This window comes from Inquilinus sp. YAF38, from assembly GCF_052113205.1.
In the GTDB taxonomy this organism is placed as follows: Bacteria; Pseudomonadota; Alphaproteobacteria; order DSM-16000; family Inquilinaceae; genus Inquilinus.
The window spans coordinates 1-48,928 of record NZ_JBFRCU010000056.1; the positions used below are offsets into that span (position 1 = coordinate 1).

At 70.6% G+C, this 48,928-nt stretch carries 39 protein-coding genes; 26 read left to right on the forward strand and 13 right to left on the reverse strand.

The genetic code is table 11. The features are described 5' to 3' along the window. On the forward strand, nucleotides 1-996 hold a 996-nt coding region (locus AB4Z01_RS22670), incomplete at its 5' end, for an MFS transporter (RefSeq protein WP_441697825.1). Between the two features lie 191 nt (nucleotides 997-1,187). Here AB4Z01_RS22670 and argG read toward each other — a convergent pair. Then, on the reverse strand, nucleotides 1,188-2,531 hold the full coding sequence (argG, locus tag AB4Z01_RS22675; RefSeq protein ID WP_441697827.1) for an argininosuccinate synthase: 1,344 nt from the start codon (nucleotides 2,529-2,531) through the stop codon (nucleotides 1,188-1,190). A gap of 120 nt (nucleotides 2,532-2,651) precedes the next feature. Here argG and AB4Z01_RS22680 point away from each other — a divergent pair, with 120 nt between their 5' ends. The 17 genes from AB4Z01_RS22680 to AB4Z01_RS22760 all read left to right on the forward strand — a co-directional run bounded on the left by AB4Z01_RS22680 (nucleotide 2,652) and on the right by AB4Z01_RS22760 (nucleotide 24,303). After that, nucleotides 2,652-3,893, forward strand: a complete 1,242-nt coding sequence (locus AB4Z01_RS22680) for a metallophosphoesterase family protein (RefSeq protein WP_441697829.1) — start codon at nucleotides 2,652-2,654, stop codon at nucleotides 3,891-3,893. A gap of 3 nt (nucleotides 3,894-3,896) precedes the next feature. After that, the gene (locus tag AB4Z01_RS22685) at nucleotides 3,897-7,370 is read left to right on the forward strand and encodes an AAA family ATPase (protein WP_441697830.1); all 3,474 of its coding nucleotides are present in this window, start codon (nucleotides 3,897-3,899) and stop codon (nucleotides 7,368-7,370) included. Nucleotides 7,371-7,511: 141 nt separating this feature from the next. Next, nucleotides 7,512-8,495 (forward strand): sugar-binding transcriptional regulator, encoded by a 984-nt coding sequence (locus AB4Z01_RS22690; RefSeq protein WP_441697832.1) that lies wholly within the window; start codon nucleotides 7,512-7,514, stop codon nucleotides 8,493-8,495. A 26-nt stretch (nucleotides 8,496-8,521) separates the two neighbouring features. Further along, nucleotides 8,522-9,958, forward strand: a complete 1,437-nt coding sequence (locus AB4Z01_RS22695; RefSeq protein WP_441697834.1) for an extracellular solute-binding protein — start codon at nucleotides 8,522-8,524, stop codon at nucleotides 9,956-9,958. 119 nt (nucleotides 9,959-10,077) lie between these two features. Continuing rightward, nucleotides 10,078-11,001 (forward strand): carbohydrate ABC transporter permease, encoded by a 924-nt coding sequence (locus AB4Z01_RS22700; RefSeq protein ID WP_441697836.1) that lies wholly within the window; start codon nucleotides 10,078-10,080, stop codon nucleotides 10,999-11,001. A gap of 283 nt (nucleotides 11,002-11,284) precedes the next feature. Further along, on the forward strand, nucleotides 11,285-12,145 hold the full coding sequence (locus AB4Z01_RS22705) for a carbohydrate ABC transporter permease (protein WP_441697838.1): 861 nt from the start codon (nucleotides 11,285-11,287) through the stop codon (nucleotides 12,143-12,145). 5 nt (nucleotides 12,146-12,150) lie between these two features. Then, nucleotides 12,151-13,233 carry an ABC transporter ATP-binding protein gene (locus AB4Z01_RS22710; RefSeq protein ID WP_441697840.1) on the forward strand — a complete coding sequence of 361 codons (1,083 nt, stop codon included), beginning with the start codon at nucleotides 12,151-12,153 and terminating at the stop codon, nucleotides 13,231-13,233. A gap of 9 nt (nucleotides 13,234-13,242) precedes the next feature. Then, entirely contained in the window at nucleotides 13,243-14,385 is a 1,143-nt protein-coding gene (locus AB4Z01_RS22715; protein WP_441697842.1) for an ABC transporter ATP-binding protein, read from the forward strand. Further along, a complete protein-coding gene (locus tag AB4Z01_RS22720; protein WP_441697843.1) occupies nucleotides 14,382-15,941 on the forward strand; it encodes an FGGY-family carbohydrate kinase in 1,560 nt (519 codons plus the stop codon). Before AB4Z01_RS22715 ends, AB4Z01_RS22720 begins: the two co-directional genes overlap by 4 nt. Beyond that, nucleotides 15,938-16,978 carry a 2-hydroxyacid dehydrogenase gene (locus tag AB4Z01_RS22725; protein ID WP_441697845.1) on the forward strand — a complete coding sequence of 347 codons (1,041 nt, stop codon included), beginning with the start codon at nucleotides 15,938-15,940 and terminating at the stop codon, nucleotides 16,976-16,978. The genes AB4Z01_RS22720 and AB4Z01_RS22725 overlap by 4 nt, the downstream gene beginning before the upstream one ends. Nucleotides 16,979-16,995: 17 nt before the next feature. Continuing rightward, on the forward strand, nucleotides 16,996-17,652 hold the full coding sequence (locus AB4Z01_RS22730; protein ID WP_441697847.1) for a class II aldolase/adducin family protein: 657 nt from the start codon (nucleotides 16,996-16,998) through the stop codon (nucleotides 17,650-17,652). Nucleotides 17,653-17,658: 6 nt separating this feature from the next. Beyond that, on the forward strand, nucleotides 17,659-19,209 hold the full coding sequence (locus AB4Z01_RS22735) for a glycerol-3-phosphate dehydrogenase (protein WP_441697849.1): 1,551 nt from the start codon (nucleotides 17,659-17,661) through the stop codon (nucleotides 19,207-19,209). A gap of 199 nt (nucleotides 19,210-19,408) precedes the next feature. Continuing rightward, a complete protein-coding gene (locus AB4Z01_RS22740) occupies nucleotides 19,409-20,461 on the forward strand; it encodes a class II aldolase/adducin family protein (protein ID WP_441697851.1) in 1,053 nt (350 codons plus the stop codon). Between the two features lie 2 nt (nucleotides 20,462-20,463). After that, entirely contained in the window at nucleotides 20,464-21,726 is a 1,263-nt protein-coding gene (locus AB4Z01_RS22745) for an FGGY-family carbohydrate kinase (protein ID WP_441697853.1), read from the forward strand. Continuing rightward, nucleotides 21,727-22,575 carry a TIGR01459 family HAD-type hydrolase gene (locus tag AB4Z01_RS22750; RefSeq protein ID WP_441697855.1) on the forward strand — a complete coding sequence of 283 codons (849 nt, stop codon included), beginning with the start codon at nucleotides 21,727-21,729 and terminating at the stop codon, nucleotides 22,573-22,575. 97 nt (nucleotides 22,576-22,672) lie between these two features. Beyond that, nucleotides 22,673-23,422, forward strand: coding sequence for a helix-turn-helix domain-containing protein (locus AB4Z01_RS22755; protein WP_441697857.1), 750 nt, complete (start codon nucleotides 22,673-22,675; stop codon nucleotides 23,420-23,422). Between the two features lie 101 nt (nucleotides 23,423-23,523). Next, a complete protein-coding gene (locus AB4Z01_RS22760) occupies nucleotides 23,524-24,303 on the forward strand; it encodes an SDR family oxidoreductase (RefSeq protein ID WP_441697859.1) in 780 nt (259 codons plus the stop codon). 7 nt (nucleotides 24,304-24,310) lie between these two features. Here the strand turns inward: AB4Z01_RS22760 and AB4Z01_RS22765 are convergent, their stop codons facing one another. Together AB4Z01_RS22765 and AB4Z01_RS22770 are read right to left on the reverse strand one after the other, a co-directional pair. Continuing rightward, nucleotides 24,311-25,039: a TylF/MycF/NovP-related O-methyltransferase gene (locus AB4Z01_RS22765; protein WP_441697860.1), complete on the reverse strand. Its 729-nt coding sequence runs from the start codon at nucleotides 25,037-25,039 to the stop codon at nucleotides 24,311-24,313. 104 nt (nucleotides 25,040-25,143) lie between these two features. Next, complete coding sequence (locus AB4Z01_RS22770; RefSeq protein ID WP_441697862.1) at nucleotides 25,144-25,710, reverse strand: GNAT family N-acetyltransferase; 567 nt, start codon at nucleotides 25,708-25,710, stop codon at nucleotides 25,144-25,146. A 104-nt stretch (nucleotides 25,711-25,814) separates the two neighbouring features. Between AB4Z01_RS22770 and AB4Z01_RS22775 the strand changes: the two genes are divergently transcribed. Both AB4Z01_RS22775 and AB4Z01_RS22780 read left to right on the forward strand, forming a co-directional pair. Next, a complete protein-coding gene (locus AB4Z01_RS22775) occupies nucleotides 25,815-26,234 on the forward strand; it encodes a GNAT family N-acetyltransferase (RefSeq protein ID WP_441697864.1) in 420 nt (139 codons plus the stop codon). A gap of 4 nt (nucleotides 26,235-26,238) precedes the next feature. Next, on the forward strand, nucleotides 26,239-27,006 hold the full coding sequence (locus tag AB4Z01_RS22780) for an alpha/beta fold hydrolase (protein WP_441697865.1): 768 nt from the start codon (nucleotides 26,239-26,241) through the stop codon (nucleotides 27,004-27,006). 65 nt (nucleotides 27,007-27,071) lie between these two features. On the opposite strand, the gene AB4Z01_RS22785 is transcribed toward AB4Z01_RS22780, so the two are convergent. The 3 genes from AB4Z01_RS22785 to AB4Z01_RS22795 all read right to left on the reverse strand — a co-directional run bounded on the left by AB4Z01_RS22785 (nucleotide 27,072) and on the right by AB4Z01_RS22795 (nucleotide 32,427). Further along, entirely contained in the window at nucleotides 27,072-29,723 is a 2,652-nt protein-coding gene (locus tag AB4Z01_RS22785; protein WP_441697867.1) for a beta strand repeat-containing protein, read from the reverse strand. A gap of 255 nt (nucleotides 29,724-29,978) precedes the next feature. Then, a complete protein-coding gene (locus AB4Z01_RS22790; protein ID WP_441697869.1) occupies nucleotides 29,979-31,223 on the reverse strand; it encodes a glycerate kinase type-2 family protein in 1,245 nt (414 codons plus the stop codon). A 115-nt stretch (nucleotides 31,224-31,338) separates the two neighbouring features. Next, nucleotides 31,339-32,427 (reverse strand): hypothetical protein, encoded by a 1,089-nt coding sequence (locus tag AB4Z01_RS22795; protein WP_441697871.1) that lies wholly within the window; start codon nucleotides 32,425-32,427, stop codon nucleotides 31,339-31,341. A 246-nt stretch (nucleotides 32,428-32,673) separates the two neighbouring features. Here AB4Z01_RS22795 and AB4Z01_RS22800 point away from each other — a divergent pair, with 246 nt between their 5' ends. Both AB4Z01_RS22800 and AB4Z01_RS22805 read left to right on the forward strand, forming a co-directional pair. Beyond that, the gene (locus AB4Z01_RS22800) at nucleotides 32,674-33,606 is read left to right on the forward strand and encodes a DMT family transporter (RefSeq protein WP_441697873.1); all 933 of its coding nucleotides are present in this window, start codon (nucleotides 32,674-32,676) and stop codon (nucleotides 33,604-33,606) included. Nucleotides 33,607-33,683: 77 nt separating this feature from the next. Further along, complete coding sequence (locus AB4Z01_RS22805) at nucleotides 33,684-34,787, forward strand: lipase family protein (protein ID WP_441697875.1); 1,104 nt, start codon at nucleotides 33,684-33,686, stop codon at nucleotides 34,785-34,787. Nucleotides 34,788-34,853: 66 nt separating this feature from the next. Here the strand turns inward: AB4Z01_RS22805 and AB4Z01_RS22810 are convergent, their stop codons facing one another. The 3 genes from AB4Z01_RS22810 to AB4Z01_RS22820 all read right to left on the reverse strand — a co-directional run bounded on the left by AB4Z01_RS22810 (nucleotide 34,854) and on the right by AB4Z01_RS22820 (nucleotide 37,806). Beyond that, the gene (locus AB4Z01_RS22810; RefSeq protein WP_441697877.1) at nucleotides 34,854-35,831 is read right to left on the reverse strand and encodes an L-carnitine dehydrogenase; all 978 of its coding nucleotides are present in this window, start codon (nucleotides 35,829-35,831) and stop codon (nucleotides 34,854-34,856) included. Next, on the reverse strand, nucleotides 35,821-36,744 hold the full coding sequence (locus AB4Z01_RS22815; protein WP_441697878.1) for a 3-keto-5-aminohexanoate cleavage protein: 924 nt from the start codon (nucleotides 36,742-36,744) through the stop codon (nucleotides 35,821-35,823). The genes AB4Z01_RS22810 and AB4Z01_RS22815 overlap by 11 nt, the downstream gene beginning before the upstream one ends. Before the next feature lie 105 nt (nucleotides 36,745-36,849). Continuing rightward, nucleotides 36,850-37,806, reverse strand: a complete 957-nt coding sequence (locus AB4Z01_RS22820; RefSeq protein ID WP_441697880.1) for a GlxA family transcriptional regulator — start codon at nucleotides 37,804-37,806, stop codon at nucleotides 36,850-36,852. Nucleotides 37,807-37,954: 148 nt separating this feature from the next. On the opposite strand from AB4Z01_RS22820, the gene AB4Z01_RS22825 reads away from it, so the two are divergent. After that, nucleotides 37,955-39,715, forward strand: coding sequence for a VanW family protein (locus AB4Z01_RS22825; RefSeq protein WP_441697882.1), 1,761 nt, complete (start codon nucleotides 37,955-37,957; stop codon nucleotides 39,713-39,715). Here AB4Z01_RS22825 and AB4Z01_RS22830 read toward each other — a convergent pair. Further along, on the reverse strand, nucleotides 39,688-40,425 hold the full coding sequence (locus AB4Z01_RS22830; RefSeq protein WP_441697884.1) for a creatininase family protein: 738 nt from the start codon (nucleotides 40,423-40,425) through the stop codon (nucleotides 39,688-39,690). The genes AB4Z01_RS22825 and AB4Z01_RS22830 overlap by 28 nt on opposite strands. Before the next feature lie 77 nt (nucleotides 40,426-40,502). Further along, nucleotides 40,503-42,092: a gamma-glutamyltransferase family protein gene (locus AB4Z01_RS22835; RefSeq protein WP_441697886.1), complete on the reverse strand. Its 1,590-nt coding sequence runs from the start codon at nucleotides 42,090-42,092 to the stop codon at nucleotides 40,503-40,505. Nucleotides 42,093-42,381: 289 nt separating this feature from the next. On the opposite strand from AB4Z01_RS22835, the gene AB4Z01_RS22840 reads away from it, so the two are divergent. Both AB4Z01_RS22840 and AB4Z01_RS22845 read left to right on the forward strand, forming a co-directional pair. Then, a complete protein-coding gene (locus AB4Z01_RS22840; protein ID WP_441697888.1) occupies nucleotides 42,382-43,536 on the forward strand; it encodes a porin in 1,155 nt (384 codons plus the stop codon). 112 nt (nucleotides 43,537-43,648) lie between these two features. Next, complete coding sequence (locus AB4Z01_RS22845; RefSeq protein ID WP_441697889.1) at nucleotides 43,649-44,539, forward strand: DUF72 domain-containing protein; 891 nt, start codon at nucleotides 43,649-43,651, stop codon at nucleotides 44,537-44,539. 4 nt (nucleotides 44,540-44,543) lie between these two features. On the opposite strand, the gene AB4Z01_RS22850 is transcribed toward AB4Z01_RS22845, so the two are convergent. Next, nucleotides 44,544-45,590 (reverse strand): LysR family transcriptional regulator, encoded by a 1,047-nt coding sequence (locus AB4Z01_RS22850; protein WP_441697891.1) that lies wholly within the window; start codon nucleotides 45,588-45,590, stop codon nucleotides 44,544-44,546. Between the two features lie 541 nt (nucleotides 45,591-46,131). On the opposite strand from AB4Z01_RS22850, the gene AB4Z01_RS22855 reads away from it, so the two are divergent. Beyond that, nucleotides 46,132-47,718 carry a helicase HerA domain-containing protein gene (locus AB4Z01_RS22855; RefSeq protein ID WP_441697893.1) on the forward strand — a complete coding sequence of 529 codons (1,587 nt, stop codon included), beginning with the start codon at nucleotides 46,132-46,134 and terminating at the stop codon, nucleotides 47,716-47,718. Between the two features lie 179 nt (nucleotides 47,719-47,897). Here the strand turns inward: AB4Z01_RS22855 and AB4Z01_RS22860 are convergent. Then, nucleotides 47,898-48,928, reverse strand: a 1,031-nt coding sequence (locus tag AB4Z01_RS22860) for a hypothetical protein (RefSeq protein WP_441697895.1), incomplete at its 5' end; no start/stop codon positions are given.

Genomic DNA, 48,928 nt, shown 5'->3' on the forward strand with positions numbered 1-48,928 from the left:
GCCCGGGCGCACCGGGCCGGCTGGATCGTGCTGACCCAGGCCGGCGTGGTGCTGGCGGTGCTGGCGCTGCTGCTGATCCGCCCCGGCGACCTGCTCGGCTTCATCCCGATCGCCTTCGCCATCGCCATGCTGGTCTCGACCCAGGACATCGCCACCGACGGCTATGCCACCCTGGCGCTGCCGCCCGGGCGGCGGGCGGCGGGCAATGCGGTGCAGAGCGGTGCCGCGGCCGCCGGGGTGGTGCTGGGCGGCAGCCTCGGCCTCCTGCTGTACCACCAGCTCGGCTGGTCGGGGATGGTGCTGGGCATGGCCGGGCTGTGCCTGCTGCCGCTGGCGGCGGTGCCGGCAATGCGGGAGGATCCGGGCGCGGACGCTGCGGCACCGCGGCCCCGGCCGAGGGTGATGGCCTTCCTGCAGCGGCCGGAGGCGCGGCGCATCCTGTGGATCGCACTCCTGTTCCGGGCCAGCGAGGGGCTGGTGAAGCCGATGGAGGCGCCGTATCTGGTCGACGCCCGGGTCGGCCTCGACGCCATCGCCGCCCTCGCCGGCGCCTCGGCCGCCGTCGCCGGCGTGGCCGGGACGGTGCTGCTGGCCTGGCTGCTGCAGCGCCGCGGCCCGGCGGTCGCGCTCGGGCTGATCGGCACGCTCAGGGTGCTGGCCTGCCTGGTCTTCACGCTGCACGCTGCCGGGCTGCTGCCCGGGCTGCCGCTGCTGTTCGGCGCCGCGGCGCTGCAGACGCTGATCCGCTACACCGAGCTGGTGGTGCTGTTCAGCCTGTTCATGGCCGTGGCCTCCCCCGCCCAGCCCGGCACCGACTTCACCATCCTGGCCTGCGCCCAGTACGCCGCCTATCTGCTGGGGTCGGTGCTGTCCGGCACCCTGGCGGATCGCTTCGGCTACGCCTGGCTGTTCGGCCTGGGGACGGCCTTGTCCGTGGTCGTATTGGCCGGATCGCTGGCCCTGCTCGCCGGACGGGGCCGGGCGGAGCGCGCGTGAGCCGATCCGACATCTAGACTCGACGGGATGTCGAGCGTTTTCGCGTTGCCTCTCCCGCTTGGCGGGAGAGGTCGGGCTCGCGGAGCGAGACCGGGTGAGGGCCGGCCCGGGCCTCGACAAAGAACCCTCACCCGGAGCCGCTTCGCGTCTCCGACCTCTCCCGTAAACGGGAGAGGCAACAACTCTGTCGGCTACGGCTTCTTGACCGCGCCCGGCTGCGGCAGGGACAGGGTGGCGTCGGCGCCGCCAAGCAGCCCGGTCTTGAAGTAGACCGCCAGCTTCTCCCGGGTATCGGCGATGTCCATGTTGCGCATGGTCAGCTGCCCGATCCGGTCGGCCGGGGTGAAGGCGCCGGCGCCGCTTTCCATCGTCAGCCGCTCGGGATCGTAGGTCAGGTTCGGGCTGGTGGTGTCGAGCAGCGAATAGTCGTTGCCGCGGCGCAGCTCGACCGTCACCTCGCCGGTTACCGCGCGCGCGATCCAGCGATGGGCGGATTCGCGTAGCATCAGGGCCTGCGGGTCGAACCAGCGGCCCTGGTACAGCAGGCGGCCGAGGCGGCGGCCGTTGCTGCGGTACTGCTCGATCGTGTCCTCGTTGTGGATGCCGGTCACCAGCCGCTCATAGGCGATGTGCAGCAGCGCCATGCCCGGCGCCTCGTAGATGCCGCGGCTCTTCGCCTCGATGATGCGGTTCTCGATCTGGTCGCACATGCCGAGGCCGTGCCGGCCGCCGATCACGTTGGCCTCGGTGAACAGGGCCAGCGCATCGTCGAAGCTCTGCCCGTTCAGGGCGACCGGCCGGCCTTCCTCGAACCGCACCGACACCGTCTCGGCCTTCACCGCCACGTCGTCGCGCCAGAACGCCACGCCCATGATCGGCTTGACGATATTGATCCCGGTGCTCAGGAACTCCAGGTCCTTCGCCTCATGCGTGGCGCCCAGGATGTTGCTGTCGGTCGAGTAGGCTTTTTCGACGGAGGCTTTATACTCGAACCCCGCCGCGGCCATGTACTCGCTCATCTCCTTGCGGCCGCCGAGCTCGTCGATGAAGTGCTGGTCGAGCCACGGCTTGTAGACCTGCAGGTTCGGGTTGACGAGCAGGCCGTAGCGGTAGAACCGCTCGATGTCGTTGCCCTTGTAGGTGCTGCCGTCGCCCCAGATGTCCACGCCGTCCTCGCGCATCGCCTCGACCAGCAGGGTGCCGGTCACTGCGCGCCCCAGCGGCGTGGTGTTGAAATAGGTCGCGCCGGCCGTGCTGATGTGGAAGGCGCCGCACTGGATGGCGGCGATGCCTTCGGCGACCAGCTGCGACCGGCAGTCGATCAGCCGCGCCGTCTCGGCGCCATAGGCGAGGGCCTTGCGCGGAATGTCGTCGTAATCGCTCTCGTCGGGCTGGCCGAGATTGGCGGTGTAGGCGCAGGGACGCGCGCCCTTGGAGCGCATCCAATGCACCGCAGCGCTGGTGTCCAGACCGCCCGAGAATGCAATGCCGACGCGCTTGCCGACGGGAAGTTCATGGAGAATGTTCGCTACCACCGCTCGCTCCGGAATTCTGCCTGGGGCCTGCCTGGCCGCCGGCAAGCTATCCCGGTTGCCGGAGAATGTTAAGGGCTGCCTAGTGTTTCATGCTTCGGTGTCCGGCCCTAAGGTGGACAAATGCGATTCACATTCCTGCACGCGGCCGATCTGCACCTCGGCAGCCCGCTGACCGGCCTCGGCCTCAAGGACCCGGAGGTGGCCCGGCGCTTCGCCTCGGCGAGCCGCGAAGCCTTCTCCGATCTCGTCACCCGGGCGATCGAGGCGGAGGTCGCCTTCGTCGTCGTCGCCGGCGATGTCTATGACGGCGAGTGGCGCGATACGTCGATCGGCCTGTTCTTCAACCGCGAGGTGGCGCGGCTCGACCGGGCCGGCATTCCGCTGTTCCTGCTGAAGGGCAACCACGATGCCGAGAGCGTCGTGACCAAGACCATCTCGCTGCCCGCTTGCGTTTCGGAGTTCCCGACCGGCCGGGCCGGGACGTTCCGGATCGAGAATTTGAAGGTTGCCCTGCATGGTCGCGGCTTCCCCGACCGCGCCGTTCCCGAGAACTACGCGCTGGGCTACCCCGACCCGCTGCCCGGCTGGGTCAATATCGGCGTGCTGCACACCTCCTGCGACGGCCGGCCGGGCCATGCGGCCTACGCCCCCTGCACCGTCCAGGACCTGGCCTCGCGCGGCTACCAGTACTGGGCGCTGGGCCACGTCCACGAGTATGAGGAGCTGTCGCGCGATCCCTGGATCGTCTACCCGGGCAATCTGCAGGGCCGCAGCGTCCGGGAATGCGGCCCGAAGGGCGCCGTCCTGGTCGACGTCGCCGACGGCCACGTCGCCGGGACCAGGCGCCTCGCCCTCGACCGCGCCCGCTGGGCCATCGCCGCCATCGACCTGACCGGCATCGAGGACGAAGCCGGCGCCTTGCGGCGGATCGAGGACGCCATCGCGCCGGAGGCCGCGTCGGCGGCGGGGCGGCTGCTGGCCCTGCGGGTCAGGCTGACCGGAAGCACGCCGCTGCACCGCCGGTTGACGGCCGACCCGGAGCGGATGGCCGATGAGGTCCAGGCCGCCGCCAACCGGATCCACGAGGACATCTGGCTCGAACGCCTGCGCATCGAGACGGTGGATCCCCACCCCGCGGCCGACGACGCCCTGGCTTCGCTGGACCTCTCCGCTCTCCTCGGGGGCCTGGAGCAGGATCCGCAGTTCCAGGCGCGGGTGGCCGAGCTGGTCGCCACCATCACGGGCAAGCTGCCGGGCGGGATCGTGAGCGACGGACCGCCGCTCGCCTCCGATCTGGGCGCGCTGATGGACGAGGCGCGGGCAATGCTGGTCGCCCGCGCGACGGCCGGCGCGGCGCGCTGACCGATGCGCCTGCTGCGACTGGACCTCGACCGCTACGGCCCCTTCACCGGCCGGACGCTGAGCTTCCCGCCGGGGGCGAGGCTGCACGTCGTCCACGGGCCGAACGAGGCGGGCAAGAGCTGCGCCCTGGCCGCGGTCACCGACCTGCTGTTCGGCATCGAGCGGCTGACCCGCTACGACTTCCTGCACGAGGGCAAGGACCTGCGGATCGGTGCCGAGATCGTCGGCCGGGATGGCGGCCGCCTCACCTTCCGCCGCCGCAAGGGCAACAAGAACACGCTGCTGGGGCCTGACGACAGCCCGATCGCCGACGACGCCCTGCTGCCCTATCTCGGCGGCCTGACGCGCGACGTGTTCAGCCGCGCCTTCGGGCTCAACGCCGAGACCCTGCGCCGCGGTGCCGAGGACATGCTGCGCAGCGACGGCGAGGCCGGCGCCAGCCTGTTCGCCGCGGCCTCCGGCCTGCGGGGCTTGAGCGACCTGCGGCGGAGCCTGGAGGACGAGGCGAGCACCATCTTCGCCCCCCGCGCGTCGAAGGATCGCCGCTTCTACCAGGCGCTGGATCGCTTCGAAGACGCGCGCAAGGCGATCCGCGAACGCGAGCTGAGGGCCGGCGACTGGAAGGCGCTCAACGAGTCGATCGACAGCCTCGCCGCCCGCCTCGGCGACATCAGGGTGCAGCGTAACGAGATCGCCACGGCGCGATCGCAGCTGGCGCGGCTGAAACGCGTCGGCCCGCTGATGCGGCTGCTCGACGAGCATCTCGTCCGGCTCGACGCCTTCGCCGACCTGCCGCAGCTTGCTCGAGGCACCGCCGAAGCGCTGCGCGACAGCCTCGACGCCGTCACCCGGGCCGAGGAGGGGCTGCGGCGGGCGGAGGCGGACCTCGGCACGGCGCAGCAGGATCTCGACGGCATCGTCGTGGACGAGGCCTTGACCGCTGCCGCCGACCAGGTCGTGCAGATCTTCGGCGAGAGCGGCGGCTATGCCGCAAGCCGGCGCGACCTGCCCCGCATCCAGGCGGAGCTCGATGAGCTGGAGCAGACCCTGGCCGCGCTGGCCGGCCGTCTCGGCCAGGACCCCGGCTCGATCCAGACAGCCCAGCCGAGCGACGCGGCGCAAGCGCAGCTGCAGCGCCTGATCGCCGACGGCCGGAGCTTTGCGGAGACGCGGCGCGGGCAACGGGCCGCGATCGAGCGCGAGACGGCCACCCTCGCCGAGCTTGAGCGTCACCAGGCCGAACAGGGCGGCCTCAGCGATCCGCGGCCGCTGCAGCAGCGGCTCGCCGCGATCGAGCCGGTCCTGCAGCAGATCGACCGCCGGGCCGAGCTCGACCGGGAGATCCGGACCGAGCGCCGGAGCCTGACGGAGGCGGYGGCGCGGCTGCTGCCGCCGCTGACGGATCTCGATGCCGTCGCCTCCGCGCCTCGCCCGGGTGCGGAGGCCATCGGACGGCACCGCAGCATCCAGGACGACCTGGCCGCGCAGGAGCGGCGCGAGCGGGATCAGATCGCCGCGTCGGCAACCACGATCACCGCCATCGAAGCGAAGCTCGAAGCCCTTGCAACGAACCGGCCTGTGCCATCGGTGGAACGCATCGCCGCCCTCCGCCATGAGCGTGATCAGCTGTGGGAGCGGCTGCGCGGCACCCTGTTCGCTGAGCCCGGCGCTCTCCAGGGCGGCGCGCTCGCGGGCATGGTCGCCCGCTTCGAGCGCCTGGCGGCCGAGGCCGACCAGCTGGCGGACGAGGCGCGGGCTGACGCGGCGCGGGTCGGCGAGCATGCCGTCGAGACCAGAAACCTGCTCCTGGTCCGGCAGCAGGCCGCGGCAGCGCAGGATCGCCTGGCCACTCTGGAGATGCGCCGGCGCGAAGCGGCGGACGAATGGCGGGGCCTGTGGACCGGCCTCGCGGTCACGCCCGGCACCCCGGCCGAGATGACCGTGTGGGTGGCGGCGGTGGAGACCTTGCTGCAGCGCCGCGACGCCGTCGAGGCACAGCAGGACAAGGTGGCCGTGATCGATCGGATGGTGGGCGACGTGGTCCCCACCCTGCAGGCGATTGCCGCGGCATCCGGCCTGCCTGCTCTCGACCCGCTGGAGCCGGGCCTGGTAGCGGCCCGCCTGCGCCAGCATCTCGAGGCGCTGGCGAATGGCTGGGACAAGGCGCGGGGCTTGGCGACGCGCATCGACGACGGCCGGCGCCGCATCGAAGCGCTGCGCGCTGCCGAGGTCGAAACGGCCGCCGACCTGGGGGCTTGGACCGCGCTCTGGGCCGAGTCGGCACCGGGCATCGGCCAGGCCTCGTCGACGTCGATCGACGGGGCGGAGGCGGCGCTGGCGGTCTGGCGCGAAGTGCCCGCAACCCTTCGCGAGCTCGACAATCGTGCCCGGCGCGTTGCCGGCCTGCGCCGCGATATCGCGGAGTTCGAACGGCGCGCCGACGACCTGATCGCCCGCCTGGCGCCCGATCTCGCCACCCTGCCGGCGGATGCCGCGGTCACCGTCCTGCACGAGCGCGTCACGGCGGCGAGAGCCGCGGCCAGCCGGCGCGCTGCCGCGATCGAGCATCTGGACCGGGCGGATCGCGCCTGCGCCGATGCCCGACGCATCCTGGCCGAAGCGGAGCGGAGCCGGGACGAGCTCGCCTCCGGCCTGCCGCCGGGTCTCGACCTCGGTGTCGTGCTTGCCCGATGGACGGAACGGGACAGCCAGGTCACCGCGATTGCCGAGCAGCGGAGGCAGTTGGTCCTGCAATCGGATGGGCTGGACGAAGCCTCGCTGCGGGTCGCCCTGGCCGAGTTCGATGCCGATACGGCCGAGGCGCGTCTGCAGGATCTCGCCCAGGCGGACGAGGCCCTGGACCATGCCGCCCAGGAAACCTTCGCCGAGCAGGACCGGGCGCTGCGCCGCCGTGTCGAGCTGGAGATGGGTGTGGGTGCCGAGATCGCGGCGCAGCAGCGGCGGAATGCGGAAGCCGAATTGGCCGAGGCGGCCCGCAACTGGGCGGTGCGCAAGATCGGGGCGATGATGATCGGCGCCGCCGTCGAGCGCCATCGGGCCAGCCAGGAGGATCCGCTCCTGGCCCGGGCCGGAGCGCTGTTCGCAATGCTGACCGGCGACAGCTATGACGGCGTGGTCCAGGAGTATGACGACAGCGACACGCCGCGCTTGGTCGGTCGCCGGCCAGACGGCCGGACCGTTCCGATCCAGGGCATGAGCGAAGGCACCCGGGACCAGCTGTATCTGGCGCTGCGCCTGGCCTACCTCGATGCCTACGCCAACCGGGCGGAGCCGGCACCGTTCGTCGTCGACGACATCTTCGCCAGCTTCGACGAGGCGCGAACGGCGCATGGCCTGAAGGCGTTGGCGACGATTTCCGACAGGGTGCAGATGGTGGTGTTCACGCATCACCAGCATGTGGTGGACGCGGCCGCGCGGGAGCTTGGGGACCAGCTGGCCGTCGTTTCGCTCGGCTGATCGCTTCCCTCTCGCCGGTCCTCGAACACCCCCGCGAACTCGTCCCACCGAGGGTTGACGGCGGCAGCGATCCACGCCACCATGAAATTCTGTTCAGTTAGTGTAAAAAATTACACACCGGGCAATGGGGCTGGAGACGGGATGGATGAGCAGGTCAGCCTGGCCACGCGTGCCGCGTGGCTGTCCTATGTGCGCCGCCTGACCCAGGGCGAGATCGCCGACCGCCTCGGCGTGTCGCGGGTCAAGGTGCACCGGCTGATCTCGCTGGCCGAGGAGTTGGGGCTGGTCAGCGTCCACATTGCCGGCCGCCCGGCCGAATGCCTGAAGCTGGAGGACGGGCTGATCGACCGGTACGGCCTCGGCTTCTGCCGCGTCGTCCCGGCGATCGACGAGGAGGACCAGCCCTTCGAGGCGCTCGGCGCCGAGGGCGCGGCATATCTCTCCCGTTATCTCGAGACCGATGGCGACAAGGTGATCGGCGTCAGCCACGGCCGCACCCTGGCCGCGCTGGTCAACCGGCTGCCGCGGGTGGCGGCGCCCGAGGCCAAGTTCGTGTCGCTGCTGGGCAGCCTGACCCGGAAATCCTCCGCCAACCCGTTCGACGTGGTGCAGCGCCTGGCCGACAAGACCGGCGGCGAGGGCTATTTCATGCCCGTGCCGATGGCCGCCGACAGCCTGGGCGACAAGGCGGTGATGCTGTCGCAGAAGAGCGTCCAGGCGGTGCTGGCCCTGGCCCATCGGGCGACGTTGTGCCTGGTCGGCATCGGCGAGCTGGGGCCGCAGGCGCATATGCTGCAGACCGGCGTGCTGACCCGCGAGGAATATGACGACCTGCGGGCCAAGGGCGCGGTCGGCGACCTGGTCGGCCAGTTCCTCGACGCCGAGGGCCGGCGCGTCGCCTCCGAGGTCAACGATCGGGCACTGAGCGTCGGGCTGGACGACCTGAAGGGCCGCCGCGTCGTCGCCATCGCCGGCGGCGCGATCAAGGCCGACGCCATCAACGCGGCGCTGGCGAGCGGCATGGTGACCGACCTGATCATCGACGAATCCGCGGCGGTGGCCATGGCCGCGCGCCGGGGTGCCCGGCCGCCGTCGCGGCGGCAGGGCCTGCGCGAGACCAGCTGATAAACAATGTCTGGGAGGACACACCGATGAAGCGCACCACCGACATCTTCGACCGCCATCTCGCCGGAGGGCTGTCGCGCCGGGAGTTGATGACCGGCGCCGCCAAGCTGGGCCTCGGCGGTGCCGCGGCCGGGTTCATGCTGAACCAGGCTGGCACCCGGGCGTTGGCCGCGACCGGCCCCGACTTCAAGAAATTCTCCGGCAAGAAGATCAGCCTGCTCCTGAACAAGCATCCTTACACGGATGCGATGATCGCCAACCTCGACAACTTCAAGGCCATGACCGGCCTGGACGTCAGCTACGACGTGTTCCCGGAGGACGTCTATTTCGACAAGGTCACCGCCACCCTGTCGAGCAAGTCGCCGCAATACGACGTGTTCATGACCGGCGCCTACCAGACCTGGCAGTACGGCCCGGCCGGCTGGCTGGCCGACATGAACCAGTACATCAAGAACCCGGAGCTGACGGCCGCGGCCTACAATTGGGACGACGTGCTGCCGGGCCTGCGCGCCTCCACCGCCTGGTCGGGCGTGCCGGGCCAGCCCCTGGGCGGCGACGGCGCCAAGCAATGGGCCGTGCCCTGGGGCTTCGAGCTGAACAGCGTCGCCTACAACAAGCGGATCTTCGATGCCGCCGGCATGAAGCCGCCGAAGGACCTGCCCGAGATGGTCGACCAGGCGGGCAAGCTGAGCGCGCTGAACCAGGGCTTCTACGGCGTCGGCGTGCGCGGCAGCCGCAGCTGGGCGACGATCCATCCGGGCTACCTGTCGGGCCTGACCAACTATGGCGGCAAGGATTTCGACACCACCGGCGGCAAGCTGAAGGCGGCGATGAACAGCGCCGAGTCCAAGGAGTTCACCAAGCTCTGGATCGAGATGATCCAGAAGGGCGGGCCGAAGAACTGGACCACCTACACCTGGTACGAGGTCGGCAACGACCTGGGCGCCGGCGCCTCGGCGATGATCTTCGACGCCGACATCCTGGGCTATTTCCAGAACAAGGGCACCAAGGAGGCTGGCAATATCGCCTACCATCCGTTCAGCGCCAAGCCGGGCGCCGCGGCGCCGACGCCCAATGTCTGGATCTGGTCGCTGGCGATGAGCGCCTTCTCGCAGCAGCCCGATGCCGGCTGGTACTTCGTGCAATGGGCCAGCGGCACCGAGCACACCACCTTCGGAGCCACCAAGGCCGACCTGGTCAATCCGGTGCGCCAGTCGGTCTGGGACAATGCTGACTTCCACAAGCGGCTGGAAAGCTATCCGGGCTATCTCGACCAGTACAAGGCCTCGGCTGCCGGGTCGAAGATCTACTTCACGCCGCAGCCGCTGTTCTTCAACCTGACCACGGAATGGGCGGCCAGCCTGCAGAAGATGTACGCCAAGGAGATCCCGGTCGATGAGGGACTGGACCAGCTGGCTGAGTTCATCGACACGCAGCTGAAGGATGCCGGCCTGGCCGACTGACGCCGTCCCGCGCGGACCGGCCTTCGCCCCGCTGGTCCGCACGGCAGCCCCGCCCCCGCCGTCTCTCTCCCCCGGCGGGGGCGGGGCTCAGTGACCGACTTCGAAACAGGACCCTGACCGTGGCAACCATCACCGCCGACACAGCGCCCCGAACGCGCCGCCGCGCCGGCCCCGGCCTGCTGCCTTACCTGCTGAGCCTGCCGGCGCTGCTGGTGACGATCGGGATCCTGATCCCCTTCGCCACCGCCGTGTACTACTCGCTGCAGCGCTACAACCTGGCCTTCCCGGCCGGGCGAAGGATGATCTGGCTCGACAATTTCGTGGCCCTGTTCTCGGACGGGCGGTTCTGGGGCACGATCCAGGCGTCGCTGACCTACACATTGCTGACCGTCGGGGTGCAGCTGCTGCTCGGCCTCGGCATCGCCCTGCTGCTGGTGCGGCGCTCGCTGATCAACAATGTAATGAGCGTGCTGCTGATCCTGCCGCTGATGGTGGCGCCGGCGATCGCCAGCCTGATGTGGAAGCTGATGACCAACCCGAATTTCGGGATCCTCAGCTATTTCGTGACCAGCCTCGGCTTCACCGATTTCCGCTGGGCGTCGGACCCGGCCTCGGCGATGTTCACCGTGGTGCTGGTCGACACCTGGGTCTACACGCCCTTCATCGCCATCCTGCTGCTGGCCGGCCTGCGCGCCCTGCCCCGCCAGCCCTTCGAGGCGGCGGAGCTGGACGGCGTGCCGAAGAGCTTCGTGTTCTTCCGCATCACCCTGCCGATGCTGCTGCCCTATATCCTGACCGCCAGCCTGTTCCGGATGCTGGACAGCATCCAGCAATTCGACATCGTCTACGCCATGACCCAGGGCGGCCCGGGCGACCGGTTGATGCTGTTCCAGATCCGCGCCTATCTCGAGGCCTTCACCTTCACCAATATCGGCCGGTCGGCCGCGATCCTGATCGTGCTGTGGGCGATCACCTTCGCGCTCAGCAACGTCTTCATCAAGCAGTGGCTCCGCCTGCGCGCCCGCGCGCATGGCCGGGCCTGACGGGCCGCCAGATGCACACCTCGCTCATCGCCATCTGCCGCCGATTTTTCATCCTCCCCCTCCCCTTGCGGGAGGGGGTAGGGGGAGGGGTTTGGCGCCGCCGGAACCGATCTCGAAGGATCGTCGAGATCCGGCAACAATCCAGGATGATCCTCCGCCGGCTCTCTTCATCGACACCCCCTCCCCCCACCCCCTCCCGCGGGGGGAGGGGGAGAGTGGAAAGGGCTGGAATTGCCCTTGATCATCGACGTCTGGATCCCGCGAGTCTGACAGGAGGCAAGCCATGAACCATGCGAGTGGCATTGGCGGCCGGATCCTCCGCGGCGTGCTGCTGGCCCTGGTGGCGCTGTTCTTCCTGTTCCCGTTGGTCTGGGTGGCGCTGATGTCGTTCATGACCAACGCCGACATCCTGCGCAACCCGCCCAGCATCATCTTCAGCCCGACGCTGGAGAACTATGCCGCGCTGATCGCCGGCGAGCTGTCGACCAATGTCGGCGCGCTGAAGATCGACTATATGCAGAACCTGCTGAACAGCCTGATCCTCAGCACCGGCTCGGTGCTGCTGTCGCTGCTGCTCGGCGTGCCGGCGGCCTATGCCTTCGCCCGATTCAAGTTCCGGCTGGGCGAGAACATGGCCTTCACCATGCTGTCCTTCCGCTTCGCCCCACCGCTGCTGGTGCTGCTGCCGCTGCAGCTGTATTTCCAGGATCTCGGCCTCAGCGACACCTATATCGGGCTGATCTGGGTGTACCAGCTGATCACCCTGCCGCTGATCCTGTGGATCGTGCGCGGCTATTTCGAGGACATCAGCGAGGATATCGAGAACGCCTACCGCCTGGACGGCCATTCCTGGCTGCGCACTTTCCTGAAGATCGCGGTGCCGCTGGCCCGGCCCGGCATCGCCGCCGCCGCCCTGCTGGCCTTCATCTTCGCCTGGAACAACTTCATCTTCGCGCTGATCCTGGGGTCCAGCTCGATCCAGCCGGTCACGGTCGGCGCGCTGGCCTTCATCACCGCGTCCGGCATCAATTACGGGCAGATCGCGGCGGCGCTGGTGCTGTCGATCCTGCCGACCCTGGCCCTCGCCCTCTATGCCCAGCGCTATCTGGTCGAGGGCTTGAGCCTCGGCGCCGTGAAGGGGTGACGACCATGGCCTTCCTCGACATCGCCGGACTCGGCAAGAGCTTCGGCAAGTCGCAGATCCTCGACGGCCTCGACCTCTCGGTCGAGAAGGGCGAGTTCGTGGTGGTGTTCGGCCCGTCCGGCGCCGGCAAGACCGTGCTGCTGCGCCTGATCGCGGGCATCCTGCAGCCGGAGGCGGGCGACATCCGCATCGGCGGAACCTCGATCCTCGGCCAGGGGCCGGAGGCGCGGGACGTCGGCATGGCGTTCCAGAACTTCGCCCTCTATCCGCACCTGCCGGCCTTCGAGAACATCGCCAGCCCGCTCAGGGCGCGGCGGACCGGCGAGGCGGAGATCCGCAAGCGGGTGCGGGAGGTGGCGGAGCTACTGCGCATCGGCCATGTGCTGGACCATCTGCCGAAGCAGCTGTCGAACGGGCAGAAGCAGCGCACCGCTTTGGCCCGCAGCCTGGTGTGCTCGCCCTCCGTCCTGCTGCTCGACGACCCGCTGCGCAATGTCGATGCCAAGATCCGCTACGAGATGCGGCAGGAGCTGCCGCGCCTGCTGCGCGCGGTCGGCGCCACCGTCCTCTACGTCACCCAGGACTACAAGGAGGCGATGGCGCTGGGCGACCGGGTCGGCGTGCTGCTGGACGGCCGCTTCCGCCAGGTCGACACCCCGGCCGGCATCTATGGCAGGCCGCAGGACACGCGGATCGCCCGGCTGTTCGGCGACCCGCCGATCAACCTGATCGAGACCGCGGCCCAGGACGGCCGCATCAGCATCGCCGGCACCGCCTTTCCGGCGCCGGCCGCGGTGCCCGCCGGCAAGCCCTGCCTGGTCGGGCTGCGGCCGGAGGATGTCGAGGTCCGGTTCGAGCCGGCCGAGGATGCGGTGCCGGTCGACCTGGAGGCGGTGACGCCCTTGAACGTCCGCACCGTGATGCTGCTGCGCGCCGCCGACGGCACCGAGATCCTGGCCAGCCGGCCGGAGGACCAGGGCGACGACCTGGGCCGCGGCCGGCGCCGTGCCTGGGCCCGGCCGGACCTGGCCCGCGCGCTGTGTTTCGACCGCGAGACCGGCGCCCGCCTGCCGGCCGCGACGGCCTGAGGAGTACCGATGGCAACCCTGACGCTCGACGCCGTCTCCAAGATCTACGGGCCGCGGCTGTCCCATCCGATCCGCGCGGTCGATGCCGTGTCGCTGGCGCTGCGCGACGGCGAGCTGGTCGGCCTGCTCGGCTCCTCCGGCTGCGGCAAGACCTCGACCCTGCGCATGATCGCCGGGTTCGAGAGCGTGTCGGAGGGCACCATCCGGATCGGCGACCGAGTGATCAACGATCTGCGCCCGGCCGAGCGCAACGTCGCCATGGCGTTCGAGGGCTATGCCCTCTACCCGCCGCTGACGGTGCGCGACAATATCGGCTTCAGCCTGCTGCGCGACCGCATCCCGAAGGCGGAGGTGCAGCAGCGCGTGGCCCATGTAGCGGCGCTGCTGGAGATCGGCGACATCCTGGACCGCTATCCGCAGGCGATCTCCGGTGGCCAGCAGCAGCGGGTCAGCCTGGCCCGGGCCCTGGTGCGGCGGGCGCAACTGTCTTTGCTCGACGAGCCGATGTCGCAGCTGGAGCCGCAGCTGCGCGCCGTGCTACGGGCGCGCATCAAGGACTATCTGATCGAGCACAGGATGACGACGGTCTTCGTGACCCATGACCAGACCGAGGCGCTGGCCCTGGCCGACCGCATCGCGGTGATGGAGGGCGGCCAGCTGCAGCAATTCGCCTCGCCCATCGAGCTGAAGAAGCGCCCGGCCAACCTGTTCGTCGCCGGCTTCATCGGCGAGCCGCCGATGAACCTGTTCCCGGCCCGGGTGGTGCGGGAGAATGGCGGCCTGGCGGTCGAGGTGCAGCGCGAGGCCGGCGAGGCCGCCTTCCGCCTGCCGCATGCCGGGCGCGGCCTGGCCGAAGCTGGCCGCGTCCATCTCGGCATCCGCGGCCATGAGATCCGGGTCGGCGCCGCCCGGCCCGGCGAGACGGCGCTGCAGGGCACGGTGGTTGCCAATCAGTGGCTGGGCGACCAGAGCCATATCGCGCTCGACGTCAACGGCGTGCGGCTGACCATCGTCACCGACCGCGCGCTCGAGGCTGCGGCCGACACCCGGCTGGCGCTGGCCCTGCCGGAAACGGCGCTGCACCTGTTCGACAGCGACAGCGGCCTGGCGATCGCCCATGGCGGCCGGCCGGCGGTGGCGGCCGCGGCATGACCAGGGATGTCCTGATCGGCCTCGATTCCGGCACATCGGTGGTCAAGGCCGTGGCCTTTGACCTGGACGGTGCGCCGGTCGAGCATGCGGCGCGGCCGAACACGACCATCCCGGTCGACGGCAGCGGCATGGAGCAGGAATTCGGCCGCAGCTGGGACGACGCCGCGCTGGTGCTGCGTGAGCTGGCGGCCAAGCTGGAGGCGCGCGGCCTGCGCGTCGCCGGCATCGCCGTCACCGGCCAGGGCGACGGCACCTGGCTGATCGACCGCGACGGTGAACCGGTCGGCCGCGCCATGCTGTGGCATGACGGCCGGTCGGGCCCGATCGTCGCCGAGCTGCACAGGAGCGGCACGGCCAAGGCAGTGCAGCGCTTCACCGGCACGATGCTGAACATGTCGAACCAGTCCGGCCAGCTGCTGTGGCTGAAGCGGCACCGGCCGGAGGCGCTGGCCCGGGCCGCCACCGCCTTCCACTGCAAGGATTGGCTGTATTTCCGGATGACCGGCGAGCGAGCGACCGATGTCTCCGAGGGCACCTTCACCTTCGGCGACTATCGCACGCGGGAGTACGCGCCGGAGGTGCTGGAGCTGTTCGGCCTGCAGGACGAGGCCCGGTTGCTGCCGCCGATGGTCGATGGCGTGCGCCGGAATTCGGCGTTGACGCCCCAGGCCGCGATCGCGACCGGCCTGCCCGCCGGCACGCCGGTGGTGCTGGCCCCGGTCGACCTGCTGTGCGGCGCACTCGGCTCCGGCCTCTACGACCCGGAGGGCCGCGCTGGCTTCACCGTGCTGGGCTCGACCGGAGCGCATATGAGGCTGGTGTTCGGGGCCGACCGGGTGACCTTGGGCGAGGAGGTCGGCTACACCATGCCCTTCGTCGCCCCCGGCAGCTATGTCTCCATGGTCTCGAACATGGCGGCGACGCTGAACATCGACTGGCTGTGCGGCGTGGTCGAGGAGGTGGCGGAGGCCGCCGGGGCGACGCTGCCGAAACGGTCCGACCTGATCCGCCTGCTCGACGCCAAGGCCGCGGCCGCCAAGCCGGGACGGCTGCTGTACCACCCCTTCATCGCCGAGGCGGGGGAGCGCGGGCCCTTCGTCGACAGCGCCGCCCGCGCCTCGGTCATCGGCCTGTCCGGCACCGCCGGCGCCGGCGACCTGATGCGCGCGATCTATGAGAGCCTCGGCTTCGCCAGCCGCGACTGCTACGAGGCGGTCGGCGGCACGCCGGCGGAGATCCGCCTGGCCGGCGGCGCCGCCCGCAGCAGCACCATGCGCGGCATCCTGGCCGCCGCCACCAACGCGCCGGTGCGGCTTGTGAAGCGCGAGGAGGTCGGCGCCGCCGGGGCGGCCATGGTGGCGGCGCTGAGCTTGGGCATCCTGCCTGACATCGACGCCGCCTGCGCCCGCTGGGTGACGCCACTGCTGGCCGAGCCCGAGGCGCCCGACCCGGCGCTGGTCGCGCAATACGACCGCCTGTTCCCGCAGTACCGCGCCAGCTACCGGGCGCTGCGCCCCATCTGGCATGCCCTGGAAGACCTGAGGACCGAAGGATGACCGGACGTCGAGTTGCCGTGATCGGCGACCGTTTCATGCTGCCCAGCCTGTTCGTGGAGGCGCTGGAGAAAATTCCGGCCGCCCTCGACATCCGCACGCTGGAGCAGCCCTGGCCGGACGAGCCGATGGTGCATGGCTATGCCGGCACCGGGCTGGACGGGCTGAAAGAGTTCATGGGCGACCCGGCCGAGATCGTCGGGTTCATCGGCGATGCCGAGATCCTGGTCACCCATCTGGCGCCGATCTCGGCCGGGATGCTGGAGCAACTGCCGGACCTCAAGCTGATCGGGGTCAGCCGCGGCGGGCCGGTCAATATCGACATGAAGGCGGCCAAGGCGCGCGGCGTGAAGGTGGTCAACGCCCCCGGCCGCAACGCCAGCGCGGTGGCCGAGTTCACCATCGGCGCCATCCTGGCCGAGACCCGGCTGATCACCCGCGGCCACACCGCGCTGTCGCAAGGCAACTGGCGCGGCGACCTGTACCGCGCCGACCTGACCGGCCGCGAGCTGTCGGAGATGACGGTCGGCGTGATCGGCTACGGCCATGTCGGCACCAAAGTGGTGCGCCTGCTGAAGGCCTTCGGCTGCCGCATCCTGGTGACCGACCCCTATGTCCAGCTCGACCCCGCCGACAGCGCCGACGGGGTGCAGCAGGTGGCGTTGGAGACGCTGCTGGCCGAAAGCGACGTGGTGACGCTGCATCCGCGCGTAACCGCCGAGACCACCGGCATGATCGGCGCCGAAGCGTTCGCCGCGATGAAGGACGGGGCGATCTTCGTCAACACTGCGCGCGGCCCGCTGGTCGACTACGACGCGCTGTACGACGCGCTGGTCAGCGGCAAGCTGCGCGGCGCGATGCTGGAGACCTTCGCGGTCGAGCCACCGCCGGAGGACTGGCCGCTCCTGAAGCTGCCCAATGTCACCCTGACCCCGCACATCGCCGGCGCCTCGGTGAAGACCGTCACCTATGCCGCGGGCCAGATTGCCGAGGATGTCCGGCGCTATCTGGCCGGCGAACCCCTGCTCCGCCTCTGCTGACCCTTAGGAACCCGACCATGACCGCTGAACTCGAGCTGCGCACCAGAATCGTCGACGCCTGCCGGCAGATGAATGCCAACGGGCTGAACCAGGGCACCTCCGGCAACATCAGCGCGCGCTGGGGCGACGGCATCCTGGTGACCCCGACCGGCGTGCCCTATGACGAGATGACGCCGGACGACATCGTCGCCATGAAGATGGACGGCAGCTGGGAGCATGGCGACCACCGCCCCTCCTCGGAATGGCGCTTCCACCTCGACATCCACCGCAGCAAGCCGGAGGTGAACGCCATCGTCCATTGCCACCCGATGTATTCGACCATCCTGGCGATCCGGCACCAGGAGATCCCGGCGCTGCACTACATGATCGCCTGCGGCGGCGGCAATTCGATCCCCTGCGCGCCCTATGCCACCTACGGCACGCCGGAGCTGTCGGAGCATGCGATCGCGGCGCTGCAGGGCCGCACCGCCTGCCTGCTGGCGAACCACGGTCTGATCGCCACCGGCTCGGCGCTGGCCAAGGCGATGTGGCTGGCGGTCGAGGTCGAGACCCTGGCCAAGCAGTATGTCTACACGCTGATGCTGGGCGGCCCGAAATGCTTGGCCGACGACGAGATCGACCGGGTGATCGAGAAGTTCAAGGATTACGGCCCGCGACCGAAGCAGGCGGCCTGAGCGACAATGGCGGGAGCGGAGCAGAGGACGGAGAACGGAGCCGTCGTCGACCTGCTGGTGGTCGGCGGCGGCGTCAACGGCGCCGGCATCGCCCGCGACGCGGTGGGTCGCGGCCTGTCGGTGCTGCTGTGCGAGAAGGGCGACCTGGCCGAAGGCACGTCGAGCCGCAGCGGCAAGCTGGTGCATGGCGGCCTGCGCTATCTCGAATACTACGAGTTCCGGCTGGTGCGCGAGGCGCTGATCGAGCGCGAGGTGCTGCTGGCCGCGGCGCCGCACATCATCTGGCCGATGCGCTTCGTGCTGCCGCACGACAGCTTCCTGCGCCCGGCCTGGCTGCTGCGGATGGGCCTGTTCCTCTACGACCATCTCGGCGGCCGCAAGCGGCTGCCGGCCAGCCGCGGCGTGGACCTGCACCGCGCCCCGGAGGGCAAGCCGCTGCAGGACCGCTTCCGCCGCGGCTTCGAATATTCCGACTGCTGGGTCGACGACGCCCGGCTGGTGGTGCTGAACGCGATCGGCGCGGCCGAGCGCGGCGCGGAGATCCTGACCCGCACCGAATGCGTGTCGTTGCGGCGCCGCGACGGGCTGTGGCACGCGGTGCTGCGCCCGGCCGGCGGCGGAGCGGCGCGTCAGGTCGTCGTCCGCGCCGTGGCCAACGCCGCCGGCCCCTGGGTCGACAAGGTGCTGACCGGCGCCGCCGGCCTCAAATCCGGCAAGAAGATCCGGCTGGTGCGCGGCAGCCACATCGTGGTGCGGAAGTTCTATGACGGGCCGCAGGCCTATCTGGTGCAGAACACCGACAAGCGGGTGATCTTCATCAACCCCTATGAGAACGGCTACCTGCTGATCGGCACCACCGACATCCCGCAGACCGGCGACCCCGACCGGGTGGCGGTCGACCCGGCGGAGGTCGAGTATCTCTGCGGCGTGCTGAACCGGGCGTTCCAGCGCCAGATCGGGCCGCAGGATGTGGTGCACTCCTTCGCCGGGGTGCGGCCGCTGTTCGACGACGATGCCGCCAACCCCTCGGCCGTGACCCGCGACTATGTCTTCGACGTCGACGACGTGGGCGGCCGGGCGCCGATCCTGTCGGTGTTCGGCGGCAAGATCACCACCTTCCGCAAGCTGGCCGAGCACGCGCTGGACCGGCTGCGCCCGTTCTTCCCGGCGATGGGCCCGGCCTGGACGGCGTCGACGCCGCTGCCCGGCGGCGACATGCCCGGTGCCGATTTCGAGCGCTGGCTGGCGGAGTTCCGACGCCGAAACCCCTGGCTGCCGGAGGACCTGGCGCTGCATTACGGCCGGCTCTACGGCACCCGGGCCGATGCGCTGCTGGGCGGCGCGCGGTCGCTCGCCGATCTCGGCCGGCATTTCGGCGCCTTGCTGTATGAGCGCGAGGTGGCCTGGCTCCGCGCCCAGGAATGGGCCGAGGGCTCCGAGGACATCCTGTGGCGCCGCACCAAGCACGGACTGCACCTCTCGCCCGGCGAGACCGCCGCCTTCACCGAATGGCTGGAGGCCGCGTCGGCCCCGACCGTTCAGGCGATGGGACGATGATGAGTCAGTTGCAGCAAGAGCCACCGCCTTGCCTCTCCCGCGTGGCGGGAGAGGTCGGAAATCCCTTGGGATTTCCGGGTGAGGGTTGGCCCGGGCCTCGACAAAGAGCCCTCACCCGGGGCCGCTTCGCGTCTCCGACATCTCCCGCAAGCGGGAGAGGCAACGCAAAACTCTATATGCCGGTTCGGGAGCCCCACCCATGACCCTCGACCCAGCCACCGATCCCGACCTCCGCGCCCTGCGCACCCTTTCCGCCAGGCTCGGCCGCGACCCCGAGCGGGTGCAGGCGGCGGGCGGCAACACCTCGCTGAAGCGCGGCGGCACGATGTGGATCAAGGCCTCCGGCACCTGGCTGGCCCGAGCCGAGGACGAGGAGATCCTGGTGCCGGTGCGGCTGGACCCGCTGCTGCAGGCGATGCGCGACGGCGACCCCGCCGCCGAGACCGCCCGCGACTTCGTGGTGGCCGAGCACAATCCGCGCGGACTGCGGCCGTCGATCGAGACCACGGTGCATGCCGTCTTCCCCTTCACCGTGGTGCTGCACGTCCATTGCGTCTCGACCATCGCACTCGCCATCCGCACCGATGCCGAGGCGCGGCTGGCTGAGCGGCTGGACGGGCTGCCCGGCGTCGACTGGGCCTTCGTGCCCTACTGCAAGCCGGGCCTGACCCTGTCGCAGGCCATCGCCGCCCGGCTCAAGCCCGGCACCAATGTCGTGGTGCTGGGCAATCACGGGCTGGTGGTGGCAGCCGACGGCGTCGCCGCGGCGGGCGCGCTGCTGGACCGGGTCTGCGCCGCCCTCGCTGTGCCTCGCCGCTCCTCCCCCGCCGCGCAACCGGATGCCCTGGCCGGGTTCGTCCGCGGCACGCCCTACCGGCTGCCGCAGGATCCGGTGGCGCATGACGCCGCGACCGAGCCGGACAGCCTGGCCCTGGCCACGGCCGGCGCCTTCTACCCGGACCATGTGATCTTCCTCGGTGCCGCCCTGGCCACGGCCCGGACGCCGGCCGAGCTGACGGCGCTGGGCGAAGGGCCGCGCGCCCCGGCGATCGTCGGCGTGCCGGGCCATGGCGTGGTGCTGCATCAGGGCGTGCTGCGCGGGGCGGACGAGATGGCGCGCTGCCTGGCCGATGTCTCCGGGCGGGTGCCGGCCGGCACTTCGGTACGGGCCTTCACCCAGCCCCAGATCGATGAGCTGACGCAATGGGACGCCGAGCAGTACCGGCAGTCGCTGAGCCGACGGGAGGGGTGAGCATGACGGCGCGCGCGATCGGCATCGATGTCGGCACCTCCGGCGTGCGGGCGGTGGCGGTGGATTCCGACGGCCGCCCGGTCGGCCGCGGTGCGATGGCGACTGACGGCCCGGGGCTGGACCCGCGCGATCCGGAGATGTGGTGGCTGGCCACTGTGGCGGCGCTGCGCCGGCTGGCGGCGGAGGCCGACTTGTCCCAGGTCGGCGCCGTCTCGGTCGACGGCACCTCCGGCACCGTGCTGGTGACCGATGCGGCCGGGCGCCCGGTCGGGACGGCGCTGATGTACAACGACCCCTGCCCGGACGAGGCGGTGGTCGCCCGGATCGACGCCGTGGCCCCGCCCGGCAGCGCCGCCCGCGGCCGCAGCTCGGCCCTCGCCCGCGCCCTGGTGCTGCTGCGCCGGCCGGGCGCGGTGCGGATGCTGCACCAGGCCGACTGGATCGTCGGCCGTCTGTCCGGCCGCTTCGACGTCACCGACGAGAACAACGCGCTGAAGACCGGCTACGACCCGGTGGCGCGGCGCTGGCCGGAGTGGATCTTTGATCTCGGCGTCGATCCCGCTGCCCTGCCCCGCGCGGTGGCGCCGGGCACGCCGACGGGCAAGGTGGATGCGGAGGCCGTCACCCTCGGCCTGCCGGCCGACGCGCTGGTCATCGCCGGCACCACCGACGGCTGCGCCTCCTTCCTCGCCACCGGGGCGGATGCGGTGGGCGACGCGGTCACGGCGCTGGGGTCGACCCTGGTGATCAAGTTATTGTCCGACCGACCGGTCGATTCTCCGCAGCACGGCGTCTACAGCCATCGCATGGGCGACCGCTGGCTGGTCGGCGGCGCCTCCAACAGCGGCGGGGCGGTGATCGCCCAGCTATTCGGCCGCGACCGGCTGCCGGCGCTGACCGCCGCGCTGCAGCCGGACCGGCCGACCGGCCTGTCCTATTACCCGCTACTGCGGCCGGGCGAACGCTTCCCGGTGGCCGATCCCACGCTGGCGCCGGTGCTGGAGCCGCGGCCGGGGGACGAGGGCCTGTTCTTCCAGGGCGTGCTGGAGGGCATCGCCGGGATCGAAAGTCGGGCCTATCGCCTGCTGGCCGATCTCGGCGCGCCGGCCGTGACCTCGCTGCGCAGCGTCGGCGGCGGCGCCGCCAATGCCGGCTGGACCGAGATCCGGCGCCGGCAGCTCGGGGTGCCCTTCCTGCCGGCCTTGTCCGAGGACGCGGCAGAGGGTACAGCCCGGCTGGCCCTGGCGGGACTCGGAGGACGGTAGATGCCGGAGATCGAACGGGTGGACGGGATCGGCGGCCTGGTCGACCGCTTCGGCACCTTCTTCATCGACCAATATGGCGTGCTGCATGACGGCCGCCACCCCTACCCCGGCGCGATCGAGGCGCTGCGCCGGCTGAAGGATGCCGGCCGGCACATCGTGCTGCTGTCCAATTCCGGCCGGTCCGCCGCCTACAATGCGCGGCGGATGGAGACGCTGGGCTTCGCCCGCGACAGCTACGACCATTTCGTCACCTCCGGCGACGTCGCCCTGGCGCTGCTGCAGAGCGGTGCCCTGCCGGTGGCGCCCGGCAGCGGCGCCCGTTGCCTGGTCATCTCCAGCGGTGAGGACCGCGGCTTCGCCGAGACGCTGGGCTTCGTCGAGGTCGAGACCGGCGACGCCGCCGACCTGGTGCTGATCGCCGGCAGCCGGGGGCACCTCGTTCCCCTGGAGCACTACAGCGCGCTCCTCGCTCCGGCCGCGGCGCGCGGCGTGCCGGCGCTGTGCACCAACCCGGACAAGATCATGCTGACCCCGCTGGGGCCTGCCTTCGGCGCCGGCCGCATCGCCGAGATGTATGAAGGGCTCGGCGGCAGCGTCACCTGGGTCGGCAAGCCGCATCCGCTGATGTACCGCCACGCCGCCGCGACCACCGGGGTGGAGCGGCCCGGCGACGTGGTCTGTGTCGGCGACAGCGTCGAGCACGATGTCGCCGGCGCCCGTGGCTTCGGCGCGGCCGCGGCGCTGGTGCGCACCGGCATCCATGCCGGCATGGAAGATGATGAGATGGCGCGGGAATTCGCCACTGTCGGCTGCACCCCGGACTTCCTGCTGCCTTCGTTCCGCTGGTAGGCCGGCCGCGCAGGGCTGCCGGAACAATTCCCATCTTGTTTCGTGTCTGGAATGACTCTATTCCCAGAGTCGGACCGAGACAGTACTCTCACCTATCATGTCGGATGAACGCACCCTCAGCGACCTGATCGGGCGGGCCTATGATGCCGCGGTCGGGGACGAGGATTGGACCAGCCTGGTTGCGGCGATGGCGCAGGCCGTCGGCGGCACCTCCGCCGTGCTCCGCTGGCTCGCTCGGCCGGCGGAGACGGCGGTCACGGTCAATCTGGACCTTGCCGCCCACCAAGCCTACGACGCCTACTATCACACCATCGACCCGGTCTGGCCGAAGCTGTTCGAGCTGCCGCCGGGCACCGCCGTCGACGATTGCGCCCTGGTGCCGGAGCCGGCGCTGGAGCGGACCGAAATCTACAACGACCTGTACCGCCAGAACCACCTCTGGTTCTGCCTGTCCTGGTACACGGTTGATGTCACGGCGCAGCCAGTCTGCCTGGCGATCTACCGGCCCCGCCGGCAGCCGACCTACACGGCCGAGGAGTTGCGGATGCTGCGGGCCGTCGTCCCGCATCTCGACCGGGCCGTACAGATCGAGGGGCGCATCGCGGCCGCCGCGGACCGGCGCAAGGCCGTCCCGCTGCCGCAGGCCGGCCCCGATCTCAGCGGACGCGAGCGCGACTGCCTGGCACGGATCGCCCAGGGCGCGTCGAGCAAGAGCATCGCCCGCCAGCTGGCGCTGTCGGTCCACACCGTCAACGAATACATCGCCTCGGCGATGCGCAAGCTGCAGGCCTCCAACCGCTCCGAGGCTGTGGCCACCGCCATCGCCCTCGGCCTGCTGGTTCCCTGAGCGACGCCCGCATCCATGGGGTGACATCCGCCGCCGGACGTCGCACCCTGCCCCCTTCCGCACGAAGCACGACCCGCCATCGGGGCGGGAGGAGACGGACCATGGATCTGGGACTGACCGGCCGCAAGGCCCTGGTGTGCGCCGCCAGCAAGGGCCTCGGCAAGGGCTGCGCCCTGGCGCTGGCGCGCGAGGGCGTCGATCTCGTCATCACCGCCCGCGGCGCCGAGGTGCTGGAGGCGACGGCCGAGGAGATCCGCCGCGCCACCGGCGCCACGGTGACGACGCTCGCCGGCGACATCACCACCGAAGCGGGCCGCGAGGCCGCGCTGGCCGCCTGCCCCGAGCCGGACATCCTGGTCAACAATGCCGGCGGCCCGCCGCCCGGCGACTTCCGCGACTGGGACCGCGACGCCTGGATCAAGGCAGTCGACGCCAACATGCTGACCCCGATCTTCCTGACCAGGGCGGTGGTCGACGGCATGGCGGCGCGCGGTTTCGGCCGCATCGTCAACATCACCTCGAGCGCGGTGAAGGCGCCCATCGCGGAGCTGGGCCTGTCGAACGGCGCCCGGTCCGGCCTGACCGGCTTCATCGCCGGGGTCGCCCGGCAGATGGCGGGCAAGGGCGTCACCATCAATGGCCTGCTGCCCGGATCCTTCGACACCGACCGGCTGCGCGGCGGCATCAATGCGGCGGCGCAGCGCTCCGGCCAGGACGCCGAGGCGGTGGCCGACCGGCGCCGCGCCGCGATCCCGGCCGGCCGCTTCGGCCAGCCGGACGAGTTCGGCGCGACCTGCGCCTTCCTGTGCAGCGTCCACGCCGGCTACATCACCGGGCAGAACATCCTGATCGACGGCGGCGCCTTCCCCGGCACGTTCTGATCTGCGGTCAGGCGCGCCGGCGCAGGATCGCGTTGGGGCCATCCTCCAGCGTGAAATCGGGGCGGCTGCGCAGGAACTCGTCAGTGGCCGTGCGGCAGCCGGCATAGTCGTGATAGTCGTCGATGATGATCATGCCGCCCGGCGACAGCCGCGCCCCGAGATACTCGAGGCAGAGCTTGACCGGGTCGTACCAGTCGCAATCGACATGGGCCAGCGCGACCTGCTGCGCGGGCACATGGGGCAGCGTGTCCTCGAACAGCCCCTGGTGCAGAGTCACGGTCTTCCCGTCGACGGGAACGCCGTGGTCCGCCATGGCCTTGCAGACATCCCCGAAAAGATCCTTGCGGTAGCCGTAGTAATCATCCCCTTCGATGCCGACCGACTTGCCGCTGACGATCGTCTCATAGCGGGACTTGGCATCGGCCTCGTCCTTGTCGGAGGTCGGCGGCGGGATCATGCCGAACACGTCGAAGCCGTGGAACCGCCGGCCGCCCTTCTTGGCGAAATCGGCGAGGAGGATCGCGCTGCCGCCGAGGGCGACACCGAATTCAAGGATGTTGCCGGGGATCTTCTTTTCGACCACGGCGGAGGCCGACGACTCCAGCCGCGCCAGCTTCTGCGGCGTGAGATAGGTCAGCTTCTGCTTCACCACCTCCCGGGTCAGCGACGACAACCGCGCCGACGCGATCATGCCTTCGGCGCGCCGGACCACGCGGCCTATGACTGAGTTGCTCACCCGCCTACCCCCACTTTTGATCAGGCGCGCATGCTGCCGTGCGGCACCCCCACCGGACAAGGGGAATTCCAGGCCGGACCAGTTTGACCGTGCATATGGCTGACTCACTCTGCGATCCCGGCCAGGTCGTGCCGCATGATCGGGCGGGCCGGAATGCGGCAGGCGACGGTCCGGAAGCCGACGCGGGCGAAGGTCGAGGCGTAGCCGGAGCCCGAGGCGCTCGGCGACACCGTGGCGTCGAAGGGATAGGCTTCTAACGCCAGCGCCCCGGCCCGCTTCGCCGCCTGCAAAGCCGCCTCGATCAGGACGGCGCTGACGCCGCGCCGGCGCCGGCCCTTGCGGATATAGAGGCAGGACAGGGCCCAGACCGGCACGTCGTCGACGGCCCTGAGGCGCCAGTTGCGGTCGAGCTCCGGCAGCGCCGCGCGCGGGGTCAGCTGGCACCAGCCGACCGCCAGGTCGTCCTCGGCGAAGGCGAGCAGCCCAGGCGGCGGTCCCTGCTGCACCAGCGCGTGGAAATCGGCCTTGTTCCGGGCCCGTGGACGGCGGCGGTAGGCGGCGCCGATGCGGCCATGCATGCACCAGCAGCCATTGACCGCGCCGGCCGGCCCGAACAGGTCCTCCAGCGCTGGCCACCGGGCCGGCGTCAGCGGATGGATGGCGAAGCTCATGCCGGTTCTCCCGACCGGTTGCCTCTCCGATCAACACCTGGACGGCCAGTCCGGCTCCGGAAACCACTTCCGAATTCCGGCGGGGATGGTGCAGTCTCCCGGCCATGAGCGAGCGCATCCTCTATGGCCGCGAGCAGGATCTGGACGTCGCCGAGTTCCGGCGCGTGCTGGTCGAATCCGGCCTCGGCCGCATCCGCCCGGTCGACGACGAGCAGCGGCTGCAGGCGATGCTCGCCGGCGCCAACCTGATCGTGACCGCCCGGCTGGACCAGCCCGGCCGGCCGCTGGTCGGGGTCGGGCGCGCGGTCAACGATTCGGTCTGGTGCTGCTACCTCTCCGACCTCGCCGTCGTCCCTTCGGCCAAGGGGCTCGGCGTCGGCCGCGGCCTGCTGGACGAGGCGCGCCGGCAGCTCGGGCCGCAGGTGAGCCTGCACCTGGCCTCGGTGCCGGAGGCGGTCGGCTTCTACGAGCGGGCCGGAATGACGCGGATCGCCGACGCCTTCTCCTACAAGCGCGAATGCTGACCTCATGACCGAGCTTCCCGCCCATCAGTTCCATGGCCGCGACGGCGTCGACCTGGCCTATCGCGAGCTCGGCGAGGGCCGGCCGCTGGTGCTGATCCACGGCTTCTTCTCGACCGCCACGGTCAACTGGCTGCGCTACGGCCATGCCGAGGCGATCGCGGCGCGAGGCTACCGGGTGATCATGCCGGACCTGCGCGGCCATGGCGACAGCGCCAGGCCGCACGACCCCGCCGCCTATCCGCCCGACATCCTGGCCGATGACGGGCTGGCGCTGATCGAGCAGCTCGGCCTCGCCGATTACGATCTCGGCGGCTATTCGCTGGGCGGGCGGACCGTGGTGCGGATGCTGGTGCGCGGCGCCGCGCCGGGGCGGGCGATCGTGGCCGGCATGGGCCTCGACGGCATCGTCAGCGCCGGCGGCCGCAACGCCTATTTCCGCCGGATCCTGACCGGCCTCGGCAGCTTCCAGCGCGGCACGCCGGAGTGGATGGCCGAGGCCTTCCTGAAGACCGTCGGCGGCGACCCCGACGCATTGCTGCAGGTGCTCGGCACCTCGGTCGACACGCCGCGCGAGGCGCTGGCGCGGATCGCGGTGCCGACCCTGGTGGTGGCCGGCGCCGAGGACGACGACAATGGCTCGGCCGCGGATCTCGCCGCCGCCCTGCCGCAGGGCCGCCACGCCGAGACCCCCGGCAACCATATGAGCGCGGTGGCGAAGCCGGAGCTGGGCCTCGCCATCGCCGACTTCCTGGGGGATGCGCCGCGGAGCTGAACCGCGGCGCCCCCTCAGGACGGCAGAGAGAGGCGCCGCTAAGTCGGCGGAGCCTCCCGCCAGGCTCAGAGCACGAAATCCGACGCGGTGAGGGGGTGGTCGGAATAGACGTTGATGGCGAAGTCCGGCAGCTTGTCGCCGGTCGCGTCGATATAGACCACCTGGATTGCCCCGAACGTCAGCACCCGCAGCTCGCCGGCGGTGCCGTTGAAGGCGCCGGTGCCGAAGGTGAAGGCGGTGTCGCCGTTGCCCGAATTGCCGTCGGCGTCGATCGCCGACAGGTCGATCTTGTCGCCGGTGGTGAAGTCGGTGATGGTGTCCTTGCCGACACCCGAGGCCGCGCTGTCGGACAGGGCGTTGTAGGTGAAGGTGTCGTCGCCGGCACCGCCCTTCAGCAGATCGCCGCCGCCGCCACCCGTAAGCACGTCGTTGCCGGCCATGCCCCACAGCGTGTTGGCGTTGCCGTCGCCGGTCAGAACGTCCTGCTGGCCCGAACCCAGCACCTGCTCGATGCTGCTGAACGAGTCGCCCGCAGCGTCGCCGCCGGAGGCCGTGCCGGCGGCCAGATTCACCGTCACCCCGGCGGCGGAGCTGGCATAGCTGGCCGTGTCGATGCCAGCCCCGCCGGTCAGCACATCGGCCCCGGCCGCGCCCTCGAGGAGGTCGTTGCCGTCGCCGCCGTCGAGGTTGTCATCGCCGGTGCCGCCGAGGATGGTGTCATCGCCGGCGTCGCCGAAGACCTGGTCGTTCTCGCTGCCGGCATCGATGGAATCATTGTCGTTGCCGCCATGGATGGTGTCGATCCCGGCGCCGCCGACGAGGCGGTCCGCGCCGTCGCCACCGCTGAGGTTGTCGTCGCCGGCCTCGCCGGAAAGGGCGTCATCGCCGCCATTGCCGACGATGGTGTCGTTGCCGAGCTCGCCGCCGATGATGTTGCGGACGGCGTTGCCGGTGAGCTGGTCGTCGTGGCTCGACCCGTACAGGTTCTCGATGCTGGTCAGCGTGTCACCCTGGGCGTCGCCGCCGGAGGCGATGCCGGCCTGCAGATTGACCAAGACCCCGGCCGTCGAGCCCTGATAGTTGGCGAAGTCCGAGCCGTTGCCGCCGTTGAGGACATCGGCCCCCGCCCCGCCGCGGAGCGTGTCGTCGCCATCGCCGCCGGTCAGCGTGTTGACGGCGCCGTCGCCGTAGAGGTGGTCCGCCTGGGCCGAGCCGACCACGTTTTCGATGCCGGACAGCGTGTCGCCCTGCGCGTCGCCGCCGATGCCGGTTCCCGCGATGAGATCGACGGTGACCCCCACGATGGAAGCCGAGTAGTCCGCCGTGTCGGTGCCCGCGGCGCCGGAGATCTGGTCGGCCCCGGCGCCCCCGGTGAGCAGGTCGTTGCCGAAGCCGCCGAGGAGGATGTCGTCGCCGGCCAGCCCGTCGATGGTGTCATTGCCGTCGGAGCCGAGCATCCGGTCGGCCCCGGCCCCGGCCACCAGCGAGATGCGGAACACGTCGAAGCCGGTGCCGTTGCCCTCGGCGCCCACCCCGGTGTCGGTGGCTTGCGTCTGGAAGGTGACGTAGTGCCCGTCGGCCGAGATCTGGGGCGTGTTCGAGAGGTCGTTCAGCTCGGTCCCGTCGGCGGCGACGGACAGGCGCGTCACCGTGCCGGTCACCATGTCCTTCAGGAAGATGTCGCGGAGGCCGTTGGTATCGCCCTGCACCAGGTTGCTGGCGAGGCTGAAGAAGACGACGTAGCGCCCGTCGGCGGAGATCGACGCCTGGCTCGAAAGTGCGTCGCCCTGGCTGCCGTCGCCGGCGGCGGAGACCCGGGTGGTGGTGTTGGTCTGCAGGTCGCGGACGAAGATGTCGGTGGCGCCGTTGGTGTCGCCGGCGACCAGGTCGGTCGCGTTGCTCTCGAACACCACATAACGGCCATTGCCGGAGATCGAGGCGCCGAAGGACGTGCCGTTCCCCGATACGCCGCCGGTGGAGACTGAGACCAGGGTGGTGGTGCCGCCGGCGATATCGCGGACGAAGACGTCGGTGACGGCGCCGTTGGTGTCGGTGGCAACCAGGTTGCTGGCGGAACTGACGAAGGAGGCGCGGTTGCCGTCGTCGGACAGGCGGGCGACCAGGGAGTTGCCGTTGGACTGCGCCTCGTTATCCGCCACCGAGACGCGGGTGACGACGCCGGTCGACAGGTTCTTGACGAAGGCGTCGCTGAAGCCGTTGCTGTCGCTGCCGACCAGATTGGTCGCGGTGCTCTGGAAGCCGATGAAGGCGCCGTTGCCGGTGACGTCGACATTCTGCGACGCGCCGGTCGCCTGGCTGCCATCGGACGCGGTCGAGACCCGGGTGGTGATCCCGGTCAGCGTGTCCCGCATGAACACGTCGAGAGCGCCGTTGGTGTCGCCGCCGACCAGGTTGGTCGCGCTGCTGTTGAAGAACACGTAGCGGCCGTCATCGGTGACCGAGGCCACGCTGGAGACGTTGTTGCCCTGCGTCCCGCCGGTCGCGGTCGAGACCAGGATGGTGGTGCCGTTCTGCGTGTCGCGCAGGAAGACGTCGAACAAGCCATTGGCGTCGCCGCCGACCAGGTTGGTCGCGGTGCTCTGGAACACGACATAGCGGCCATCGGCCGACATCACGCCGCCGGTGGCGATGTTGTCGGCGCTGGTGCCGCCGGTGCTGACTGAAATCCGGGTGAGCGAGCTGGCATTGACGGTCATATGGAAAGCCTCCCCATCGATTCTGCGGGCGATGGCAGCCCTTTGGCCGGGAAAAACGCCACCGCGAAATTCAGAAGCTAATCAAACTTGTACGAATAGAAGTTGCACGAGTAATGGACGTGTGTTCACACACGCCGAGCTTCAGGGTTTTACACGCCCCGCTCTGCCTCGGCAATCGTGCAGCATTTATTTCAAAGCGACATACCCGGCAATGCCGGTCGGAGGGAAGTGCAGCGCGGCGGCACCTTGCATCAATTACCGCACCAGGATGGCGCGGAAGTCGTTGACATTGGTCAGGGTCGGCCCGGTCACCACCAGCCGGTCGAGCGCCGCGAAATAGCTGTAGGCGTCGTTGTTCGCCAGGAAGTCGGCTGCCGCCAGCCCCTGCGCCTTGCCCTGCGCCAGCGTCGCCGCATCGGCCCAGGCGCCGGCATTGTCCTCCGACCCGTCGATGCCGTCGGTGTCGCAGGCGATGGCGGCAATGCCGGCCCGGCCCTGCAGCTGGAGCGTCAGCGCCAGCAGGAGCTCGACGTTGCGGCCGCCCCGCCCCTGCCCCTTTACCGTCACCGTGGTCTCGCCGCCGGACAGCAGCACGCAGGGCCGCGCCACCGGCTGGCCGTGCCGCAGCACCTGTTCGGCGATGCCGGCCAGGACACGGCCGACCTCGCGCGCCTCGCCCTCCAGCGCGTCGCCCAGGATCACCGGTGTCAGGCCCAGTTCCCGCGCCTTCGCCGCCGCCTCCTCCAGCGCCGTCTGCGGCGTCGCCAGCATGTGCAGGTCGGCGGCGGGCAGCGCGGCCGGGGCAACATTGGCGCGGATCGCCCGCTCCACCGCCTCCGGCACCGCGATCTCATAGCGCCGCAGGATGGCCAGCGCCGTCTCCGGGTCGGCGCCGCCGGYGACGGTGGGGCCGGAGCCGATCACACCCGGCTCGTCGCCCGGCACGTCGGAGATCAGATAGGTGACCACCCGCGCCGGCGCCGCGGCGGCGGCCAGGCGCCCGCCCTTGATCGCGGACATCGCCTTGCGCACCGCGTTCATCTCCTGGATCGGCGCGCCGGAGCGCAGCAGCGCCTTGTTCACCGCCTGCTTGTCCTCCAGGGTCAGCCCTTCGGCCGGCAGCGACAGCAGGGCGGAGGCACCGCCCGAGATCAGGCACACCACCAGGTCGTCCGGACCGGCGGCACGGGCAAGGTCGAGGATGCGCTGGGCGGCGGCGCGGCCGGCGGCGTCAGGCACCGGATGCGCGGCCTCGACCACCTCGATCCGCTCGGTCGGCGTGCCGTGGCCGTAGCGGGTGACCACCAGCCCCTCGCAAGGATGCGGCCACAGCGTCTCGAAGGCCCGCGCCATCCGCGCCGCGCCCTTGCCGGCGCCGAGCACGATGGTGCGGCCCGTCGGCGGCTTCGGCAGCAGATGCTGCATCCGCGTCTCCGGATAGGCGGCGCTGAGCGCGGCCTGGAACAGGGCCTCGAGGACGGCGCGATCGGACGCGGACATGGATGTCTCTTTGCTATGGACGCAGCTGCGGGCGGCCCATCGAAGGCGAGGACCGGCCGCGGTTCAAGCGCGAATTGGGAGCGGCGGCGGGAGGGCGTTCCACCCTGCGAGAAAACTACAGCCCGATCCGCTCCGCCTCGAAGGGCACTGCCACAGCCGGGCCGCCGGCGATGCGCAGGTCGAGCGCGCCGGCACTGTGGCTGATCGCCTCGACCCGGTCCCAGCCCGGCTCGGCCGGCACCGCCCCGAAGGCGTAGGCGATCTCGACCCGCCCCGTCGGGTCCAGCGCGATCGCGGTCGGGTAGCCCTCGGCGGTCAGCGGGTTCGGCTGCATCGAGGCGCGGTGGCCGAGATGCAAGTACATGCAGCCCTCCTCGATCCCCAGCACATGGCGGTGCCGGCCGGAGAAGGGCGGGTAGTCGCGGCCGCCATTGCTCATCCACAGCATGGTGAACGGCAGGCGCCGCGGGTCCTTCAGGCCGAAGAACAGCAAGCCCTCCCACGCGGCCAGCGCCGCCGACCAGCCGAGCGGCGAGCCCGGCGCCTCGGCCAGCAGCACGATGTCCTCATGGCTGTCGGCAAAGGGATAGCGCGAGGCGTCGACCGTGCGCCCATCGGCCAGGCGCACGGCCTCCAGCCCGGCAATKCGCTGCGGATAGGCCAGCACCGAGCGCCCCCGCGCGGCATCGGGCTCGACCGGGGTCGGCGGCGTGGTGCCGAAGGCCTTGGGCGAGAAGCTGAGCGCCGCCCCGCCGGGCGCCCGGATCATGGCATGATGCGCCATCGGCAGCGCCCCGGCGCCGCCCTCGAAGACATGGCGCTGATAGACGATCGGCTGCCCGTGGCGCAGCGTCACCGCCTTGCGCACGGTGGCGCCGAACACCTTTTCCTGCAGCGTGAACCGCGCGGTGACGCCGCCGGCCTCCTGGTCGATGCCATCGAGGTCCCAATGGCCGTTGGCGGTCCAGCCATGGCCGGGCGCGTCGTCGAGGTCGCTGTCGGCGAAGGGGGCGCAGAAGAAGTCGCCGGCCAGGTTGCGCAGGCCGAGCGGGATGTCGTCCGGGAGCGTCTCGCCACTGTCGATCCAGGGCGCCCGGTGCAGCGGCCGGATCTCCCGCCCGTTCCAGCACATCACGACATCGTGCAGATGCCCGCCCGCGGGATTGAACACGATTCGAACCGTATCGACACCGAACTCGATCATCGCTCTCACCCGAATGATGCCGAAGCCTCTTAGCCCGGATTTCCCTTTCCGCCTATGACCTCGTCGCGCGCTTCCCGCCCGCCGCGCGGCGTCGCCCGGCGCGCATGCCAGCCTTTCCGGCTTTCGCCACCCGTTTTCCGCCGACAGGCGTATGTCTGACATTCGGGGCAAGACGGACAACCCGCCGCCCCGGAGGGGATCGAGACGACCATGCGACTCTGGCGGCGCGGCGACGAGACTGTCCCGATGGCCCCTATGCGCGCGCCGACGGCGCCCCCTGCCCCCGCGACCATCGCCGGCGTCGAGACGCCCCTGCTCGGCCTGCTGTGCTCGCTGCTGGCCAACCTGATGTTCGCGTCCAGCGACGCGCTGGTGAAGGGGCTGACGGCGAGCTATTCGATCTTCCAGATCATCCCGATGCAGGTCGCCTTCGCCTGCATCCCGATCCTGATCATGCTGCGGCGTGACGGTGGGCTCGGCCGGATGCGGGCGGCGCATCCGCGGCTGATCGTGGCGCGCGGCCTGCTGGCCGGGATCGGCACGATCTTCGGCTTCTACGCCTTCTCCGCCCTGCCCCTGGCCGATGTCTACGCCATCGCCTTCTGCACGCCGATGGTGGTGACCATCCTGTCGATCCCGATCCTGGGCGAGCAGGTGCGGGCCCATCGCTGGGCCGCGGTGGTGGTCGGCTTCCTGGGCATCCTGGTGATGGTGCGGCCCGGCTTCGAATCGCTGACGCTGGGACACCTCTCGGCCCTGGGCTCGGTCTTCACCGGCGCCGGGGTGGTGCTGATCATGCGCAAGATCAGCCGCGACGAGCAGCGCGCCGTGATGGTGACGGCGGTGATGCTGGGGCTGCTGGTCACCAGCCTGCCGGTCGCGCTGTTCGTGTTCAAGCTGCCGAGCTGGTTCGACCTGCTGCGGGTCGGCGCCGCCGGCCTGCTGATGGGATCGGCCCAGTTCCTGGTGGTGCGGGCGCTGTCGCTGGCCCCGGCCAGTACCATCGCGCCGATGCAATACACCATGATCGTCTGGGCCCTGGCCTATGGCAGCCTGTTCTTCGGCAATGCGGTCGAACCCTTCGTCGTGCTCGGCGCCGGCATCGTCATCGCCTCCAGCCTCTACATCATGCATCGCGAGCGCATCCGCGGCCGGACCCTGCGGGCGCATGTGAAGTAGCTTTCAGAATATTGCCTCTCTGCTATAATAATATTTGTCAGTTTCTCTAATTTTATTATTAATTCGAGGAATTCATCATGCCGACCTCGGTCACAACGGCCGATGCCGCGAGCATCAGCCTGCTCCAGCTATGTCAGATCTCCTATCTCGATCCCATCGCCATTCCTGCCGCCTTCCCGCTGGCCTGGCCATCGCCCGGCGGCGGCAGCTGGTCGCTGGCCTGGGGGCCGGCGCAGGACCCGTCCGAGGCTAATCTGGCCTATGTCGCGGTCCGCAGCGCCGCGGGACAGACCCTGTCCGTGGCCGTCGTCGTGCGCGGCACGGACTGGGACGGGTCGCTGCTGGGACTTTGGAACGAGATCGTCGAGGATCTCGGGGCCGACAGCCAGCAGGCGCCGCCCTGGGTGGCTCCGGACGGCGTCCTGATCGCCTGCGGCACGGCCGAGGCGTTGACCCGGGTCATCGGCATGACCTCGGATGGAAAATCCCTGGTCGATTTCCTGGCCGGCTTCTACGGCAATCCCGTCAATCGGCAGGTGCCGCTGCGGGTGACCGGGCACAGCCTGGGGGCCTGCATCACCACCGTGCTCGCGCCCTGGCTGCAGGCGCAGCTGGGGCAGCAGGGCCTGTCCCCCGCCATCGTGCCGACCACCTATGCCGGGCCAACCGCCGGCAACCAGGCCTTCGCCGAGGCCTTCCGCGGCGCCTTCCCGACGGCGACCTGCTACCGCAACACGCTCGACATCGTACCCAAGGCGATGGCGGATCTGCTCGAGATCCCTTTGATCTATGCCGATGTCGGCCCGGACATCCTGCCGCCGGCCGTCATCACCAGCGCGGTCGTCGGCTATGATGGTTGGCTGGACTGGTGCGGCGTCTCCTATGCCGACATTCCGGACAGCGTCTCGCTGCCGGGCGGCTGGCTGGCGCCCGATGGCAGCGACCCGCTCGGCCCCTGGGCCGACGAGGCTATGCAGCAGCACCATACGACGACCTATATGAGCCTGCTCGGCGGCACCTCGGTGACGGAGGGCGAGGTGGCGATGATGCGAGGGAGGCTGGCGGCGCGGCGGCCATTGCCCGCGCGCACCGTATCAAGCGATCCGGACTATGCCGCGCGGTTGAAGGCGTTCCTGGCCGCACCACGCCAGCCGGCACGCCGGGGCACCGGCGCGCTCTGATCGCAAGGAACGTCCGGCCGGGGGAGGACCCGGCCGGACGGAGTCAGGCGAGCAACGGTCGGGGGGTCAGTCCTGGCCGGGCCGCGGATCGTAGGTCGGGTGGCCGGTGTCGCGGTCGGCCGACTCCAGCGCCTGCAGGATCCGGATGATCCGTTCGTCACGCCAGCGCTCGATCTTCTTGATCGGCCAGCCGCCGGCCTGCTCCTGCGTGCCTTCGACCATGCGGTCGATCAGGGTGTCGGTCAGCTTCGGCGCCACCAGCTTGGTCCAGGGCAGTTCCAGCGCCGGGCCAAACTGCTCCAGCATATGCCGCATGCCGCCCTCGCCGCCGGCCAGATGATAGGTCAGGTTGGTGCCCATGAAGGCCCAGCGGATGCCGGCGCCGAAGCAGATCGCCTCGTCGATCTCCTTGGTCGTGGCGATGCCGTCGGCGACCAGGTGCAGCGCCTCGCGCCACAGCGCCTCCAGCAGGCGGTCGGCGATGTAGCCGTCGATCTCGTTGCGGACATGCAGCGGCTTCATGCCGAGCGAGGCATAGAAGGCCGAGGCAGCCCGGATCGTTTCCGGCGTCGTCTGCCTGCCGCCCACCACCTCGACCAGCGGCAGCAGGTAGACCGGGTTGAACGGGTGGCCAATGACGATCCGCTCTGGATGCCGGGCGCCCTCCTGGATCTCGCTCGGCAGCAGGCCGGAAGAGGAGGAGCCGAGGATCACGTCGGCCGGGGCGGCCGCCGCCATGGCGTGGTGCAGCTTGCGCTTCAGCTCGATCCGCTCCGGCGCGCTCTCCTGCACGAAATCGGCCACGGCGGCGACCGACTCGGCCGAGCCGAGGACTGCCAGCCGCTCTGGATCGGCGCCTTCGGCCAGGCCGATCCGGGTCAGCGCCGGCCAGGCATTGGCGACGGCGTCGCGCAGCGCCTGCTCGCCGGTCGGCGACGGGTCCCAGGCTACGACGTTCAGGCCGCGGGCCAGCGCCCTGGCGGCCCAGCCGCTGCCGATGACGCCGCCGCCGACGATGCCGAGGGTGCGGATCTCACGCGGCATGGGCCTGCCCCTTCAGCTTGAGGCCGAGATGGCTGCGCGCCTCGGCCGGCGTCATCACCTTCGACCCCATCGCCTCGATGATGGTCCGCGCCCGCTCGACCAGGCTGCCGTTGGAGGCGAAGACGCCCTTGTCGAGATAGAGGTTGTCCTCGAGCCCGACGCGGACATGGCCGCCCAGCAGCACCGCCTGGGCGACGAAGGGCATCTGCAGCCGACCGATGGCGAAACCTGCCCAGACCGCGTCTTCCGGCAGCATGTCGCGCATCGCCAGCATCATTCGCGGGTCGGGTGGCGTGCCCCAGGGGATGCCGAGGCAGAGCTGGAACAGCGGCGGCGCGTCGAGCAGCCCCTCCTCCACCATCTTCCGCGCGAACCACAGGTTGCCGGTGTCGAAGATCTCGAGCTCCGGCTTCACGCCGAGCTCCTGGATCCGCTTGGCCTGCTTGCGCAGGATGTCGGGGGTGGAGACGTAGACCAGCGAGCCGTCGCCGAAGTTCAGCGAGCCGCAGTCGAGGGTGCAGATCTCCGGCAGCAGCTGCTCGACATGCGGCAGGCGGTCGATGCCGCCGACCAGGTCGGTGTCGGCGCCGAATTTCGTCGGGTCGTCCTGCGGCCCGATCACCAGGTCGCCGCCCATGCCGGCGGTCAGGTTGATGATGATGTCGACGCCGGAGGAGCGGATGCGGTCCACCACCTCGCGGTACAGCGCCGGGTCGCGGCTGGGCTTGCCGGTCTCGGGGTTGCGGACATGGATATGGGCCACGGTGGCGCCGGCCTTCGCCGCCTCCAGCGCCGCATCGGCGATCTGCTGCGGCGTCACCGGGATCGCCGGATGCTTGCCCACCGTGTCGCCGGCGCCGGTGACGGCGCAGGTCACGATCACGCGCCGGTTGATGTCAGTCTGCAGGGCCATCGCCCACCGCCTCCCCGAATCGCCGGCGCACCGGCCGCTGGGTCGAGACTACGCCCGGGCGCCCCCGGACCTTGATCGGGAGCGACAGCAGCTTGACGCTTTCCGCTAGGCGGGGGAGGCCCTTCGGTCGCGGCTGGGCGGCACGCCGAATTCGCGGCGATAGCAGCGGCAGAAATGCTCGTAGCTGCCGAAGCCGCAGGCGACCGCCACCTCCAGCAGCGGGTCGTCGGAATACTGCACCATCGACCGTGCCCGCTGCAGCCGCAGCGACTGGTAGAAGCCCTGCGGCCCCTTGCCGAGATGGTGGGCGAACAGCCGCTCGACCTGGCGCGGCGACATGTCGACGGTACGGGCCAGGGCGGTCACCGCGATCGGGCTGGCGACGTTGCGCTCCATGATTTCGACCATCCGGGCCAGGCGACTGTCGCGGATGTCGAGCTGGCGCGGCACGGACAGGCGCTGCCGGTCCTCGGCATGGCGCAGGGTGTTGTAGATGAACTGCTCCGACACCGCCGCGGCCAGCCGGGCGCCGTGATCCATGCGGATGATCTGCAGCATCAGGTCCAGCGCCGCGGTGCCGCCGGCGCAGGTCAGGCGGCGGCGGTCGGTCTCGAACAGGCAGGCGCGCGCCTCGACCCGCGGGAACTGCTCGGCGAAGCCGTCCAGCGCCTCCCAATGCGCGGTGGCGCGGTAGCCGTCGAGCAGACCGGCGGCGGCCAGCGCGAAGCAGCCGGTGTCGATGCCGCCGAGCACCGCGCCGGCGCGGTCGAGCCGACGGAACCAGCGGATCAGCGGCGGGGTGACCGCCGCCAGCGGCTCGAAGGCGGCGCAGACGATCAGCATCGGCAGGTCGTCGGCGCTGCCGGCGACGGCATCGGCCGGCAGCGGCAGGCCGTTCGAGGCCGGCACCGGCAAGCCGTCGGCCGAGAAGATGGTCCAGTGATAGACCTGACGCCGCGACAGCCGGTTGGCGACGCGCAGCGGCTCCAGCGCCGAGGCGAAGGCCATCATCGAGAACTGCGGCAGCAGCAGGATGCCGATGCGGCGGGGGGCGTCGGTCATGGCGGGCCCGATCGGAAGCGTCGCCCTTCATCAATCCGGCGGGGCCGGAGGTCAAGGCCATGCGTGCAGTCGCCATCGACGCGACATCGTCCGGCCATCTTCCGCTGCTTCACTGCCGCTGTCGCCGGTGTCGGGAGCAGCAGCGAGAATGACAGCGCCAGCGGATCACAAGGTCCCGTCGCGTTGGGACGCGCTGGTCTTCGGCGCCAAGACGGCGCTGCTGCGCCGCGGCCGGGCCCTGCGCGAGATCCGCCGCCGGCCGGCGCGCCATCCGCGCGCGGACACGCTGTGCGATACCGCCATCGTCGCCGAGATCCGCTCGCCGCTGTGGTCCGGGCCGGTCGGGGCCGCCGAGCACGACCTGACCGCCGGCAAGATCCACAATCTGCGCCTGGCCCTGCGCGCCCTCGACGGCATCGAGGTGCCGGCCGGCGCCGTGTTCAGCTTCTGGCGCCAGATCGGCCGCGCCACGCGCCGGCGCGGCTTCGTCGCCGGGCGCGAGCTGCGCGAGGGCTGCCTGGTCGCCAGCACCGGCGGCGGGCTGTGCCAGCTGTCGAACGGCCTGTACGAGGCGGCGCTGGCCGCCGGCTTCGAGATCGTCGAGCGCCACGCCCACAGCCGGCTGGTGCCGGGGTCGCGCGCCGCCGCCGGGCGCGACGCCACCGTGTTCTGGAACTATGTCGACCTGCGCTTCCGCAGCCGCGCCGCCTTCCGCATCGAGGCGCGGATGAGCGGGGCGGAGCTGGAGATCCGCTTCCGCAGCACCGCCGCCCCGGCCGCCGGCATCGTGGTCCCCTTCCCCGCCCCGCGCGGGACCGCCGCTGATTGCGTCGGCTGCGTCCGTGAGGATTGCAGCCATCACCTGCCGCAGGGTCCGGAGATCACGCGGCGGCCGACCGCCTGGCTGGTCGATGGAAGCTGGCCGGAATTCACGGCGCTGCTGCGCACCCAGGCCGGGCCGGAGGATCGGCTGTTCCTGCCGATGCGCTGGCGCGCCCGCTATGCCTGGCCGGAGCTGCCGGGCGGGGAGAGCCGCGGCACCCTGGTCGCGCTGGCCCGTTCCCGGGCGCTGCGCCGCCTGCCGGCAGCGGGCGGCGCGCTGCCCCGGGCGATGCTGGGCTTCGACCGGCGGCTGGCCGAGGCCTATGCAAGCCGCCTGTCCTATCGCCACACCCATCTGGTGGTCGGCCAGGGGCTGCTGCCGCATCTCTGGCGCCTCGGCTGCCTGCAGGGCCGCAGCTTCGACGTGCTGATGGAGCGCTGGCCGCTGGCGGCGCTGCAGGCCCGGCTGGACCGGGCGCTGGCCCGCTATCCGGAGAGTCCGACACTGGGCGATTTCCGAGCGCCGGACGAGATCGTCGCGGCGGAGGCCGAGGCGCTGGCCGCGGCATCCCGCCTCTACACCCCGCATGGCGCCATCGCCGCACGCTTCGCCGACCGGGCGGTGCATCTGGACTGGGCATTGGCGGACGTCACCGCAGCATCAAGGCCCGCAATCGGCGGCCGCACCATCCTGTTCCCGGCCTCGGCCCTGGGCCGCAAGGGCGCCTATGCCCTGCGCGACGCGGCCGAGGGGCTGGAGATCGACCTGGCCGTGACCGGCCGGGCGCGCGAGCAGGCCGGCCCGTTCTGGCGCAATGTCGCGGCGCGGCCGCTGCCCGCCGGCGCCTGGCCCGACCCGGTCGCCGCGGTGGTGCTGCCGGCGATCGTCGAGCACCAGCCACGGGCGCTGCTGCGCGCCATGGCGCTGGGCATCCCGGTGATCGCCACCGCCGCCTGCGGCATCGACGCGGGACCGGGCGTCACCCTGGTGCCGGAGGACGATGCCGTGGCCCTGCGCGAAGCCTTGCTGCAGGCGCTGGGCGACGCGCCCCAGCGGATTCAGACTTCCGCCAGGAACTCCGCATAGGTGCCGGAGATCGCCGCCACCGCCGCGTCGTAGAACTGCTGGCCATGCTCCGGCGTCGCCAGGCCGGGGTTGGAGCCGATGCGGCCGTCCGGGAAGCGGCGGCGGTAGTCGGCGGCGTCGTAGAATCGGCCCGAGGGCGCGATCGGCGGGTCCAGCTCGGCCGACTTGATGTGGTCGGGGAACAGATATTGGGTGACCGCCACCTCGCTGGCCGTGGCGTGGCTGCCCTCGGCCACGCCGTACAGCTGCTTCGACAGGCGCTGCACGCCGGCATTGTCCCACCAGTTCACCAGCCGGCAGCGGATCGACGGGCTGCCGAGCGCCCGCCGCTCGGAATAGATCTCGTAGAAGGCGGCCTGAATGGTGGCGATGTTGCCGCCATGGCCGTTGACGAACAGGAAATGGTCGAAGCCGTGCTCGGCCAGCGCCATCACATAGTCGCGGATCACCAGCACCAGGGTCGACGGCTTCAGCGTCATGCTGCCCGGGAAGGTCATGTGGTGATGCGCCATGCCGACGCCGATGGTCGGGCCGACCACCGCCCCGGTCCGGTCGCCGACGCCGCGGGCGATGCCTTCGGCGCACAGCGCATCGGTGCCGATCAGCCCGTTCGGGCCGTGCTGCTCGGTCGAGCCGATCGGCATGATCGCGCCGCGCGAGGTCTCGAGATAGGCCTCGATCTCCGGCCAGGAGCTGAGCTGAAGCTGCATGGGTCCTCCGTTCCCTGGGGTCGCCTTGTCCAATCCGGCAGCGGCCCAGGAGTTCCTTGGAAAGCGAGCCGGTCAGGTTAAATCCCCAGCGCGCAGCCGTCCTTGCGGGGGTCGGAGCCGGCGATCAGCACGCCGCGGTCATGGTCGATCAGGATCGCCTGGCCGCCGCCCAGCGGCTCGTCGCGCCGGTCGACCGTGTGGCCGCGGCCGGCGAGATCCGCCGCTACGTCCTCGCCGATCCGGGTCTCGAGCTGCAGCACGCCGTCGAAGGCAAAGCTGCGCGGCAGGTCCAGCGCCGCCTGCGGGTCGAGGCCGCGGTCGACGATCGAGGAGACGAACTGGGCCTGGCCGGCCGCCTGGTAGTGCCCGCCCATCACCCCGAACACGCCGGCGGTGCGGCCGCCGCGGCGCAGCAGGCCGGGGATGATGGTGTGCATCGGCCGCTTGCCCGGCCCGATCGCGTTCGGATGCCCCGGCTCGACCCGGAACGACCGGCCGCGGCTGTGCAACAGCACGCCGGTCTCGGGGTCGAGCAGGCCGCTGCCGAAGCTGTCGAAGATCGAGTTGATGAAGGAGACGGCGTTGCCGTCGCGGTCGACGACGCAGAGATAGATGGTGTCGCGGTGCTCCGGCTCGGTCCACAGCGCCGGACGGCTGGCGCGCTTCGGGTCGATCCGCCGGCGCAGCGTGCCCAGCACCTCCTCCGACAGCAGGGTGCGCGGGTCGTGCGGCAGGTGGTCGGGGTCGCAGATCAGCGCGTCGCGGTGGTGGTAGGCGATCTTGGTCGCCTCGGCATGCAGATGGATGCGGTCGGCCTCCGGCATCTCCGCCGCCAGGTCGTGGCCGGACAGCAGGCCGAGGATCATCAGCGCCGCCAGGCCCTGGCCGTTCGGCGGGCACTCCACCACCTCGGTGCCGTGATAGTCGAGCCGGATCGGGTCGACCCAGTTGGCGACCTCGCGGCCGGCGGCGAAATCGTCGAGCGTGTGCAGCCCGCCCTGGGCCTTGAGCAGGCGGACCAGCGATTCCGCCACCGCGCCTTCGTAGAAGGCGGCGGCGCCATGGGCGGCGATGTCGCGCAGCCGGGCGCCGAGCAGCGGCTGGGCGTGGCGGTCGCCGACCGCCGGGATCCGGCCGCCGGGCAGGAACACGGCGCGACAGCCGGCATCGCCGGCCAGGAAGCCGGCATCCTCGGCCCAGTCCCAGGCGACGCGGGGCGCCACCGGATAACCCTGCTCGGCATAGAGGATGGCGCGGGCGAACAGCCGGTCGAGCGGCAGCGACCCGTGCTCGTCATGCAGCCGACACCAGGCCGAGATCGCGCCCGGCACCGTCACCGCATGCGGGCTGCGCTGCGGGATCGCCGTCAGCCCCTGGGCCGCCAGCGCCTCCGCCGAGGCCGCGCGCGGGGCCCGGCCGCTGCCGTTCAGCGCCAGCGCGTCGCGCCCGGCCGGGGCGTAGAGCACGAAGCAGTCGCCGCCGATGCCGGTCATGTGGGCTTCGGCCACGCATTGCACCGCGACCGCCGCCAGCGCCGCGTCGACCGCGTTGCCGCCATCCATCAGCACCTCGAGCCCGGCGGCCGAGGCCAGCGGATGCGAGGTGGCGATCGCCGCCTCGCCCGCGATCAGCGCCGAGCGCCCCGGCTGGCCGAAATCCCGCTGCATGCGCCGTTCCTTTCCATTGGATCCGTCGTTGATATCCACGGCACGGTCGGCTTGGCAACCGGCCTGCGTGTCGTCGGCCGCCGGTCCCGGAATGCCGGACCGGCGCGCCCTGCATTTGCCCATGCCGACAGGCAGTGACGATTTTATGAAATTTGCCGGCACACAGCTTTATGTCGCGTCCGATGGTTGATTTCAAAACGAGGCGCTTCGTATAAGCCTCGCCGCTACAGAGAGGGGTCGCGAGTTCCATTTGGGGGGACGCGCGCCGGACACCTGAGGGGAAGTAAAAATGCGGAAGTTTTTGTTGCTCGGGGTGTGCCTTGCGGCCGCCGCGGGCGGGACGAGTATTGCCCGGGCGGCGGATGCGCCTGTCACCTCGGGCCTGTCGCTGAAAATCAATGGCTGGATCGGCTTCATGGCCGGCCTGTCGCTCAGCAACACCGCCGACGATACCTTCGACCGCGACTATGACTTCGTGTCCAATGCGCGGCTGCAGTTCGACGTCAAGAACGTCACCGATTCCGGCCTGGAATACGGCGCCCGCATCCGCATGAACAACGTCGACCGCCGCAACGACGTGACGATCGACCGCACCTATCTCTACCTCAAGGGCAGCTTCGGCACGGTCACCTTCGGCGACGCGCCCTATGCCATCGCCGATTTCGGCTACGTCTATGCCCATGACACGCTGAACGGCAAGCTCGGCCTCGGCGCCGGCTGGGGCGACGGGCTGGACGGCAAGTTCAACCTGTTCGGCGGCTCCGACACCTTCTACGCGGTGGATCCGAGCTACGGCATCGGCGGGCTGAACGGCAAGGACACCAAGGTCAAGTACACCTCGCCGAGCTTCTCCGGCCTCTCATTCGGCGTCGACTTCACGCCGCTGGCCGGCGGCAACGGCCATGCCGGCAATGGCGGCCGCAACGACCTGTTCAACGACAGCACCGCCCGCTACGAGAACATCGTCACCGGCGGCGTCAACTACACCAACACTTTCGACGGCACCACGGTGACGGCGCGGGCCTCGGCCGGCACCGGCAACGGCGTCAGCGGCAACCACGACTACGAGGCCTACAGCCTCGGCGGCCAGATCGTGCATTCGAGCGGCTTCGCCGGCAGCGTCAACTGGGTGCATTTCGCCAGCACCTTCCGCGCCGACAAGTCGATCGACTCGATCACCGGCGACCTGTCCTACTATGGCGGGCCCTATGTCGTGTCGGTCGGCTACGCCTACACCACGGCGGAGAAGAGCAACGGCCTGAAGTCGTCCTTCACCGACGGCACCGACCTGAAGGCCAACCACAGCGTCATCGGCTCGTTCCTCTACAACTTCGCGCCCGGCCTCAGCAGCTTCACCGAGCTGGCCTATGAGCGGAACGAGTTCCGCGCCGGCCAGGACTACGAGTCGACCGCGCTGACCACCGGCGTGGTGCTCGCCTTCTGATCCAAGACCATTCCTGACCGACCGAGCGAGGAGAGGGCGGCGCCAGGGGCCGCCCTCTCCGTTTTCGGGCACGGCTTTGCGTGCCATGGCGTTGCCTCACCGGAGGAGCGCGATGGGCGGAAAGGCCGGACAGGTGCGGATCGGGATCTCGGGCTGGACCTACCGGCCCTGGCGCGGCGTGTTCTATCCCAAGGGCCTGCCGCAGAAGCGCGAGCTGGCCTTCGCCGCCGAGAGCTTCCCGACGGTCGAGATCAACGGCACCTTCTACGGCACCCAGCGGCCGGAGAGCTATGCCCGCTGGGCCGAGGAGACGCCGGAAGATTTCGTCTTCGCGGTCAAGGGGCCGCGCTACATCAGCCATCTGCGCCGCCTGCGCGAGGTCGAGGCGCCGCTGGCCAATTTCCTCGCCTCGGGACCGCTGCGCCTGGGGCCGAAGCTGGGGCCGATCCTGTGGCAATTCCCGCCCAGCTTCCGCTTCGACCCGGAGCGGATCGAGGCGTTCCTCAAGCTGCTGCCGAAGGACACCGAGGCCGCGGCCGAGATCTCCCGTCGGCACGACGAGCGCTATGCCGGCCGGGTCTGGACCAGGACCGACCGCAAGCGGCCGCTGCGGCACGCCCTGGAGATCCGCCACGACAGCTTCCTCGACCCGGCCTTCATCCGGCTGCTGCGACGCTACGGCATCGCCCTGGTCTGCGCCGACACGGTCGACTGGCCGCGGCGCATGGACCTGACCGCCGACTTCATCTATTGCCGCCTGCACGGGTCGGAGCAGCTGTATGTCAGCGGCTATGACGATGCGGCGCTCGACAGCTGGGCCCACCGCGTCGCCGCCTGGGCCACGGGCGGCGAGCCGGCGGATGCCGAGCGGGTGATCGACAAGCCCGGGCCGAAGCGGGCGAAGCGCGACGTCTATGTCTATTTCGACAATGACGCCAAGGTGCGCGCGCCGGCCGACGCCAAGGGGCTGATCCGGCGGGTCGAGGACCGGCTCGGCGGCTGAGCCGTCAGGAGGCCACCTCGCCGCGCAGCTCGATCGGGTCGGTGGACCGGCGGCCGCCCTGGACCGGCGCCAGCGCCGCCGCGGCGATCTCGCCGCGCAGCCAGCTGTGGTCCGGGTCGCGATGGCGCCGCTCGTGCCAGATCAGCGCCACCTCGTAGGGCGGCAGCTCCAGCGGCGGGTCCACCACCGCCAGCGGCAGCATCGCGGCAACCCGGGTGGCGACGCGGTGCGGCACGGTCAGCACCAGATCGGTCTCGGCGATCATCGCCGGCGCCGTCAGCATGTTGGGGACCAGGATCGGGTCGCGGTCCGGCAGGTCCAGCTTGGCCAAGCCGTCATAGACCTGGCCGAAGCCGTCCTCAGAGCCCGAGGCGATCACGGCATGGCGCAGCGTCGAGAAGCGCTGGATCGTCCACTCCTGCGCCAGGGCCGGGTGGTCCTGCCGCAGCAGGCAGGCGAAGCGGTCGGAGTACAGGCTGCGCCGGAAATAGCCCGAAGGGGTTTCGCCGATCTGGCCGACGGCGAGGTCGATCTCGCCCTGCTCGAGCCGCCGCAGCGCGCCGGCCAGCAGCGGATCGGTGACGATATCGAGATGAGGGGCGCGCTCGCGCAGCCGCGGCAGCAGGCGCGGCAGCAGCACCAGCGCCTGGTGGTCGGGCATCGCCATCGTCACCTTCGACCGCCATTCCCCGGGGGCGAAGCTGCGGCTGGTCACGATGTCGCGAATCGCCCCCAGCACCGACGGCAGCAGCACGGCCAGGCGTTCGCCGCGCGGCGTCGGCGCCAGGCCGGTGGAGGTGCGGACCAGGAGATCGTCGTTGAACATGCCGCGCAGCCTGGCCAGCGCCCGGCTCATCGCCGGCTGGCTCTGGCCGACATGCTGGGCGGCGTGGGTGACGTTGCGGTGTTCCAGCAGCGCTTCCAGCGCCACCAGCAGGTTCAGGTCGACCGAGGCCAGGTTCATCGCCGGCCGCTGCGGCGCCGCATAACGGTCGCCGCCGACCAAGGCCTGTGGCGCCGAAGCCGTCGGCGTGAAAGCACCTTCAAACATGCAATCTTCCCTCTTCCAGGCAGGGAGCGGGCGACGGGCGTCTCTCTCGCTCGGCGGGAAAGCCCGGAAACCGTCAGGGTTTCCGGGTGAGGCGAGGCCGAAGAATCGACCCTTTATCGAGGAGGCTGTCTGTCCGGGTGAACATGATCTTATGCTCATCTTGTGAACAGATGCTCATTCCCGGACCGGGCAGAGTCAAGCGCGGCGGTGAGCGGCTGCATCGCCCGAAGGCCGGGAATTGTCCGATGTTTCCCAGGCGGTTGGTGGGCGGCAAATCGGCCGCGACCGGTTCGCAACCCTTGCCGGCCGGGCGTATCGGCCACTCGACCGCGGCTCCGGCGGCCGGCGTCCCGGCCTCTCGCGGACCGGGTTCCCGCATCACGCCATGCATTATTGATATGGTTCTAAAGTCGGTCGGCGGGTCCGGGCATGCCGGGACCCTGACCTGTCCCGGCGGGTTGCACGCCGACCGCCCGATCGTGATAGACCATGCCCCGCCCCGCCCTCCCCGGAGGACGGGGCCGCAGTGTGCGGAGGGGTGATGACGGTCCAAATCGACATCGGAGCGCTGTCCGACGGGACATCGGCCATGATCGATCTCGAGGAATTGCTGGCGACGCGGCTGCTGGTGCAGGGCAATTCCGGCTCCGGCAAGTCGCATCTGCTGCGCCGCCTGCTGGAGCAGAGCGCGCCCTGGGTGCAGCAGGTGGTGGTCGACCCCGAGGGCGACTTCGTCAGCCTGGCCGACCGCTTCGGCCATATCGTGGTCGACGGCGACCGGTCGGACGAGGATTTGTACCGCATCGCCGGCCGGGTGCGACAGCACCGCACCTCCGCCGTGCTGAACCTGGAGCGCTGCGACATCGATTCGCAGATGCGCGCCGCCGCCGCCTTCCTGAACGGGCTGTTCGACGCCGAGCGCGACCTCTGGTACCCGATCCTGGTGGTGGTGGACGAGGCCCAGTTGTTCGCCCCCGCCGCGGCCGGCGACGTGTCGGAGGAGGCCCGCAAGGCGACGCTGGGCGCCATGGCCAACCTGATGAGCCGCGGCCGCAAGCGCGGCCTGGCCGGGGTGATCGCCACCCAGCGCCTGGCCAAGCTGGCCAAGAACGTCGCGGCCGAGGCCTCGAACTTCCTGATGGGCCGCACCTTCCTGGACATCGACATGGCCCGCGCCGCCGACCTGCTGGGGCTGGAGCGGCGCCAGGCCGAGATGTTCCGCGACCTCGGCCGCGGCCGCTTCGTCGCCCTCGGCCCGGCCCTGTCGCGCCGGCCGATCGAGATCCGCATCGGCACGGTCGAGACCGGCGCGCGCTCGGCCAGCCCGAAGCTGCTGCCGATGCCCGAGACGCCGCCCGAGGACATGCACGAGCTGATCTTCAAGGCGGCCGAATCCGAGCCGCCGATGCCCCGCCCGACGCGGCCGCCGCCGCAGCCGCAGCAATCGACCGCCGAGCTGCTGGCCCAGCTGATCCGCAGCCGCCCCGACACCGCCCCGGCGGCGGAGGAGGAGCCGGACGCGATGACCCAGGCCGAGCGCGACGCCGCGATCGACGCGGTGCTGCGCGACCTGGTGGCGGCGGAGGATTCGGCCTTCCGCCCGATCGCGGTGCTGTACCAGGATTTCCTGGTGCGCTGCCGGATCCAGCGGGTCGGCAGCCGCAGCGCCCCGGCGCTGGACCTCGCCGGCTTCCGCGGCCGGCTGGCCGTGGCCCGGGCCGGGGTCGACACCGACACGGCGGAGAGCCCGGCCTGGCAGCACGCGACCGGGCTGGCGCGGGAGCTGCCGGAGGACATGCAGGGCATCTTCCTGCTGCTGGTCAAGGCGGCGATGGCCGGCGCCCCCTGCCCGTCCGACGCCACCATCGCCCGTGCCTACGGCACCCAGTCGGTCGGCCGCACCCGGCGCCTGTTGTCCTATATGGAGCAGCGCAACTTCATCGTCTGCCGCATCTCGGGGCGCGGCGGCCACCGCATCGTGGCGCTGCCGGACCTCGGCTGCGAGACCGCGCCCGGCGACCCAAATGCGCGGGAGGAGGCGAGGACCGTGGTCGATCGCGACGCTGCCGCGGCCGGCGAGGATCGCGCCACGGCCGACGAGATCGAAGCGGTTCCGCCCCTCTCCTGAGAGGCCTGCGGCATTCATACATCGCTGACGCGAGCTTCTATAAGTCGGACTCAAAAGAGGCGATGTGTGAATCCAATAGCCTGAGAGCCTGGGGCTGCGCCCCATGACGTCTCGATGGTCGCCGAATCGGAAACGCAGCCGGCGAGGCCACCTGACGGCGGCCTCGCGGCGTCCGTTGCTCACGGCCTCTTATCCGTCGCGCTCCCGTTCCCGAAGCCGGGGACAGGGCTGCCGTCGGCCGTGCCATTCTCAGGCAATCCCAGGCGCCGTGCCAGGGCGGGCGGCCTGAACAGGATGTGGCCGTGCTGCTTGGCATAGGCCGCCTGGCGCTGGAACTCGGCTTCGTCCGGATCGAGCTCGGCCGGTGGCGGCGGGGGATCGGGCGGCCCGGCTGCTGCGGCAGGCCCGGCGCCGCCGGGATCGGGCGGCCGGTCKTCCAGCTTGCGGAAGAGCCTGCCGCCGGGGGCGAAGATCTCGCCGGTGGTGGTGTTGAAGTTGTAGATCGTGTCCCCTGGCAGGCCGAGGTCGGCGGCCGGGATGGTGCGGTAGGTTCCGGGGGTAAAGTCGTATCTGGGCGGCGGCGGGGGCGGAGGGGCGGCCTGGCCGGGGACCTCGTCCCATGGCTTCGGKCCGGCGCCGGCCGGATCGGCCTTCGGCCCGAGAGCGGCGGCGAGGGCTTGGCGGGAGAGGCCGATGGCGCGGCCGAGGCGCCGGATCAGGACCTCGATCGGCAAGGCGGTGTCGGCGAGGTCGACGTCGATGCGATCGTCCTCGGTGAGCTTTTCCCAGAGCTCGGTGGTCAGCCGCTCGCGGGCCTCGGGCTTGACGACGGCGATGGCGCGGGAGAGGCGTTCGCCGACGGTCTTGCGCCGGCGGTCCTTCTGGTCCTGCCGCCGGTCCTTGCCGGCCGCGGCCCTGCGCTGCGCGTCCTCGCGCTGCCGGCGCAGCCTGGCCTTCAGGGCGATGGCGCGGCGGATGCCAAGAAAGAGATTGCTGAAATGGGTCTCGGCCTTCCCGGCGCGATCGAGATCGCCGGCCTTGAGGGCGGACATGCCCTGGGCCTGGAAGCCCATGGCCAGCGCCTCGGCGACATGGGCCAGGCGGGACAGCGTCGCGAGGTCGGCCTCGTCCGTGGCCGGCGAAGCGGCGGAGGGATTCCTGAACCTGGTGGTGCCATCGACCATTCCTGAATTAGAACAAAACAGGAACT

Bases quoted from the DNA above. Each gene is read 5' to 3' on its own strand.
- AB4Z01_RS22770 (WP_441697862.1), bottom strand. From the start codon at position 25,710: ATGAGCTTCGCCATCCATCCGCTGACGCCGGCCCGGTGGCCAGCGCTG.
- AB4Z01_RS22775 (WP_441697864.1), top strand. From the start codon at position 25,815: ATGAGCGAGCGCATCCTCTATGGCCGCGAGCAGGATCTGGACGTCGCC.
- AB4Z01_RS22715 (WP_441697842.1), top strand. From the start codon at position 13,243: ATGGCAACCCTGACGCTCGACGCCGTCTCCAAGATCTACGGGCCGCGG.
- AB4Z01_RS22695 (WP_441697834.1), top strand. From the start codon at position 8,522: ATGAAGCGCACCACCGACATCTTCGACCGCCATCTCGCCGGAGGGCTG.
- AB4Z01_RS22835 (WP_441697886.1), bottom strand. From the start codon at position 42,092: ATGCAGCGGGATTTCGGCCAGCCGGGGCGCTCGGCGCTGATCGCGGGC.
- AB4Z01_RS22810 (WP_441697877.1), bottom strand. From the start codon at position 35,831: ATGCCGCGTGAGATCCGCACCCTCGGCATCGTCGGCGGCGGCGTCATC.
- AB4Z01_RS22845 (WP_441697889.1), top strand. From the start codon at position 43,649: ATGGGCGGAAAGGCCGGACAGGTGCGGATCGGGATCTCGGGCTGGACC.
- AB4Z01_RS22680 (WP_441697829.1), top strand. From the start codon at position 2,652: ATGCGATTCACATTCCTGCACGCGGCCGATCTGCACCTCGGCAGCCCG.
- AB4Z01_RS22710 (WP_441697840.1), top strand. From the start codon at position 12,151: ATGGCCTTCCTCGACATCGCCGGACTCGGCAAGAGCTTCGGCAAGTCG.
- AB4Z01_RS22735 (WP_441697849.1), top strand. From the start codon at position 17,659: ATGGCGGGAGCGGAGCAGAGGACGGAGAACGGAGCCGTCGTCGACCTG.
- AB4Z01_RS22725 (WP_441697845.1), top strand. From the start codon at position 15,938: ATGACCGGACGTCGAGTTGCCGTGATCGGCGACCGTTTCATGCTGCCC.
- AB4Z01_RS22760 (WP_441697859.1), top strand. From the start codon at position 23,524: ATGGATCTGGGACTGACCGGCCGCAAGGCCCTGGTGTGCGCCGCCAGC.
- AB4Z01_RS22830 (WP_441697884.1), bottom strand. From the start codon at position 40,425: ATGCAGCTTCAGCTCAGCTCCTGGCCGGAGATCGAGGCCTATCTCGAG.
- AB4Z01_RS22825 (WP_441697882.1), top strand. From the start codon at position 37,955: ATGACAGCGCCAGCGGATCACAAGGTCCCGTCGCGTTGGGACGCGCTG.
- AB4Z01_RS22690 (WP_441697832.1), top strand. From the start codon at position 7,512: ATGGATGAGCAGGTCAGCCTGGCCACGCGTGCCGCGTGGCTGTCCTAT.
- AB4Z01_RS22855 (WP_441697893.1), top strand. From the start codon at position 46,132: ATGACGGTCCAAATCGACATCGGAGCGCTGTCCGACGGGACATCGGCC.
- AB4Z01_RS22740 (WP_441697851.1), top strand. From the start codon at position 19,409: ATGACCCTCGACCCAGCCACCGATCCCGACCTCCGCGCCCTGCGCACC.
- AB4Z01_RS22705 (WP_441697838.1), top strand. From the start codon at position 11,285: ATGAACCATGCGAGTGGCATTGGCGGCCGGATCCTCCGCGGCGTGCTG.
- AB4Z01_RS22720 (WP_441697843.1), top strand. From the start codon at position 14,382: ATGACCAGGGATGTCCTGATCGGCCTCGATTCCGGCACATCGGTGGTC.
- AB4Z01_RS22850 (WP_441697891.1), bottom strand. From the start codon at position 45,590: ATGTTTGAAGGTGCTTTCACGCCGACGGCTTCGGCGCCACAGGCCTTG.
- AB4Z01_RS22780 (WP_441697865.1), top strand. From the start codon at position 26,239: ATGACCGAGCTTCCCGCCCATCAGTTCCATGGCCGCGACGGCGTCGAC.
- AB4Z01_RS22730 (WP_441697847.1), top strand. From the start codon at position 16,996: ATGACCGCTGAACTCGAGCTGCGCACCAGAATCGTCGACGCCTGCCGG.
- AB4Z01_RS22820 (WP_441697880.1), bottom strand. From the start codon at position 37,806: ATGACCGACGCCCCCCGCCGCATCGGCATCCTGCTGCTGCCGCAGTTC.
- AB4Z01_RS22840 (WP_441697888.1), top strand. From the start codon at position 42,382: ATGCGGAAGTTTTTGTTGCTCGGGGTGTGCCTTGCGGCCGCCGCGGGC.
- AB4Z01_RS22805 (WP_441697875.1), top strand. From the start codon at position 33,684: ATGCCGACCTCGGTCACAACGGCCGATGCCGCGAGCATCAGCCTGCTC.
- AB4Z01_RS22750 (WP_441697855.1), top strand. From the start codon at position 21,727: ATGCCGGAGATCGAACGGGTGGACGGGATCGGCGGCCTGGTCGACCGC.
- AB4Z01_RS22785 (WP_441697867.1), bottom strand. From the start codon at position 29,723: ATGACCGTCAATGCCAGCTCGCTCACCCGGATTTCAGTCAGCACCGGC.
- AB4Z01_RS22745 (WP_441697853.1), top strand. From the start codon at position 20,464: ATGACGGCGCGCGCGATCGGCATCGATGTCGGCACCTCCGGCGTGCGG.
- AB4Z01_RS22815 (WP_441697878.1), bottom strand. From the start codon at position 36,744: ATGGCCCTGCAGACTGACATCAACCGGCGCGTGATCGTGACCTGCGCC.
- AB4Z01_RS22755 (WP_441697857.1), top strand. From the start codon at position 22,673: ATGTCGGATGAACGCACCCTCAGCGACCTGATCGGGCGGGCCTATGAT.
- AB4Z01_RS22800 (WP_441697873.1), top strand. From the start codon at position 32,674: ATGGCCCCTATGCGCGCGCCGACGGCGCCCCCTGCCCCCGCGACCATC.